Source organism: Nonomuraea sp. B19D2, from assembly GCF_040137845.1.
Lineage (GTDB): Bacteria > Actinomycetota > Actinomycetes > Streptosporangiales > Streptosporangiaceae > Nonomuraea.
In genome coordinates, this window is the sequence record NZ_JBEFAK010000048.1 from 1 (window position 1) to 57671 (window position 57671).

Genomic DNA, 57671 nt, shown 5'->3' on the forward strand with positions numbered 1-57671 from the left:
TGCGCGGCTCGGACAGACGGGCCAGCAGCGGCGCCTTGGTGCCCGCCCCGTACTTGGCCAGCGTCTTCATCCGCCGCACCGGCACCTTGTCCACCCGCACCCGCCCCAGCCGGAACGCCGCGATGTCGTCCACTCGCTTGAGCGCCTTGACCATCTCGGTGCCCGATTGCCGCTTGGGCGCCTGCCGCAGCCGCTCCAGCACTGTCACCCCCGGCAGCAGCACCCGATGCCGGCGCAGCCACGCCACCGACTGATCGAACAACGCCGTCGGCCCCTCCGCATGCGTCCACGCCCGGCCATGCAAGAACGTCAAGAACCGCTTCGACAGCACCCGGCCCTCCCACGACTCCCGATCGTCGAAGTCGTGAAAGCCGTAGACATCGCGGATCATCCACGCGTGGTCATAGGCCGTCTGCGCCCGCACCGCGTACTTCTTCACCTGCGACGGGTCGCCGATTCCCAACTGCTCAGCCAGGTAGTCCACCACCGGCCACGGCACCGCCAGCGGATCGCTCAGGAACAGGCCCTTGTACCGGACCGTCCCAATCTGAACCGCTACCCCCAACCGGTGCGAGTCCTGGCGCGACTTGGCGATCACGTCCCGATCGAACGCGTCCAGGAAGAAGAACTTCTCCAGATCAGACAGCGACGGCAACTCCTCGAACGCCGTATACGCCCGGACCTGGTCATCAGACAAAAACCCACAGGCACAGGCGACAACCGTAGACACGCCACCTATCACCCAGTAACCACCAGAAAGACGCCAGACGTCCAGCTCCTTACCAGAAATGATCACCGCAAGGTCCGCGAGAGAAGCAAGATCGTTCTCATCGATAACGACTGTTCCCCGGTTCCTCAACCCCGGGCTTGTAGGCATCCAGCAGCGTGGTCCGGTGCGTAGCGGCGACCAGCAGCTCCTCCAGGCCAGCCGCGCGGGCGTAGCGGCGCACGGCGTCGTAGTCGAGATTCAGATCCCGGCTGATGTCCCTGAGCGAACGGCCCTGAGCCACCAGCTCCTGAACCTCGGCATATCGCCTGGTCGTCCGAGCCACCAGGGCTCGCTCGCGGCCGTGAACGTCCAGATAGCCGTCCGGCGGCTCGGGCGGGACCGCGCGCTCGCCGCCATTGCCGGGCAGCTCGGCATACGCCTGCTTGACGCAGCCGTGGTGCGCACCGACCGTCTTCTCCACGGCCTCGGTCAAGTTGTTCCACACGTGCCAGCGATCAACAACTTGCAGGGCTTGAGGCGCTCCGGTGCGGGCGGCCTCGGCGTAGGCACGGGCGCGATCCCGGGTGACGATCTCCACCTCAGGATGAGCGGCCAGCCATGCGGCCACCGGACCCGCCTCCCGTCCCTACAGCACCTCCACCGGACGCCGGGCCTCCAAGTCGACCACGATCGTGGCGTAGATGTCGCCCTTGCGCAGGGCGAAGTCATCCACCGCAACGGCCCGCACCCTCCCGACGGGCGGCTCTGGATGCGATCGGACCAACCACAGCAGGGTGTCCTTGGCGACCGGCATCCCGAGCCGGCACGCCAGCCGGGCGCCTGCGCGGGCGGCCATGCTCACCGCCACCGACGTCAGCATCTCCCGTAGCAGCGGCGTGAAGCGGGCGTGCGGGCTAGAAGGTCACCGCTTACATGGTCGCGCACTACTTCAAAGCGAAGGGGTAATGGCCCCGGCATCCGCGCGTCACCGTGAAATCTCACCCAAGCCGTACACGCGACTTTGATCCAGGGCGGCAATCCGCTCGCAGTCACGGATGCTGCCCGCCGGAAGTGGCGGGCAGCGCAACACCTGCAACCGGATGCTTCACTGCGAAGCTGTCCCGCTGCCGCCATTCGAGCTGCTGTTTGTCCCTCGACGGATTCGTTGCCCGCTACCTGCGCCTGCGGGAACTGCAGCGGGAGATCCAGGAAGGGCTCAACGTAATGGAGTCCTCCAACGGCGCAGGCAGCGTCATCTTCTACGGCAAGGGCGGCGACATCGCCACCAACCGGCGCGAGGAACTGGAGATGACTGTATTGTGCCTGCGGATCCTCCAGGCGGCGCTCGTGTACATCAACACGCTGATGCTGCAAGATGTTCTCGCCGATCCCGTCATGGCGAAGCTGCTCAAGCCTGCCGACCGGCGTGGGCTGACTCCCCTGTTCTGGCAGCACGTCCAGCCCTACGGCGAGGTACGGCTCGACGTAGCCAAACGCCTGCCTCTCGGCGAGAATACTGGTCCAGTCCAGACAGGTGCCCAGGCGTAGATCACGCCTTGGGCTGGTCGCCCGATGGGCGCGGACCCGGCAGGCGGTCGAGCAGCACCGGCGCCTCCGTCCCGCGGAGGGTTGACGCACGATAAGCCCGCATTCGAGCGCCCCGCATGACGTTTCGCTACATGGTGCCCTGGGGTTGGCGAGGTATGTGTTTGCCATGCATGCGAGCCTGTCCGGACGCGCAACGGCCGCCGTCGCGGCTTCCTTTCCACCCCTGAAGCTTCTCCATCCCCTGCGTATCGGGCGTCAGGAGTGCAGGACGCCGGCGCGGGCGGCGGCGAGGGCAGCATCCGCCGCACGTTCAGCGTCGCGTTCGGTGACCGGTTCGTGGGTGATGAACAGCCGGTAGTAGATGGGCGCGACGGCCGTTCTGATCACGTCTGCCACGTCAGTGTCCGCAGGGAGCTCGCCCCGCGCGACCGCCCGCCGTACCACTTCGGCTGCCTGTTCGTGGCGGGCGGCGAAGAAGGCGTGCAGCGCCTGCGCAGGCCCGGTGCTCTGTACGGCGGCCGACACGAATGAGGCGGAGATCGGCCCCGCGACCGGATCGGCGAACCCGCTTCGCACCAGCCCGGCGATCTCCCGCAGGTCCTCGCGGAGTGAGCCGGTGTCGGGCAGCGGCCACGGCTCCTCCCTGGCCAGTTCGAGCGCGTCGGCGATCAGGCCCTCCGCGCTGCCCCATCGCCGGTACACGGTGGTTTTGTGCACGCCCGAGCGGATCGCCACGTTCTCCACCGTCAACCCGTTGTAGCCGTGTTCGGCCAGCTCGGCGAGGGTCGCCTGTCGTACGGCGTCGCGCACGCGGGCGCTGCGACCGCCGGGACGTCTATCCAAAGTCTACTCCAGTTGCGTTAATAGGGATTCTCATGCTAGCTTAAAGCTACAGTAGTTGCGATTGGAGTTCCTCTGACTACACAGCTTTCCCTCCGGGGAGTCTCGAAGTCCTACGGCGAGCACCGCGTCCTTGACCAGCTCACCTTCAGCATCCGGCCCGGCGAGCGCGCCGGGATCGTCGGCGAGAATGGTTCCGGCAAGTCCACGCTGCTCAGGATCATCGCCGGGGTGGACCAGCCAGACGACGGCGAGGTGACGGTGGCGGCCGCCGGCGGCGTCGGCTACCTGGGCCAGACCCTCAACCTGCCCGGCGACCACACCGTCCAGCAGGCCGTCGACGCCGCGCTGGCCGAGCTGCGCGCACTCGAGCGCGACATGCAGCGCGCCGCCGAGGAGCAGGACCTGACCCTGTACGGCGAGCTGCTCACCGCCTTCGAGGCCCGTGACGGATACGAGGCCGACGCCCGCGTCGACAAGGCCATGCACGGGCTCGGCCTGGCCCAGATCGAGCGCTCACGCGAGTTGTCGACCCTGTCAGGCGGCGAGCAGGCCCGGCTCGGCCTGGCCTGCGTGCTGGCCGCCTCACCAGAGATCCTGCTGCTCGACGAGCCCACCAACCACCTGGATGAGGCGGCGCTCGCCTGGCTGGAGGACCGGCTGCGCGCCCACAAGGGCACGGTGGTGGCAATCTCACATGACCGGACCTTCCTGGACCGGGTGGCCACGACGATCCTTGAGGTCGAGGGCGGCACGATCACCAGGTTCGGCGGCGGCTACACCGGATTCCTGACCGACAAGGCGGCCGCCCGGCAGCGCTGGGAGCAGGCCTACGCCGCCTGGCGGGAGGAGGTTGAGCAGGTCAAGGAGTTCGCCGCGACCACGGCGCGCCGCGTCGCGCGGGGCCGCGAGATGAAGGACAACAACAAGATGGCCTACGACCGCAACGCCGGCCGCGTGCAAAGCTCGGTCGCCTCGCGGGTACGGCAAGCCACAGAACGCCTGCGCCGCCTAGAAGCCGACCCGGTACCGCGACCGCCCAAGCCTATGTGTTTCCGCGGCAGGTTCGCGGGCGCCGGCACGCACGTCGACCACGTCGACCACGGCGGGCTGCGGATCGAACCGGGCGACCGGTTGCTGATCACCGGGCCGAACGGCGCGGGCAAGTCGACACTGCTGGCGGCCATCGCGGCCCAGGCCGGCCGGCAGGCGGGGTACCTCGCGCAGGAAGTCACCTTCGACCCCGAAAGGACGGTCATGGAGACCTACGGCGGCGACCCAGAAGCCCTGCTCGCGACGGGCCTGTTCCACCGCGAGGCGCTGCACCTCAAAGTCGGCGCACTGTCCGAGGGCCAGCGGCGGCGACTGGCGCTGGCCGAAGTGCTGGCGGGCGAACACGACCTGCTGCTGTTGGACGAACCCACCAACCACCTCTCGCTCACCCTTGTCGAGGATCTCGAGCAGGCGCTCGGCGACTACCAGGGCACGCTCGTGGTGGTCACGCACGACCGGGCGCTACGGCGTCGCTTCACCGGTAAGGAGATCGCTCTTTCATGTTGATCGACGGTTCACCGTACGGCATCACCTGCGGCCCCGACGGCGCGCTCTGGTTCACCCTCGTCCATCAGGGCCGCATCGGCCGGGTCGTGCCGGGTGCGGAACCCACGCTGTTCCCTCTCGATCCGGCCGACGGTCAGCCCACGGTCATCACCCCGGGACCGAACGGCGCGCTGTGGTTCACCGAGTTCGCCGGCGGCCGGATCAGGCGGATCACCGTGGACGGCGTTGTCACCACGTTCGAGGTGGCCTCGCCGTACGGCATCGCCGCCGGCCCCGACGGGGCCATGTGGTTCACCCAACTGCAGGACGACCGGATCGGACGCATCACCCCAGACGGGCAGGTGTCGTCGTACCCGCTGCCCGGCACCGGCGCGATGCCCTCCGCGATCACCGCAGGGCCGGACGGCGCGCTGTGGTTCACGCTCAACCAGGGCAATGCGATCGGCCGTATCACGATCGGCGGCGAGGTGTCGACGTACCCGCTGCCCACACCGGGCGCGGCACCGGTCGGCATCTGCGCGGGACCGGACGATGCGCTGTGGTTCGTGGAGATCGGCGCGGGCCAGGCCGGCCGGATCGACGCCTCGGGCGCGATCACCGAGTTTCCGCTGCCCGACCGCGCCGCCCGGCCGCACGCCATCGTGGCAGGGCCGGACGGCGCGCTCTGGCTTACCGAGTGGGGTGCCGGCAGGCTGGCCCGTGTCACGATCGACGGGAAGATCGAGGAGTTCCCGCTGGAGGGCGCGGAACCCCACGGCCTCGCCGTCGGTCCGGACGGGGCGATCTGGGTGGCGATGGAGTCCGGCGCCCTGACGCGTCACAGCGTGTAGACGAGCGTGAGCACCTGGAACTCGAACTCCATCGCCTGGCCGGAGATCCCGGCCAGGTCCCCGGTCCCGGAATTGGGGATGATGCTCCCGTAGCTGGACTGATCGGGGCCGTCGGCCAGGCCGCCGTGCTGGATGACGAAGGTGCCGTGCCGACCGTCCAGCGCGCCCTCGATCCGTTCGGAGGCCACGTAGCCCCCGCCCGCCGTTCCCTGCGCGGTGAGCACCTCGGCGACGCCTGTCCCGTCGATCGCGCCCTGGTAGCGCTTGTGGATCGTGACCCGGGTCAGCTTCGGGCCCTCAGCGGGCTCCTCATACACCGACTCGTCGAACTTCACGATCTCGAATCCAGCCTTGAGGGTGCGTTCTGTCATGTGGCCGAGGTTAGCCGCTCCTGACCTTGCGGTTCGCAGCGGCCCAGGACACCTTCGGTGCGGTGATTCAGGCAGAGTCTTGCACTCCTGGGCGAGCTCGGCTGGGCGGCAGGGCCTCCAGCAGGTCATCAGGTCTAGGTCTAGGTCGTTGACCGTGTCTCGCAGGAAGGGCTGCTTGGCCAGGGCCACGGCGAGGGAGCCAGCGAAGGGTTTGATGCAGGGCATCTGCTCGGCCAGCATCGCAGCAATCTGCTTGGCGAGCTTGGTCTTGCCGCCATAGCAGGTGATCGGGGTAGCACCGTGCTCTTCCTACGCTGAGTCCGGCTTGTGAGGGTCCAGATGGCGGTAGATCGTGGCGCGGCTGACGCCGAGCCGTTCGGCGATCTGGGCGACGGTGTAGCGGCGCTTGCCGTCGGCGCCCGTGATGTCATACAGGGTTCGGGCCATCTCGACGCCGTGAGTGTCCAGGGCCGGTGGGCGGCCACCGACGCGGCCGCGGGCGCGAGCCGAAGCCAGGCCTTTCCAGGGTGCCTTCGACGATGAGCTCGCGAAGGAATTCATCGAAGGCGCCGAACATGTGGAACTGCAGGCGCCCGGATGGGGTGGAGGTGTCGATGCCCTGCTTGAGCACCAGGAGGTCGACCTCGCGCTCGCGGAGCTGCGCCGCCAAGTCCAGTAGGTGGCGCAGGGATCGTGCGGCGCGCGACAGCCGGGTGATGACGAAGACATCTCCCGGGCGCAGGTAGTCCAGGGCCTCGTCGAGCTCGGGGCGTCGCTGGCAGAAACGGGCCGCGAGTAGCTCCACCGCAGCGACTTTCTGGATAGACGTTTCTGGACGGTGTCGCGCCTGCCGTGCATCTCAGCCGCCTGAAGACGGCTACGGCGCGGCCCTGGCTGTTCTAGGCGCCACAGGTGGATCATGCGGTCCTGGACGCCAACGGTGGCCACGGTGCGCCCGTCGGGGATGAAGGCGAATGGTGTGATCGGAGCCCGGAGGGCAGCAGGAGCGGCTTGTTCACCATGAGGCCGTGCGCTTGGTCATCTCCTGGAGCATGAACAGGCTCGACTCGCGCGCCTTGTCCTCCCACGCGAAGACGCAGGCGGTCATGATGCCGTCGAAGCGGAGGCGGCCGAGGGTGCCGAAGAACTCGTCCCAGTCGACCTCGCCTTGGCCGATGTTCAGGTGCTGGTGGACGCGGGCGGTCGAGCCGGGCGGGTTGACGATGTAGCGCAGGCCCGAGGAGGCGCGGTGGTCGAAGGAGTCGGCGACGTGCAGGTGGGTGAGCAGGTCGCCGGCGTACTCCATGATCTCGGTCAGGTTGCCGCCCTGGTGGAAGGTGTGCGGGGCACAGTAGAGGAACGACACGAGCGGGGAGTTGATGCCGCGCACCATGTCGACGGCGGTCTTGCCGTCCTCGACGAAGTCGTCGGGGTGGGGCTCCAGGCGCAGCTGCACTCCTTCGCGTTCGAAGACGGGCAGCAGTTCCTCCATCGACTTCCAGAACATCGCCTCGCTGCGGGACGCCTGTTCGGGTCGGCCGTTGAACTCGGAGTTCATGACGGTGCAGCCGAGTTCGACGGTGATCTCGATGGCCCGTTTCCAGTAGCGCACGGCCGCCTGGCGTTCCTCCTCGTCGGGGCCGGACCAGCGGTACAGCGGCAACACCGAGGCGAGCTTCACATCCGCCGCCGCCAGAGCCGATTTGAAGGCGGCGACGGTGTCCCGGTCGGCCCTGGGGTGGAGGAAGAAGGGCAGGAAGTCCTCGCGCGGCGACAGCTCGATGTACTCGTAGCCCAGCTCCGCGACGAGGGCGGGCAGTTTCAGGAGCGGCGTCCGGCGCAGCATGTACGGGTCGAGAGCGATCTTCATGGTTCGGTGTCCTCTCAGGTGTAAGGGCCGGGCCGCTCGACCGGGCCGGCGGGGACGGGTTCACCTGTCTCCGGTGAGGCGACGGCGGTGGCCGTAGCTGTCCCGCTCATGGACGCAAGCCGCAGCCGTTGAAGTACGTGCGGGTGCGGGTGGCGATGGGCAGCGGCATGTCGGGCGGGCAAGGGTAGAGGTCCTGCTCGACGATCGCGAACAGGTCGACGTCCAGCCGGCCGAGCTCGGCCAGCAGCGGCTCCATGGCGGGGATGCCGGTGGGCGGCTCGATCATGGCGCCGCGCCGGACGGCCTCGGCGAAGCACAGATTCTCCGCGCGGACCTGCCGGACGATCTCGGGGTCCACCTGCTTGAGGTGCACGTAGCCGATCCGCTCGGGGAACGCCCAGATGATCTCGATGTTGTCGCCGCCGCAGTAGGAGATGTGGCCGGTGTCGAGGCAGAGCGAGACGACCTCGGGGTCGGTGTCCTCCAGGAAACGCAGCACGCGTTCCTGGGTGCCGACGTGGCTGTCGGCGTGGGGGTGGAAGACCAGCTCCACACCGGACTCGTCGCGGAGCACGCGGGCCAGCTCCGACATTCCCGACGTGAGGTCCTTCCACTGCTCGGGGGTCAGGTCCGCCGGCTGGGTGAGGTTGCCGTCGAGGTCGGTGTATCCCTCGGGCAGCGAGACCAGGTACTTCGCGCCGAGCGCGGTCAGCAGCCTGGCCTCCGCGCGGCACTCCTCGATGGCCTCCTTGAGTGCCTCTCTGCCGCGGTGCAGCCCGGAGAACACCGCGCCGCCGGACAGCTGCAGCCCGCGCCGGCCGAGCTCGTCCCGCAGCTGCTCGGGATCAGTGGGCAGATAGCCGTACGGGCCGAGCTCGATCCATTCGTAACCGGCGGCGGCCACCTCGTCGAGAAAGCGGTCCCAGGGAACCTGGTTCGGGTCGTCGGGGAACCATACGCCCCAGGAGTCGGGGGCCGTGCCGAGCCGGATCCGGGACAATGTCATTGCCTGTCTCCCATCAGTGGTCAGAGTTTCGCGGTGGCGGCGGTGCACTCCTCGATGGAGCTCTGCTCGCGCATGGCGACTAGAGCGCGCCAGTCGATACGAGTAGAGTGCGGCACTGGTCCTACCTCTCCATGGAAGTGGCCACGGGGCTGGTGGATCAGGAGACGACCGAGAGGTTCTCTACGGTGACATGCCGAAGACGGCCCTTGACGACTTCCCCAGGTTGGCTCCGTTGCGACCATGAAACCTTCGCAAAGAGCTGCATGTCAATAGGATGTCTTAACAAACTTTGTCCTGACATAGCAGCGTGTAAACGTCTGGCCGATCGACCTTCATCCACGGACCGGCCTGCACAATTGGCTTGAAAGTCAACTGCATCCGCGGCGCCGCGGCAGCCCGAACAAGGCCAACATCGACGCACCCGACTCCGGCAAGCGCACACACCACCGGCACCTGGGACCACTTCTCCCCCGACGCCCATTGCGACCGTCGCGCACAGCGAGCGCCGGAGCTCTCGCGATGCTCCATGCATCCACCCCGCCATCCGTGCCGGCACACTCGTCTATCGCGCTCTAGTCACCGCTACTATGAGCTGAGTCATACGGAACATCAACAGCCTGCGACGGGCTAAGCACATCAGACGAAGGGTTGATGTTGGAGGAAGGCGCCGAAACGGCATCGCCCACGACCAGGGTCTCGACGCGCGCCAAGCGCCCCACCATGGCGGATGTCGCGGCACGGGCAGGCGTGTCCCGGGCACTGGTCTCGATCGTGTTCCGCAACGAGCCAGGGGCGAGCAGGGAGACGCGCGAGCGGATCCTCCGCGCCGCCGACGAGCTCGGCTACCGTCCGGACAACGCGGCGCGGCTGCTCGCGCGCAGCCGCAGCATGGTCCTCGGCGTGATGATCAACATTCGCAACGCCTTCCATGCCGACCTCGTCGAGGCGATCTACGCCGAGGCCGAACGGCTCGGCTACGAGGTCCTGCTCAGCGCGCTCGGCCCCACTCGGGACGAGCGCAAGGTCGTCGAAGCCCTGCTGGGCCACCGCTGCGAGGCGTTGATCCTCCTCGGCCCGAACGCCGAGACCGCATACCTCGCCGAGCTGGGCGCGCACACCCCCACCGTGGTCGTGGGGCGCCGCGCGCCGGCAAGCGGTGTCGACACCGTCCACACCGCCGAGAACAAGGGCATGCGACAGGGCGTGGACCACCTGGTGGGCCTCGGCCACCGCGCCATCGTCCACATCGACGGCGGCGACGAGCCCGGCTCCGCCGAACGGCGCCAGGCCTACTGCGCCGCCATGCGCGACCACGCACTGCAGGACGAGATCCGCGTCCTTCCCGGAGACCACACCGAGGAATCCGGCAAGACCGCCGGCGAGACCCTGCTGCACGACGATCGGCTGCCGACCGCCGTGCTGGCCGGAAACGACCGGTGCGCCATGGGGCTCATGAACGCGCTCAGCCGCGCGGGGGTCAGCATCCCTAAGGACATCTCAGTAATCGGATACGACGACAGCCACATTGCGCACCTGTCCCATATCAACCTCACCACCGTGCGCCAGGACGCGGAACAGATGGCCACGCTCGCGGTGCGCTCGGCGGTGGAGCGCCTGGATGACCACCGGCTCCCCTCTCGCGAGCTCATCCTCGACGCGCGCCTCGTCGTCCGAGGCACCACCGCGCCACCGCGCCACCGCGACCGCTCATGATTGTCGGTCCCGGCCGGACCGACTCGCCCAGGGGTTCTTCGATGAGGAGCCATCTCATGCGATTCGTACTGGTCGAGACGCCCGTGCCGATTTTGACGAGGAACGAACGCGGATCTTTCGCTTGATTTCCTGTGCACCTCCGATCAGAGGCGACCAGGATTGATCCGGACTTCGGGATGGGTGAAGCTTTCCAGAGGCGGACCCGCTCAGCACAGGTGACCGCGGCTGGGCCATGCGATGTCGTCAACGGCGAGAAACGGCTCGCCGGCCACGGTCGCGGGGGTTGCCCCGGTGAACGCCATGACGTCCCGATGCAGGTGGGACTGGTCGGCGTAGCCGGCGTCGGCCGCGACTCGGGCCGCGCCTTCACCTGCGACCAGGCGGTGGGCGGCATGGTCGAAGCGGACCAGCTTCACGGCGCGCTTGGGCGGCAGGCCGAGCTGCGACCGGAACCGGGACCACAGGCGCTTACGGCTCCATCCGACCTCGGCCGCGAGTCCGTCGACCCGGGCCAGGCCGCGGCTGCCGACGATCCGGTGCCAGGCCCAGGCCACCTCCGGGTCCACCGGCGGCCCCGCCTCATGCCGGCGGGCGAGCAGCGCGTCCAACCACGTGAAGCGATCCTGCCACGACGAGACATCGCCCAGTTGCTCGCGGATCCGTGATGCCTCCCGGCCCCACAGGTCGTCGAGGGCCACCACGGCGCCGTCGAGGTCGGCGGGGGAAGCGCCCAGAACCGCGCGTGCGATCAACGGGGACAGGCGCACCTGCACGCACTCGACGTTCTCACCCCGCGCCCAGACCGCGCCCCCGGACCCGACCCCGGGCCCGGCGACGACGCTTCCCCGCTGCTGCCGCCCGGCGGCATCGTCCACGACGGGCGAACCGGTGCCGAAGTCCACAAGCAGCGTCACGGCCGGGTGCGGCACCATCCGGAGCGCGTCCAGGTCACGGACACGGAACCCGGCCATGGTGACACCGGCCACCCGGCTGGGCCGCTGCGGGCATGCGACGTCCCACACAGCCGCACCGTGCATGAACGTCCGCACCGTCCCATGCTAGCGAGCCGACGGAGGGAACATTCGTCCAATCCACCGGCGGCGACACCAGGACGGCCCCGCACTCCTGCTCATCCACGGGTCCGCCTCTCGACCCGCTCGTGGGACCCGCTGGTTCCGCTGCTGACCGGATCTCACCGCGTCATCCGGATCGACCTGCTCGGGCACGGCCGGTCGGCCAAACCGGCCGACCGCGGCTACGCGACCCCGGACCAGGCACGCCGGGTCGGCGCGGCACTGGACCGGCTCGGCGTCGAACATGCCATAGTCGTCGGCCATTCCAGCGGCGGCGCGGTCGCCACCGCCCTCGCCGAACAACGACTCGACCTGGTGACCGCGCTTGCGCTCATCAACACCGGAACCAGCCCGGACGCCGATGTCCGCTTCAGTCTCGACCACCGCCTATGCACGCAGGACCGCACTAGACTTTCAGGCCGGACTGCAGGTGGGCGAGCGCATTGTCCACTTCGGCGGGGGCGTCCATGGTGTCGTCGCGTGCCCACTGGATCCACACCATGGCGACGACGCCGAAGGCCGCGCCGATGATGTTCCGGAGTTCGGGGTCGTCGGGCGCGCGGCCGGTTCTGTCGGCCAGGATCCGGGAGATCTCGCCGATGATCCGGGGTGATTTGCGGAGATTGGCGGCGATCAGGTCTGGCACGGTCGCCGCGAACACCTCGCGGTCCCGGCCCGCGTTGATCTGTTCGTCCGACAGCGACGTGAACGCGGTGGCGAAAGCGGCACGCAGCGCGCCGAGCGGGTCGAGCTCCGGGGGCTGGATGGCCAGCGCTTCGACGATCGGCGGGAAGCTGTCGAGCGTGACCAGGTCCTCCTTGGTGGGGAAGTAGCGGAAGAACGTACTCGGCGCGATCTCGGCGGCCTCGGCGATCTGCTCGGTCGTGGTCGCATGGTAGCCCTGCTCGCGGAAGAGGCGGAACGCCTCCCGCAAGATCGTCTCTCTGGTCTTGGCCTTCTTGCGTTCCCGCAGACCACTGTTCGCCATGTGGCCCATTCTGCCAGCTTGCCTAACATGAGAGTGCACTATTAAATGACATAGACTCTCAATTAGGAGGAAGCTATGACTCCCATCACGCTGCCCACTCGCCGAGCTCCCGGCTGCCCGTTCGACCCGCCGCCCGAGCTGGCCAAGCTCCCGCCTCTGGTACGGCTGGCCTTTCCCGACGGGCACGTGGGCTGGCTGGTGACCGGTCACGCCGCGGCCCAGACCGTGCTGGCCGACCCCCGGTTCAGCGCCCGCGCAGAGCTCAAGCACAGCGTCGTTCAGGTGGTCCGGCCAGGTGGAACCGGGCAGGCGCCACCCGGCTGGTTCCCGCACATGGACCCCCCTCAGCACACCCGCTACCGGCGGCTGCTGACCGGTACGTTCACTGTGCGCCGGATGAAGCAGTTGGCGGAGCGGATCCAGACGATCACCGCCGAGCGTCTCGACGAGATGGCCGCGGCAGGCCCGCCCGCCGACCTGGTACAGGCGTTCGCGCTGCCGATTCCCTCATTGGTGATCTGCGAGCTGCTGGGCGTCCCCTACGATGATCACCCCTTGTTCCAGGAGCTGACCAGCAAGGTCATCGCCCTTGACAGCGACATCGAGACGGCGCGCGCCGCCGGGCAGGAACTCCAGGAGTACCTTGGTGGCCGGGTACGGCTGGCGCGCGAGGAGAAGAACGAGAGCCTGCTCGCCGCCCTGGCACAGAACGCAGACCTGACCGACGAAGAGCTCACCTACATCTCCCAAGTGCTGCTGGTCGCCGGGCACGAAACCACGGCCAACATGCTCGCTCTGGGCACCTTCGCCCTGCTGCAGCACCCCTCGCAACTGGCCGCGCTCCGGGCTGATCCGACCATGATCGAGACGGCGGTCGAGGAGCTGTTGCGGTACCTGAGCATTCTCCACATCGGCGCCCCGAACAGGGTCGCGCTTGAAGAGGTGGAGCTGGAGGGTGAGCGCATCGCCCCAGGCGAGATGATGGTGCTGTCCCTGCCCGCGATCAACCGTGATCCTGCCCGGTTCGAGGTCGCCGACGAGCTACGGCTGGATCGCCAGGATGCCCGGCGGCACCTGGCGTTCGGCCACGGCGTGCATCAATGCCTGGGGCAGCAACTCGCGCGGATCGAAATGCGCGTCGGCTATCCGGCCCTGTTCGATCGGTTCCCGACGCTCCGGCTGGCCGTGCCCGCCGGGCAGATCCAGCTGCGCAACTCTCCCGTCTACGGCGTGACCAGCCTCCCTGTCGCCTGGGACCCGGCCGATGTCCAGTGACCGCAGGTGGTCGGCGCAGCGTGTCGGCCGGAACCCGACGGCCCAGTTGCGGCACCCACAGGCGCGGCGGCGTGCACCCGTGGTGACCCGCTCACTCCACCGCTGCCTCGGCCGGCGCACGGTCGACGGCGTGGCGAATGCCGCTGCCGAAGGTCGCCAGCAGCGCAGATCCGACGACGACCGCGGCGAAGAACAGGATGGCCGTGGCAGGCCCCCAGGTGGCCACGATGGCCCCAGCCAGGACCGGGGCGACGGCGGCCATCGAGGTCGCCGCCACCATGATGACGCTGCTGACCCTGCCCTGCAGGCGATCGGGCGTGATGGCGGCCTGGAACCCGAAGAGCGCGGCGTTGCACGCGGGCCCCAGGAAGACGGCGAGCCCGAGCGGGACGGCCGCCGCGATGCTCGAGGTCAGCAGCGCGACGCTCGCCAGCAGGGCCGCCGCCGTCCAGCAGATCAGCCGGGCCAGCGCCGCCAGGCCGAGTCGGCGCTGGAGTGCGGGTGCGACGAACGCGCCGAGCAGGCCGCCCACCGCGACGATCGTCTCGGCCAGGCCGATGACCGCGGGCGGCGTGCCGTTGCGCTGCAGCGCCACGATGACGGCGAAGAGCACACCGCCGATGGCGAAGTTCAGCGGAGCGGCGATGAACATCAACGCGCGCAGGAAGGGGTGGGACAGGACGAATCTGACGCCTTCGGCCAAGGCCGCACCGTACGCCTGAGGTTCCTCCTCCCTCTGCGCCTGCAGGGGCTTGCGGATGAACAGCACCAGGACGACGGAGACCAGCGACGAGATCGCGTTGGCCAGGAACGGAACGGCATGCGCGACCCCGAACAGCAGGCCGCCCAGCGGGGGGCCGGCCAGCGAGGCGCCGTAGGAGCGCGCCTCGTTGCGCGCGACAGCGGTCGGCAGCTGCGCGATCGGCACGATGCTGCGGATCGAGGCGTCCTCCGCCGTCCCCGACAACGCGCCCCCCGCCGCGTCGACGGCCGCGACCACGAGAATCAACACCAGGCCCGCCCGGCCGGAGAGCACGGCGACGCTCAGCACGGCGAAAACGGCCAGCCGCAGCATGCCGCAGCACACCATGACGTGGCGGCGGTCCAGCCGGTCGACCAGGACGCCGGCGGGCAGGCGCAGCGCCAACCGGGCCACCTGGGTGATCGTGCCCACCATCCCGGCCTGGACCGGGGAACCGGTCTCGACCAGGACCAGCAACGCCAGCGCCAGCGAAGCGACCCCGTCTCCGAGGTCGGCCAGGGACTGGGAGGTCCAGAGCAGGTTGAACTCGCGGTTGCGCCACAGGCTCGCCATCACTCCACCCTGGCGGTGCTCTGCCGGGTGAGCACGCTTGCCAGCCGGGAGACGTGGGGTTCCTCCATGACGCCCAGATGACTGCCGGAGATGCTGGTCCACGTGCTCGGCACCCCGGCGACCAGCTCGCGCCAGGACCGGACATAGTCCGCCACCTCGAGGCCCTGGAGCACGCTGTGCGTCCCGGCGGCGATCTCCGCACCGAAGATCATGTCCACTGGCCAGCGCGCGGGCCGGAAATCATAGGAGAAGGTGGCCCTCAACAGGGCGTGCCAGCCGCGTACCTGACCCAGCCATGACTCGTCCGTCAGGTCGTCCTGCGGCAGCTCCTCATCGAGCAGCTCCGCGAGCAGGGTGAACGCCTCGGCGCGGACACCCTCCTCGCCGGCCGCCAGCCGGGCGAAGAGCTCCTCGCACCGCCCGAAGGCCCGGAGTTGCTCGTCGGCATCGGTGAGCGGCGAGCCCGGGTCGAGCAGCGCCAGGCGTACCGGGACACCGGACTCGGTGAGCACCCTGGCCATCTCCCAGGCGACGGCGCTGCCGCCGCACCACCCCAGCAGCGTCAGGCCCGCGCCGGTCAGGTCGGGGCCGAGCTGATCGAGGTAGTGCCTGGCCAGCTCCACGGTGGAGCCCGCGCCGGGGAAGGCGGCCCCGGGGAAGCGGAAGGCGCCGACCGGCCGTCCCTTCGGCATGATCTCCGCGAGCCGCTCGTACCAGTGGATGCCGCCACCGCCGGGGTGGATGCACAGCAGCGGCGCCTGCGTGCCCGTCGCGCGCAACCAGTGCAGCGGCCCGCCGCCGCCCGCACTCTGGCTGGTCGCGAGGGCGGCGGCGAGCTCGGCGATCGTCCGCCGCTGCAGCACGTCCGCGACGGAGACCGTGCTGTCCAGGGCCTGCGAAAGCCGGGCTGCCAGCCGTACCGCCAGCAGAGAGTTCCCGCCCAGGTCGTAGAAGTCGTCGTGGACGCCGACCCGGTCGGCGCGCAGGACTCGTTGCCAGACGGCGGCGATCCGGCCCTCCAGGTCATCGCGTGGCGGTACCGGCGCGGCCCGGTGGTCGTCGCGGAGCGGCAGGACGGCGAGCCGCTCCCGGTCGATCTTGCCGGTCGCGTTCCTGGGCAGCTCGGTGATGGGCACCACCCTGGCGGGCACCAGGTAGGCGGGCAGGCGGTCCCGGAGGAAACGTTTGAGGTCGCCGGGGGTGAGCGAGGTGCCGGGGGCGGCGATCACGAACGCGGTCAGGTGCCGCTGCCCGTCGTCGCCGCGGACCACCGCCACGGCCTGCCGTACGGCGGGGTGGGTCTGCAGGGCCGCCTCGATCTCGCCCGGCTCGATACGGTGGCCGTTCAGCTTCACCTGGTGGTCGATGCGGCCCAGGAATACCAGCTCGCCGTCGGGGCGGCGGATCACGCGGTCACCGGTGCGGTAGAGCCTGGCCCCGGGCACGCCACCGAACTCGTCGGGCGGGAAGCGGTCGGCGGTCAGCTCCGGCCGGCCCGCGTAGCCGCGCCCGACCCCGAACCCGCCGAGGCAGAGCTCGCCCGGCACGCCGACGGGCACCGGGTCGAGGTTGCCGTCCAGGACGTACGCGGCGGTGTTGGCGATGGTGCGGCCGATCGTCAGCCCCTGCTCCTGGCCAGGGAGGATCTCCAGGCCGGTCGCCATGATGGTGTACTCGCTGGGCCCGTACAGGTTGAGGAAGCGGACGCGGCCGGACCACCTCTCGGCGAGCTGCTCCGGGCACGCCTCGCCGGCCACCGCGACGACCCTCAGACCGGGCACGCTGTCCGGGTCGAGCACGTCCAGAGCCGACGGGACGATGACGAGGTGGGTGACCGCCATCCCGGCCAGCAGGCCGGACAGGACCTCGCCGACCGCGAGAACGCCTGGATCGGGGATGCACAGCGTGGCCCCGCGGGTCAACGCGAGGACCATCTCGAACAGAGCCATGTCGAACACCACCGGGGCGAGCTGCGCCACCCGGTCGCCCGGCTCGACACCCAGGAGGTCGAGTGGCGTCCCGGCCAGGTTCAGCAGCCCGCGATGGGTCAGCATCACGCTCTTGGGCTCTCCGGTCGAGCCGGACGTGCTGATCAGGTAGGCCAGCGACTCCGGAGCACACCGGACGGGTTCGGCGAGCGGCGGCAGCTCGGCGAACGAGGCCGGCGACAGCACAGGCCGGCCAAGGCCGTCCTCATCGTCTCCCACCAGCAGCAGCGCGCCCGCGTCACGCAGGAGGGCCTGCCTCCGCACGGCGGGCTGGGCCGGATCGAGAGCCAGGAACGCCGCGCCCGCCCGCAGGACGCCGAGCATGGTCACGACGAAGTCGCAGCCGCGCGGCAGGCTGATGCCCACCACGCTGTCCGGCCCTGCGCCACGTGCCCGAAGAGCGGCCGCGACCTGGCCGGACCTGTGCCGCAGCTGCGCGTACGTCAGGTCTCCTGTGGGGTCGCAGACCGCCGGCTCGTCCGGCCGCTCCGCCGCCCACCGGTCGACCAGCTCCACGAAGCTCTCGCCGACCGGCTCGGCCGGACCGGCGGCCAGGGCGAGCGCCCGCCGGCGGTCGGCCGGACCGAGCAGCGGCAGGCGTGGGTCGCCGTGGGGCGCGGCGGCCATCGCCGCCAGGACCTGGGTGAGCAGCCGGCCGACCAGCTCGCCGTACTCGGGCGCGACCTGTTCCGGCCGTGCGGTGATGGCCAGGCAGTTGCCCTCGGTCGAGACCGCCAGGGCGAACTGGGTGGGGCTGACGTCGTGCAGGGCCTCGGCGTCGATCAGGTCGAGGTCGAGCACGTGGAAGTTGATGTAGTTGAAGGCGGTCTCGATCAGCGGGGCGTCGCCGCCCCACTCCCCCTGCATGACAGGCAGCGGGTAACGGCGGTGCGCGTGGACGGCGATCTCCTCCGCGAACACCTCCCGCACGTACCCGACCCAGCTGCCCGGTACGGCAGGCGCGGCGAACGGCACCGTGTTGAGGAACATGCCGCGTACCTCGTCACCCCCGAGCCGCTCCGGGCGGCCGTTGGAGACGATGCCCGCGAAGAACCGCTCCTGCCCGCTGACGATCCCCAGGACCCGCAGGTAGGCGGTGAGCAACACCGTCTTGTACGGCACGCCCGCGATCCGCGCGAGCTCCCGCAGCCCGGGGTCCAGCTCTTCCAGTGGGACGCGGACCTCGTAGGTCAGCATGCCGGTCGGCCCGGCCCACAGCTCGGGCAGCGACAGGCGCTCCCAGTCGCCGCTCACCCGCTCAGCCCAGAAATCGCGGTCTTCTGCCGACCGGATCGAGGCCTGCTCCAGGGCGACAAAGTCGGCGAAGCGGACTGCGCCGGGCGGGGCGGGCTCGGGTGCCCCGCCGTCCCGGTATGCCTCGTACACGTGCAGGATCTCGGTCATCAGCGAGTTGTGGCTCCAGCCGTCGAGGACCGGGTGGAACTCCACCAGCAACAGGTGCCAGGTCTCTGCGGTGGACGGGACGATGTGCAGGCGCCACAGGGGCGCCGCGTCGAGGTCGAACAGGTCGGCGCGCTCGGCCGAGATGACCTCCCACAACCGGGCCTCCCGCTCCCCGGCCGGCACCGGCCGCAGATCGGTGAAGCGGATGTCCGGCGTGACCTGCTCGTGGACGAGCTGCATGGGCTCGGAGAAGGTGGTGACGTCGAACCCGGTACGCAGGATGTCGTGCCGGGCGGTCACGTACCGGGCCGCCTTGTGCAGGGCCTCCAGCGAGAAGGTGCCGCGCTCGCGCACCGGGTAGGCCGTCACGTTGTGGTAGCGGTGCACCTCGTCGTCGCGCAGCAGCTCGTAGAGCATGCCGGCCTGTGTCTGCGCCAGCGGGTAGGCGTCCGCCACTCCGGCCGGCACCCGTTCCCGGTCGGCCGGCGAGAGCAGGGCGAAGGGCGCAGTGGGCGCGTCCGCCTCGACTGTGCCGCCGGCCAGTTCGGCCAGCTCCGCGATGCTCTGGCGGCGGAACAGGTCGGCGACCGTGACGCCGAACCCCTGGGCGCGCAGCAGGCCCACCGCACGGACGGCGCGGATGGAGTCGCCGCCGAGCGCGAAGAAGTTGTCGTGCACCCCGACCCGGGGCACCTCCAGCACCTCGCTCAGCACCGCCGCCGCGACGGATTCGGCCTCCGAGCGCGGGGCCAGGTAGGCGACGGTCGAGCCGAGGCGCGGCTGGGGCAGCCGGCCGCGGTCAAGCTTGCCGTTGGCCGTCAGGGGGATCTGGGAGATGGCGACCACCGCGGCCGGCAACATGTAGCCGGGCAGCCTGGTGGCGGCGTGCCGCCGTACCTCCTCGAGCGCCCCCTCGTCGGACAGCACGACGTACCCGAAGATCCGCCCGTCTCCAGGCCCGCTCCAGCGCACGTCGACGACCGCCGCGCTCACTGACGGGTGGCTCGACAGGGCGGCCTCGACCTCACCCAGCTCTATCCGATGGCCGCGGATCTTGACCTGCTGGTCGGCACGGCCGAGGTATTCGAGCCGACCGTCGGGGCGGCGCCGGGCCAGGTCCCCGGTCCGGTACAGGCGCGCGCCCGGCTCGGTGCCGAACGGGTCGGGAACGAAGCGTTCGGCGGTCTGTGCCGGGCGGCCGAGGTAGCCGCGTGCGACCCCGGCGCCGCCGACGTAGATCTCGCCTGGCACCCCGACCGGGACCGGCTGCCCGGCCGAGTCGAGCACGTACATGCTCAGGTCGGCCAGGGGACGGCCGATCGGGCTGCGGCCGGCGCCGCCGCGCTCCCGGCAGTCCGCCTCGCCGAGCTCGCGGAAGGTGACATGCACCGTGGTCTCGGTGATCCCGTACATGTTGATCATGCGGGGTGTCCGGGACCCGCCCAGCCGGAACCATGGCCTCAGCATCGGCGGGTCGAGCGCCTCCCCGCCGAAGACGACGGCGCGCAGCGTCAGCCCGTCGAGGCTGCCTCGCTCCGCCAGCGCCCGGGTCAGGCCCGCGAAAGCCGACGGGGTCTGGCTGAGCATGGTGACCTGCTCTTCGATGAGCAGGCGCAGGAACTCCTCCGGCGAGCGGGAGGTCTCGAACGGCACCAGCACCAGGCGGCTGCCGTGCGCCAGCGCGCCCCACATCTCCCACACCGAGAAGTCGAAGGCGTAGGAGTGGAACATCGTCCACACGTCATCGGGACCGGTCGTCAGGTCGCGGTCGATCGCGGCGAACAGGCGCACCACGTTGCGATGCGTCACCATCACGCCCTTGGGCCGCCCGGTCGAGCCGGAGGTGTACATCACGTACGCAAGGTCGTCCGGATCCACGGCCCGGCCGAGGTCTGTGCCCGGCCGCTGGGCGAGCGCGGCTCGGGTGGCGTCCTCGTCGAGGACGACGAGCCTGGCCCCGAGCGCCTGCGCGAAGCGGGATTCGGTGATGACGAGCGCGGCGGCGGCATCGTTGATCATGAAGTTGACCCGGTCGTCCGGCTGGTCCGGGTCGAGCGGAAGGTAGGCGGCCCCCGTCTTCAGTACGGCCAGCAGAGCGATGACGAGCTCGGCGCTGCGGCCGAGCCGGACCCCGACCAGGCTGCCGCCGCCCACGCCCAGCTCGATCAGGTGCCGGGCCAGCCGGTTCGCCCGCTCGTTGAGGTCGCGGTAGCAGTGCCACACCTCGCCGGCGTGGAGCGCGACCCGCTCCCCGGCGCGGGCGGCCACGCGTTCCACGGCCTCGTGCACGGTGCCGGTGACCGGGATGCGGGCCGGCTCGGCGGCGATCGGCTCGTCGTCGCCCAGCCGGAAGGCGACCTGGCCGACCGGCCGGTCCGGCGCCGCTGCCAGCGCGGTCACGAAGGCGGTGAAATGCCGGGCCATGCGCTGGACCGTGTCCCGGTCGAACAGCGCGGTCGGGTAGACGATCTCGCCTGTCCACGGACCGTCCGTGGTCACGGTGACGGTGAAGGAGAGGTCGAACTTCGCTGCGGTCCAGTCGATGTCGAGTATCCGCGCCGTCAGCCCGGTCAGTGCCGGCTCATCATCCGCCGAGCCTTCCTCCACGGTCAGGCTGGCCTGGAACAGCGGGTTGCGTGACAGGTCGCGGTGGGAGCGGAGCTCGGTCACCAGTTGCTCGAAGGGGACGTCCTGGTTGGCGTACGCGGCCACCGCGCTCGCCTTGGCCTGCCGTACCAGGGCGGAGAAAGCCGGGTCGTCCGCCAGGTCGGCCCGCATGACCAGCATGTTGCCGAAATAGCCGATGGTGTCGGCCACCTCGGCCCGTGGCCGCCCGGCGGACGGCACGCCCACCGCGATGTCACGTTGCCCGCAGTACCGGCCGAGGAATGCCTGGACGGCGGCGAGCAAGGTGACGAAGGCCGTGGCGCCGGCGTCCAGGCCGGCCGCGCGCAGCGCCCCGGCGACCTCTGCGGGGATGACGAACGACTCGGCGGCCCCGCGCGAATCCCACTCGGCCGGGTGCGGCCGGTCGGTGAACAGCCTCAGGTCGTCCAGACCGGCGAGCTGAGCCCGCCAGTAGTCGAGCTGTCCCTGGCCGAGCATTCCCCGGATGCGCTCCCGCTCCCAGCTCGCATGGTCGGCGTACTGCGTGGCCACCGCGGGCAGGGCCGGCGGCCGGTTCTCCACCACGGCCGAGTAGAGCTCGGAGAGCTCACGCAGCAGCAGTCCCGTGGACCAGCCGTCGAAGGCGATATGGTGGACGCAGATCAGCAGGACATGCCGCTCCGGGCCGAGCTTCACGAGGTGGAAGCGGATCGGGTGCTCCCTCGCCAGGTCCATCGGCATCCGCGAGAGCTTGGCGAGCACGCGCTGCAGGTCCTGCTCGCTTGCCGCGACCCGCTCGACCCGCACGGGCGAGGGCGGGTCGGCGACCTGCCGGGGCTGGCGATCCACCAGGACGTAGCGGGTGCGCAGGATCTCCTGCCGCGCCACGACCTCGGTCAGTGCCATGCCCAGCGCCTCCTCCTGCAGCGGTCCAGTCAGTGACACGGCTATCGGGACCAGGTACTCCTCCTGGCGGGCGTGCAACTGGTCGACCATCCACAGTCGTTGCTGGGCGAAGGAGAGCGGCAGCGGTTCGGTGCGCGGCAGACGCGGGATCTCCGTGGTGGCCGGCGCCTGCCGGGACCGGCCGGCCAGCCGCCGCTCCAGGAGCCTGCGGCGCAGCTCCGCCGCGTCCGTTCCGGAGTGGGGTGCGTCGATGCTCATCGAGGGTCGGCCTCCAGATCCTGCGCGGCGATGGCCATGATTTCGGCGTCGGACAGTGCGTCGAGCGAGGCGGCCACGGCCTCGCGAACCACCGCTGCGAGCGACTCGATAGTGGTGGCGGTGAACAGGCGGTGCAGCGGCAGCTCGATCCCGAAGATTTCCTGGACCCGCATGCCGACCCGGGTGGCCGACAGGGAGTGGCCGCCCAATGCGAAGAAGTCGTCGCCGGGCCCGAGCCCGGACAGGCCGAGCACCTCGCTCCAGATCCCGGCGACCGCCTGCTCGGTGGGGTCCAGCTCGCGACCGGGCGCCTGCGCCGCGGCGGGTGCGGCCGAGAGCAGGAGCAGCAGCGCCTGGTCGAGCTTGCCGTTGGCGGTCAGCGGCAGCTCGTCGATGATCGTCACCGCCGCCGGCACCAGGTGCCGTGGCAGGCGGCCCTGCGCGGCCGACCGGACGGCGGCGGCATCCAGCCGCGCTCCGGCCGCCGGCACGACGAAGCCCAGCAGCCCCTGCTCCCCGCTGGGCAGCGGCCCCGGCACGACGGCGGCCGCCCGCACCCCCGGCAGCGCGGACAGCACGGCCTCGATCTCGGCCGGTTCCACCCGGAAGCCGCGGATCTTCACCTGCCGGTCCGTGCGGCCGAGGAACACCAGCACACCATCCGAACGCATCCGGACCAGGTCTCCGGTGCGGTAGAGCCGAGCGCCGCGCGGGCCGGACGGGTCGGGCACGAACCGGTCCGCCGTGAGATCCGGGCGGTTCAGATACCCGCGCGCCACCCGTCGGCCACCGGCGAACAGCTCCCCCGTGGCCCCGGCCAGCACCGGACGCAGGGCCGAATCCAGGACAAGCAGCCGGGAACCGGCCAGCGGCCGCCCCAGCGGCAGCGGGTGGCGGCCCGCGCGCCTGGCCTCCGCCTCGTCGACGACCAGGAAGGTACAGGCGACGGTGGCCTCGGTCGGCCCGTACGTGCAGCCGAACGCGGCGGCTGTGCCCAGCGCGTGCCAGGCGAGGGCGTCCTCACCGGTGACGACGTCCCCGCCGACGCTCATCAGGCGCAGCCGCGCCAGGCGCGGATCGTTCGGGATGGCCGCGTGGCGGAGCTCGCGGTAGTACACCGGGGTGACGTCCACGACCGTCACCGCGTAGTCGTGCAAATCCTGCAGCATCCGTGCCGGGGAGACCGCGCGGGCGTCCAGCACCACCACGGCCGCACCGCTGATCAGCGGTGCCATGATCTGGTCCATGGACGCGTCGAAGCTGAGCGAGGCCAGCAGGGCGAGCCGTTCACCCCGCGCCAGCCCGTAGGCCTCCGCCATGACCTGGCAGTGGTGGGTGAACGCGGCGTGGTCGATCATGACGCCCTTGGGGTGGCCCGTGGAGCCCGAGGTGAAGATGACGTAAGCGAGATCGGTCAGCGCCGCACCGGCCGGATCGTCCACACGCAGGCCGTCGCCCGGCTGACCGATGCCGTCCGGCTGGTCGTCGCCACAGAGGACCAACTGCCGGCCTTCGGCGAAGTCGGCGGCGAGCGACTCGTCCGTCACGACGGCCACCGCCCCGGTCTCCTCCAGCAGCACTTCGCGCCGATCCGGCGGATCCGCCTCGTTCAAAGGGACATAGACGGCCGCGCACCGCAGGACTGCGAGCAGCGCCACGACCGTCCGCACGCTCCGACCGACGCACACCGCCACCACCGAACCCGGCCCCACCCCGGCGGCGACCAGCCGCCGCGCCAAACGCCGGCTGCGGTCGTCGAGCTCCCGGTAGGTCACCGAGCCGCCAGGACCGGTGACCGCCATCGCGTCCGGGATGCGGGCCACCTGCTCGGCGAAGAGCTCAACCACCGTGCGCGGGCGTTCGGTGTACGGCGCGGCCACGCCCACACCGGCCCGTTCGTGCTCGGTGCGCAGGTCGATGTCGGCCAGAACGGCGCCGGGCCGGGCGGCCACCGCGGCGACCAGGCGGACGAGCCGCTCAGCGAGCCGCATGACCGTGTCCGGTTCGAACAGCGCCGTGGCGTACTCGAGTTCCCCGGTCCAGCTTCCGTCCGGGTTCGCGCGCATCGCCAGGGTCAGGTCGGTCATCGCCGACGGCGGCAGCAACTCGACGGGGGTGACCGTGAGGCCGGCCAGCGGCAACGCCTGACCGGCACCCTCAAGCACCTGGAACATCGTGTCGAACAGCGGCGTGCGCGACGGATCGCGGTCCCGGCCGAGTTCGGCGAGGACCCGGTCGAAGGGCGCCTCGCGGTGGTCGTAGGCCTCCACCAGCAGCGACCGCACCGCGGCCAGATGCGTGCGGAAGGTCTCTCCCACCTGCGGAACACGGACGGCGAGCGTGTTCACGAAGCAGCCCAGCACCGTCTCCGCACCGGTTGTGTCGCGGCAGTCGACCGGGGTGCCGATCACGAGGTCCCGCTGTCCGGTCACGCGGCTGAGCAGCGCCGAATAGAGCGCGAACCAGGTGGCGAACTCGGTCGCCCCGGCGTCCCGGCCGATCTCCAGCACGGCCCGGGCGTCTTCGGCGGGCACGCGGAAGGTCCACACCGCGCCTGAGGAGTCCCGCGTCTCCGGGCGTGGCCGGTCGAGCGGCAGGTCAAGGGTTTGGCTCCCGGCCAGCGCCCGGCACCAGTACTCCACCTGGTCACCCAGGTCGCGGCCGGCCTCGCGGACCGCATGGTCGGCGTACTGCCACGCGGGCGCGGGCAGCGGCGTGGCGCCGGTCATCAGCGCACGGTACAGCGCCGCCAGCTCAGTACCGATGATCTTCCACGACCAGCCGTCGACGGCGATGTGGTGGGTGAGCACCAGCAGGATGTGCTCGTCCGGCGCGACCCGCACCAGCGTGACCCGGAACTGGTGATCACGGCCAAGGTCGAAACCCTGCCTGGCCACCTCACTGACGACATCCTCGACAGATCGGCCGAGCGGCTCGACGACGTCCACCGGCACCTCGCCGGCCGGATCGACGACCTGGGCGGGACCGGAGCCGGGCACGACCACGTATCTGGTCCGGAGAATCTCATGCCGCTCGGCCAGCAGACAGCAGGCCTCCCGCAGCACGCCGGCATCCAGCGGGCCACGCAGGCGGAAGGTCGCCGGCACGACGTACTCCCATCCCGAGGCATCGACCTGGTGGAGCACCCACAGGCGCTGCTGGGCGGCGGACAGGACGATCGGGCCCGTGCGATCCGCTTGGCTGGGCACGTCGTCGGCCGTGTCAACCACCGGCGTGGCGCGAGCCGCGAGCGCCGCCGCCGTCGGTGCGTTGAAGACCTCCCGCAGCGGCAGTACGAGACCGGCGTGATCCCGGAGGCGGGCCACCAGCCGCGTAGCTGCCAGCGAGTTCCCGCCCAGCCGGAAGAAGTCGTCATGGACTCCGATCCCGTCGATGCCCAGCACGTCGGAGATCGCCGCGACGAGTGCCTTCTCGGCCGCGGTGCGCGGCGCCACCATCTCGGCGCCCAGATCCGGCCGGATCAGGACCGGTTCCGGCAGTCCGTCATGATCAAGCTTGCCGCTGGACGTCCGGGGCAGCTCGGCCAGCGTGACGATCGCCGCCGGCATCAGGTAGGACGGCAGCCGCTCCCGCAGGTGATCCCCGAGACCGGCATCACCCCGGCCCGAATCCGACAGCACGACATACGCCACCAGGCCCGGCTCGCCGGTCGCGCCGACCGGCCGGTGGACCACGGCGGCGACACGCACATCCGGATGGGCCAGCAGCGCGCTCTCCACCTCCTCCGGCTCCACCCGGTGCCCACGGACCTTGATCTGGCGGTCCACCCTGCCGCGGAACTCCAGCACTCCATCCGGGCGGCGCCGGACCAGATCCCCGGTGCGGTACATCCGGGCCCCGGGCTCAGCGCTGAACGGATCGGGGAGGAAGGCATCGGCGGTCGCGGCGGGACGGCCGGCGTACCCGAGCGCGACACGACGGCCGGCCAGGTAGAGCTCGCCGGGCACGCCGACCGGCACCGGCTGGAGCCGGCTGTCCAGGACGTAGGCCCGGGTGCCCGGCACCGCGCGCCCGATCGGCAGGATGCTCTCCCTGCCCGTGCAGCCGGTGGTGTCCAGCGCGGTGCACGTGACGGTCGCCTCGGTGGGGCCGTAGGCACAGACGAAGCTGCCGCCGAAGCCGCCTTCCCGCCAGCGCTGGAGGTCGTCGCCGCGTATGACGTCCCCTGCGAGATACACCATCTCGACGGAGTCCAGCCGCCGGTCCCGAGGCTTCGCCCGGCCGATCAACTCGCGATAGTACAGCGGGGTGAGGTTGAGGTGCGTGAGGCGATGTCTGCCGACCTCGTCGAGGAGGTCATCCGCGCTGAGCCTGCGCGGGTCCAGCGGGACCACCCGCGCGCCGCGGATCAGGGCGGTGAGGATCTGCTCCAACGAGACGTCGAACCCCAGCGAGGCCGCGAGCGAGACTCGGGCGCCGGCCGTGATCCGGAACTCGGTGGCGATGACCTCGAGGTGCTCGGCCAGTGCGCCGTGCGAGATCTGGACACCCTTCGGCCTCCCGGTGGAGCCGGAGGTGTAGGCGATGTAGGCGACGTCATCCGGGCCGATCCGGGGCGACCGCCAGGTGGCGGTCCGACCGCCGGGCGAAAGCACCGCGTCGGCGGGAAGGATCGGGAGTCCGCAGTCGTCCAGCTTGGCCCGGTCCGGCCCGGCTGCGACGACCAGCACGGCACCCCCGTCCGCGAGCAGGCCGAGCAGCCGCTCCCGAGGATGCGCCGGATCGAGCCACAGCACGGCAGCACCCGAACTCATGGTGCCGACCAGCGCGGAAACGAGATGCGGCCCACGCTCCACGCAGAGGCCCACCACGTCACCGCGGCGCACCCCGGCCCGGACGAGCGCGAAAGCGAGGTCGTCGGCCCGCCGGGCCAGCGTCCGGTAGTCGAGATTCCTGTCCGGCCCGGCGACGGCGATGGCGTACGGCTGCCGCCGCGCCTGCTCGGCGATCAGTTCGGGCGTCAGCGCCGGTATCCGCGGCGCCTCGCGGTAGCCCAGCTCCGCGACGTGCTCGGCCGCCGTCGACAGCGGCAGCTCCGCGAGGGGGCGGTCCGGCTCGCTCACCGCCTGCTCGGCCAGGCGCAGGAACAGCTGGGCGAACCGCTCGATCATGGCGCGGTCGAACAGGGCGGTGGCGTACTCGAAGTGCCCGGTGAACCCGCCGTCGGCCTCGTGCCGCAGGGCCAGTGTCAGGTCCACCTTCGCGGCGAGCGGCGGCACGTCCACTTCCTCGAAGCGAAGGCCGGTGGCGGTGATGGCGGCACCGCCCGACTCCTCGAACAGGAACATCGCCTGGAAGAGCGGGTTCGCCGACAGGTCGCGGTCCGGCCGCAGGCGCTCCACCAGCACGTCGAACGGAAGCGTCTGGTGCTCCATCGCGGTCAGCGTCGAGATGACCGTACGGCCGAGCAGGTCGCGGAAGGTCGTCTCCGCCTCCACCGTGGAACGCAGCACCACCGTGTTCACGAACAGCCCGACCGTCTCGTGGGTGCGCTCGTCGTCGCGGCCGGAGACCGCCGTGCCCACGCTGATGTCGCTCTGCCCGGTCAACCGGGCGAGCAGGCCGGTGAATACGGTCAGCACCGTCATGAACCGGGTCGCACCGGCCGAGCGGCCCAGCGCGGTCAGCGCCTTGGCGAGCGCCGGCGGAACCGACACCTCGACGCCGGCGCCGTCGGAGCTCCAGATCCGCGGCCGGGGGTGGTCCAGCGGCAGGTCGAGAGCCGCCATGCCGTCGAGCTCGCCTTCCCAGAAAGCCACCGAACCGTCGAGCTCGCCACGCAGGAACTGCTCACGTTGCCGTACCGCATGGGCGGCGTAGTCCATCTGGATCGGGGCGAGCGTCGGTGTCACGCCGGCGACCTCGGCGTCGTAGAGCGCGCCGAACTCCTCGCACACCACGTGGCCGGACCACGCGTCGAAAGCGATGTGGTGCGCGGTGAGGGCGAGGAGGTGGTCGGTGCCGGTCAGCCTGATCAGCAACCACCGCACCGGATGTTCCCGGCTGAGGTCGAAGGGGGTGCGCTGGTCGCGGGCGAGCACCTCCCGCGCGCGCCTGTCCCGCTCCTGCGGCGCGTGTTCGGCGAGGTCGACGATGGTGAGCGCCGGGGAGCTCTGGTCCGCGGGGTGGACGACCCGTCGCGGCTCTCCCGCCTCGACCCGGTAGGAGCAGCGCAGCACGTCGTGCCGCTGGTGCAGGCGGGTGAGGGTGGCGGTGAGCGCGTCCACCCGGAGTGGGCCGCTGATCCGGAAGATGTAAGGGAGCAGGTAGTCGGTCCCGCCGGGGCGAAGCTGGTCCAAGAACCACATCCGCCGCTCGGCATAGGAGAGAACGCCGGGCAGCGCGGCGCGGCTTGAGGTCATTCCTGGACCTGCCGGACGCTGCGCGGGCGCATGTCGGTCCAGACCTCGGCGATGTGGGCCAGGCATTCCTCCCGGGTGCCGGAGGTCCCCTCGCTGGACCAGCCGAGGGGCAGCGGCCGGTCTGCGGCCCACACCGAGTACTGCTCTTCGTGGTTGACGACGACTTGGTAGGTGTGAATGTCGGGCATGAGCTCGTCTCCGTACGGGGGCGATGTCTAGGGCGCGGGGCCGTCAGCGGGTGGGCTGAAGATGGTGGACGGCGGAGGCGACGACCTGCTGGAGCGAGCCGATGATGTCGCCGGCCGTCGACGGGCCGCCGGACCCGTTGGCCGCCAGGTCGAGCGCGACGGCCCTGACCCGGTGCAGCAGCTGGGCCACGACGGCGTCGCGGCCGATGGGCGCTCGCGCGGTCATGAAGAAGGTGTCGAAGATGAGCGAGGTGCGTGGGGTCGGGCGGACGGAGGTGTCGACGCTGCTCTGTTGCAGCAGGGAACGTCCGCCGTGGACCAGCCGGACGGCGACGGCCTCGTGCGCGCTGCGGTTGACGGCCACCGCCTCCACCAGCCGGGTGCCACCAGGCCCGGTCATCCAGGGCATCGCGTGCCCGCGCAGGAGCCGGCGGAGCGGGGCGAAGTCGGCTGCCCACAGGCCGCTGAAGCAGCGATGCTGAAGGTACATCCGCGGGCGGATCAGGCTCTGGTAGATCTCCGGCGGGCACGAGCCGCTGTACTGGAGCATGGCGGTGTATCCGTTGGTGTAAGACTCCAGGTCGGTCAGCGCCTGGTCATCCGCTTCGTCTTCCTTGGCGGCGGCCGCCACGAGCGCGCCCATGAGATGCCACAGCAGCATGGTCACCTGGTGGCCGGTGATCCAGCGGAACCAGTACAGCACGTCGGTGGTGTCCGGCAGAGCGAGCCCTGCGGCCCGGGAGGGTAACTCCAGCGCGGCCCGGGCCCGCTCGACGTCGTAGACGGCTCGCAGGCCGGGAGGCTGCGGGCCCGGAGCGGCCGTCTGGCCCAGCACCGGCATGATCAACGGTTCGAGCCCGTACGGGAAGTCGCCGTAGTCCCAGTCGCGCTGCGGGGTCCGGGTCTCGGGGTCGATCGTACGAAGGTCAGTCACGGGGGCTTCCCGGAACGTAGGTGAACTCGAACTCCAGCCCGTTCACATCCAGCACGTACAGGCTCTGTATGCCGTCCGCGTCGGTGACGATGTCGCTGGGTAGATCCGGACGAGCGAAAACATACTTTCCGGACTCGTGGAGCTCGTGCCAGCGCCGGCGCAATTCGCGCAGCTCATCCGCGCTATCCACCGCCAGGCAGACGTGCTGGAATTGGAAACCGACGGCAGGTGGTTGCTGCCGGTTGTGCGCGGACCGATCGAAGAGATGGAATCGCACATCTCCGACCCTTACCTCGATCAGTCCGGCGATTCCCGGGAGCCTGTCGAGAGTAAGACCGGAAAAGCGCTCGAGCTGCCAGGAGAGCTTCGCGTCGAAATAATCCAGATACCAGTTCAGACAGTTGTCGAGGTCATCCGTCTGCACCCCGACATGGTGAAAACACAACATCCGCGTTCGCCATTCATTGTCGACCTTGCCGAGTTTTGCGCATGCCGAATTCGCCATTCAAGACGAGAGTCACCGGCTTCTCACCCCCGAACGTGAAGCGCTGGGGCGAGAGACCGCGCCGCAGCGCCAAGGAGGCTTCCGCGAAACCTCACGACATGGTTGAGCTGCGCCTTTCTGCCCTTGCACGCCACGGATCCGGGCTGTCACCGGCAACCGGTCGGCGTGCGACAGAAGCTTGTAACGGTCCAATCAGTGGACCGATCTTCATCACGGCCGGCCCGCCCAGGAGCTTCCCCGGCTCCTCGAGCAGCATCTCCCCGTCCGGCCCGCTGCTATACGGCCTGTGGCAGCCCCCCTGTGTTGGCCATGCCTGTCCTCTCAAATTCCCCGAAGAGGTTCGGAGTCGGATGTCACCGCCTCCTGCGCCCCGACACTGCCACAGGAAGGTGCGTCGCGCAATAGCAAAGTCCGCTCGACCAGAACGTCGCTCGGTAATGGCGCATTGACGGCCAGTAATAGGATTGACGGCGCCAAATCCAGTAGCTAGCTTGTGTCCGAGTACGATCGCATGATCGACAAATCCCCGCACATATGAAGCGCCGGCGCTGTTTGCGCCTCCCGCCTTATGTGACTGACGGGATCAAAGGTCCACGGGGGACTTTCATGAAAGAAATCATGGATTGGCAGTTTCGTGATGCCCGCGCAGTGTGGCATCCCTACACCCAGCAGCAAGATTGGCTTTCGGATAATCCGCTCGTCATCGAGCGGGCCGAGGGGGTCTGGCTCACCGACGTCTCGGGCCGGCGTTTTCTCGACGCCTGCGGATCGCTGTGGGTCACCACCTACCGGCACGGCGAGCCGCGGCTCAAGTCAGCCGTTTCCCGGCAGCTGGAGGCGCTGGATCACTCCACGTTCTTCGGCGCGACGCACACTCCCGGGATCCGCCTGGCCGAACGCCTGGTGGAGCTGGCGCCGACAGGCGAGGGCGACACCCGCAGCCTGACCCGCGTCTTCTTCGGCAGCGACGGCGCGTCCGTGGTGGACGCCGCTCTCAAGCTGGCCTACCAGTTCTCGGTGCAGTCCGGCCGGCCCCGGGACCTCATCCTCCACCTGGAGAGTTCCTTCCACGGGGACTCGATCGCCGCCTCCAGCATCATGGGCGGGGAGCAGTCGCAGTCCACCTACGGGCCACTGCTGCTGAGCACGCGCAGGACCACCTCGCCGGCACCGGCCGACGGCCTCGATCCGGCGCAGGCCGCGGCCCGCGCCCTGGACGACCTCGAAAGAATCTTGGCCGATTGTGGCCAGCGCTGCTGCGCGCTGATCGTGGAAGCGATGATCCAGGCGGCCGGCGGCATGCTGCCCTACCACCCAGCTTTCCTCCAGGGGTGCCGCGAGCTCGCGGACCGCTACGGTTTCCTGCTCATCTGCGATGAGATCGCCGCGGGTGTGGCCAGAACCGGACGGATGTGGGCCACTGAGCACGCCGGGATCGTCCCGGACATCATGCTGTGCGGCAAGGGGCTCACCGGCGGCGTGCTGCCGATGTCCGCCTTACTCACCGGCGACCACGTCGCCGATGCGTTCACCAGCCCTGACACGACCAGGACGTTCTTCCACGGCCACACCTATGCGGCCAATCCCCTGGCCTGCGCGGCGGCACTGGAGAACCTGGCCATGGCGCAGGAGCTCGACCTGCCCGCCGTGGCACGTTCCAAAGGGGCCGTTCTCGGCGCTCTGCTCGAACCCCTGGCCAAGCACCGCGCCGTGCGCGCAGTGCGCCGGCTGGGCGTGATGACCGGCATCGAGCTGGCGGCCTCCCTACCGCGCGCGGGCTTCCGGGTCTGCGCCGCCGCCCAGGAGCGCGGCGTCTGGATGCGCTCACTCGGCAACGTCCTGGTCATCATGCCGCCGCTGGCCATCACCGAGGACCAGCTCGCGCAGCTCACAGCCGTCGTCGAGGCATCACTGGACGACGTCTTCGGCGGCTGAGCGATTCCGCGGCCATCGACCAACCCCTGTCCAAGAGCGGAGATTCCTGTGGCCAAGTCGCCCGACAGCGTGTTGTCCTGTCTCGACATGAACGGCGAGCCGCTGGCCGACGGCGTCCTGTGGTACGCCTTCCGGCAGCTGCTCGGCAACAACGGATACGTGCACCTCGTCGGTGTCCCCGAGTCCTTCGACCATGTCGCCTTCCTCAAGGAGCTGGGCGAGTTCCAGCCGACCTCCACCGGAACGCTCGTCGGTGACGTCAAGCCTGAACGCGGCATGGACGACGTCAACCACGGGCAGAACCGCGGCGCGCTGACACCACACACCGAGGGGTACGAGTTCCACGGCTTACCGCCACGGTACCTGGCCTTGTGGTGCGTCACGCCGCCGTCCGGCCCGGGCGGGGAGACCACCCTGTTCGACGGCGACCGCATCCTCGCCGAGTTCACCGAAGACGAGCGCCGGCACCTGCGCGACACCGTCTACCGCTGGGGCTCCACCGAGGGCCTGGCCAGACACGGCGTGACGCCGACGGCCGAGCACCCCGTCCTGGAGGAGCACAAGGACGAGCCGATCCTCCGGTTCTCGACCAACTACCTGACCGTCCCCGAGAGCGACGAAACGGCCCGGCGGCTCATCGACCGTGGCAACGTGCTGTTCGCCGAGCAGCACATCGCCGTGCGCTACCAGGCGCGGGACATGGTGGTGTGGAACAACTGGCGGATGCTGCACTCGCGCAACGCCTTCGAGGACCCGTCCCGGCACCTCAAGCGCGTCCTGATCGCGGCATGACCGCCCACGGCGGTGACCGGCGGGCCCCGGCGCGGAGCGGAATGCGGGGCGCCGGCGCGGTCCTGGACACGCTCGCCAACGGCGGCGTGCAGGTCTGCTTCGCCAATCCCGGAACGTCGGAGATGCATCTCGTCGCGGAGATGACCGCGAGGCCGTCGATGCGCAACGTGCTGTGCCTCTTCGAGGGCGTGGCGACCGGCGCCGCCGACGGGTACGGGCGGATGGCCGAGCGGCCCGCCTCGGCTCTCCTGCACCTGGGCCCCGGCCTCGGCAACGGCCTGGCCAACCTGCACAACGCCCGCCGGGCCTCGACCGCGACGGTCGCCCTGGTCGGCGACCACGCGACCTATCTCAAGGACTCCGATCCCCCACTGAACACCGACATCGAGCTGCTTGCCGCTCCCGTGTCCGCATGGGTGCGCCGCACGACCCGCGCCGCCGAAGCCGGCCGGGACACCGCCGAGGCGCTCCTGGCGGCGCGGGCGGGGGCGGCCGCCGGCACCGGAGGCGTAGCCACGCTCATCCTGCCCTCCGACGTGTGCTGGTCCGAAGGTGGCAGACCGGCCGAAGTGCCGGCGACGGCTCCCGCGCAGGCCGACGCGGACGCGGTGGAGCGTGCCGCCAAGATCCTGCGGGACAGCACAGGCTGCCTGCTGTTCATCGGCGGCGCCAACCTGCGGCCCGCCGGGCTGCGTGCCGCTGCCAGGATCGCGCGCGCCACCGGAGCCCGGCTGCTGGCGGAGAAGTCACCGGCCAGGCACCGCCGCGAGCCCGATCTCCCGGACATCGCGCGCCTGCCGTACCCCCTGGAGGAGGCGTTGGCCCGGCTTGACGGGTATCGGCACATCGTCTTCGCCGGCGCCCACCCCCCGGTCCCGTTCTTCGGTTACCCGGGCAGGCCTTCCCGCCTGTTCGCGGCCGGCTGCGAGCTGCACCTGCTCGGCATGGCGCCCGCCGCCCTGCAGGACCTGGCCGACCTGGTGGCGCCGGTCGGTACCGGAGCAAGCCGCCACGTGTCCGACCGCCCCGGCCCGCCGTCCGCCACCGGACCGGGCCGCCGCTCGCTCGACCGCCCCGGCCTGCCCACCGGGGAGCTGACCGTGGCCAAGGCCGCAGCTGTGATCGGCGCGCTGCTTCCGGAGGAGGCGGTGGTCGTGGACGAGGCCATCTCCTGTGGCCCGGACCTGGTCGCGGCAACGGCCGGAGCGCCCGCGCACGACTGGCTCTGTCTCAGCGGCGGGTCGATCGGCATGGGCATGCCCGCGGCCGTCGGCGCGGCGGTCGCCTGCCCGGACCGCCCGGTGCTGACCCTGCAGGCCGACGGGAGCGCCATGTACACACCGCAGGCCCTGTGGACGCAGGCACGCGAAGGGCTGAACGTCGTCACGGTCATCCTCAACAACGCCTCCTACGCGATCCTCGCCGACGAGCTGGCCCGGGTCGAGGGAGTCCCGGCCGCCGACCTGGGCCGCACCCGCGGCATCAGCGACATTTCCGGGCTCGACTTCGTCGCCCTGGCGGCCGGGATGGGGGTGTCGGCCACCCGCGCCCGATCGGCCGACGACCTCGCCGACCAGATGCGCCGGGCGCTGGCCGAGCCGGGTCCCTGGCTCATCGAGGCCGTCCTGCCTGCGCCCCATCGGGGCCGTGCCCCCGCCGGAGGGGTGTGAGAGGAGCATGACCCGATCGGCCTTCCACCAGATCACGGTCTCACCCGGCGTCTGGCCCTCCCCGCACCTGCTCGACCGGCTGCGCCCGCTGACGCAACGACCGCTGCTGGTGTTGAACGACTGGCCGGCTCCCGGCTCGGACGCCTTCCTGTCCATCACCCGGACCGACGCGCTGCTGGCCGGATGGAAGGACCGGCTCGACGCCGACCGCCTGGGCCAGATGCCCACGCTGCGGTATCTCGGCCTGCGCGCCACCTCGACCGATCGTGTGGACCTGCGCTACACCGCCCGGTACGGCATCACGGTCACGCCGATCCACGGCTACGGCGACGTCGGCAATGTCGAGTTCGTCATCGAGGAACTGCTGCGGCACGCGCACCACAGTGGCGCCACCCGCACGGAACTGGCCGGCAAGCGGCTCGGGCTCGTCGGGTACGGCAACGTCGGAGCGGCAGTCGCCCGGGTCGCCACGGCACTCGGCATGACCGTCGCTTTCCACACGCCCACCCCGCGGCACGGCCCTCCGGACGGCCCCCAGTGGGCCACCCTGCCCGACTTGTTGCGGAATGCCGACTACGTCAGCTTCCACTCCCCCGCCTACCGGCACGTCGCCCGGCTGGCCGACCTGCGCCTGATCGCCTCCGACACGCTGGTCATCATCACCACGCTGGGCCTGCCCGCGCCCCCCGAGGACTTCCGGTCGTGGCAGCAGTCGCGCACCGGCCCGGTCGTGCTGGACCTCTGCGCGGCCGACGGCCTGCCCGACGACCTCGCCGCGCTGCCCGGAATCCGCATCCATGACCTCTACGCCGCCCGGACCGCCGAGTCAGTCCGGCGCGCGGAGCACCAAATGCTGGCGAACCTCGAGGCCAACCTCAATCTGCTGTGAAGGGATCTGTGACTGTCATGCCCAACCCGTTCGACGATCCGAGCGGTCAGTTCGTCGTCCTGGCCAATGAGGAGGACCAGTACTCACTGTGGCCGGATTTCGTTGACATCCCGCAGGGCTGGACGGTGGTGTACGGCACCGCAGGACGTGAGGCGTGTCTCGGCTTCATCCGCGAGACGTGGACCGACCTGCGACCGCGCAGCTTACGCGCGCAACTCGGCGAAGCCCCGCCCGGCAACGCCCCGGACGCCGGCGCCATGACGGGCAGCGCGTCGTGACCGTCGTCGTGAACCCGGACACCCGGCTGGCCGCACCGGTCACAGCCGCCGCGATGATCGAGGCGCAGGCCGCCCTGTCTCCGGCGGCGGCCGCGGTCGTCGCGGTGAGTGTGACGCTCACCTACGCCGAACTGAACGCTCGCGCCAACCGCCTGGCCCGCCGCCTGGTCGAGCGGGGCGCGGGTCCCGACAGCCTGGTCGCGCTCGCGCTGCCGCGCGACGCCGGCCTCGTCGTCGCGGTCCTGGCGGTGCTCAAGGCGGGCGCCGGCTACTTGCCGCTGGACGACCGCCACCCCGCAGAACGGATCACGTACATCCTCGACGATGCCCGCCCTGCCCTCCTGCTGACCACCAGCACCATGGGCACCAGCAACGCCACCATTGCCACGGCCACTGCCGACGCCATGGGCGCCATCGGGCCGTCGGCGATGGCCGCCATCCGCTCCGGCATCCCGGTGCTCGACCCGCGCGAACCCGCCGACGTTCCCGCCCCTGAGAGCTCGAACCTGACCGACTCCGACCGCATCGGCGCCGTCGACGGAAAGCACCTCGCCTACACCATCTACACCTCGGGCTCGACCGGACGCCCCAAAGGTGTCGCCATCACCCACGACAGCATGACGAACCTGCTGCGCTGGTCCTCGGCCCGCTTCGGCCCCGACGGCCTGGCCCGCACCCTGCTCACCACCTCGCTCAGCTTCGACGTCTCGGTCTTCGAGTTGTTCGCCCCACTGGTCTGCGGCGGCACCGTCGAGGTCCTCCAGGACGCGCTCGCGCTCGCCGACCGACCGGCCGACGCGCCGCGCGCCACCCTGGTCAGCGGCGTCCCCTCGGTGCTGGACCAGCTGACCGCGCGCGAGCACCGGTGCACGCAGTCCGAGACCGTGGTCTTCGCCGGGGAGGGCCTGTCCCCCCGCGTCGCCGCCTCGGTCAAGCAGGCCACCGGCGCGGCCCGGATCATGAACATCTACGGCCCGACCGAAGCCACGGTGTACGCCACCGCCTGGTCGGACGAGGAGGAGGTGGCCGGAGCCCCGCCGATCGGCAGGCCCCTGCCCAACTTCGAGGCCTACGTGCTGGACGACGAGCTGCGCCCGGTGCCGGACGGTGCCGGAGGCGAGCTCTACATCGCCGGCGCGGGACTCGCCCGGTGCTACGTCAACCGTCCCGACCTGACGGCCGAGCGCTTCGTCGCCTGTCCCTTCCGGCCCGGCGAGCGCATGTACCGCACCGGCGACCTGGTCCGGCGCACGGCACAGGGGCTGCTGGTCTTCGAGGGCCGGGTGGACGACCAGGTGAAGATCCGCGGCTTCCGTATCGAGCTGGGCGAGGTGCAGTCCGTTCTGGAGGAGCATCCGGCGGTCGCGCACGCCGCCGTCGCCGTACACCGTGACGCGGGCGACGCGCAGCTCGTCGGCTATGTCGTCCCCGCCGCGACGGCGGAGCCGGAGACCGCGGGCCTGCCCACGCTGATCCGCGACTGGCTGGCCACCAGGCTCCCGGCCGCCATGGTGCCCTCCGCCGTGCTGCTCCTGGACCGGCTGCCCCTCAACAGCAACGGCAAGCTGGACCGCGCGCAGCTCCCCGCCCCGCCGCGGGAACGTTCCCAGGCGCTCGGCAGTCGGCCCGCCAATCAGCGGGAAGCCGCCGTCTGCGCCGCCTTCGCCGACGTGCTGGGTCTGGACGGCGTCGGTCCGGCCGACGACTTCTTCGCCCTGGGCGGGCACTCGCTGCTCGCCGTCCGCCTGGTCGGACGGCTGAACGCTGGGCTGTCGATCCGGGCGGTGTTCGACGCGCCCACGCCCGCGGCCCTGGCCGCACTGATGGAACCGGGCGCGAGCACCCGCCCACCCGTCCTGCCTGCCGTACGGCCCGAGCGGGTCCCGCTCTCCCCCGCCCAGCAGCGGATGTGGTTCCTCGGCCAGCTCGGCGCCTCACCCACCTACACGCTGCCCTTCGCCGTCCGGCTGCGTGGCGCGCTCGACCACGCGGCCCTGCGCGCCGCCGTGGCCGACCTGTTCGCCAGGCACGAAGCCCTACGCACGGTCTTCACCGTGCACGAGGACCGGCCGTACCAGACCGTGCTGCCGGCCGAGGCCGCACGCCCGCCAATGCCGGTCGAGCACACCGAGGACCTGGCGGCCACCATCCGCCAGGACATCCGGCGGCCCTTCGACCTGGCCGCCGATCTGCCGATGCGGGTCCGGCTGTTCCGCCTCGGCCCCGCCGAGCACGTGCTCCTGCTGACCATGAACCACATCGGCAGCGACGGCTGGTCGATGCTCCCGCTCACACGGGACCTGCACGACGCCTATGCCGCGCGGCGGCAGGGCGCCTCCCCTGCCTGGCCGCCACTGCCGGTGCAGTACGCCGACTACACGCTGTGGCAGGCGGAGTTGCTCGGCTCGGGTACCCGCCGTACCCCGCTCGCGACCCGGCAGCTCGACTTCTGGCGCCGCACGCTGCGTGACCTGCCGGACAGCCCCTCCCTCGCCGCCGACCTGCCGCGGCCGGCGGTCGCGAGCGGGCGTGGCGAGATGACGGCCATCGCCGTCGACCCGTCGCTGCACCGGAGGCTGGCGGCCCTTGCCAGGCGTACCGGCACGACGGTGTTCATGATTCTGCAGGCGGCGATCGCGGCGTTGCTGACCAGGCTCGGCGCGCCTGCGGACATCCCGATCGGAACCCCGGTCATCGGCCGCTCCGACCCGGCGCTGGACGAGCTCATCGGCTTCTTCGTCAACACCGTCGTCCTGCGGACCGACGTCTCGGGTGACCCGGACCTGGTGGGGTTGCTGGACCGGGTACGGCAGGCCGACCTGGACGCCTTCGACCATCAGGACGTGCCCTTCGAAGATGTCGTCGAGGAGGTCAATCCGGCACGCTCGCTGTCACGCAACCCGCTGTTCCAGGTCATGCTCCAGCTGACCGTCGAGAGGTCCGGCGAGGGCTTCCGCCTGCCCGGCCTGGCCGCCGAGACCGAAGAGGTCTTCACCGGCGCCGCCCTCTTCGACCTGCTGTTCGAGCTCACCGAGCGGCACGGGGCCGACGGCGCGCCCGCCGGCATCCACGGCAGGCTGGAGTACGCCACCGACCTCTACCTGCCCGAGTCCGCCCGGCTGATCGCGGCCCGTTTCGTGGTCCTGCTGGAACGGTGGGCCGCCGAGCCCGGCCGCCGGCTGTCCGAGGTGGACATCTTCCTGCCCGGAGAGCGGGACGACGTGCTCCACAGGTGGAACGCGACGGACACCGAGCTGCCCACCGCCACGCTGCCGGACCTCATCGAGCTCCAAGTCGCGGCCACGCCGGACCGGGCCGCGATCCGCTGCTTCACCGGCGAACTGACCTTCGCCCAACTCAACGAGCGGGCCAACCGCCTGGCCCGGCTGCTGCTGTCGCGGGGCGTCGGCCCGGGCGACCGGGTCGCGGTGCTGCTGAGCCGGGGCAGCCTCTCGGTCGAGGCCTTCCTCGCCGTCCTGAAGTGCGGCGCCGCCTACCTCCCGATCGACCCGGCCTACCCGGAGGACCGGGTCCGCTTCATGCTCCAGGACGGCGCCCCGTCGATCGTGGTGGCCGCCTCCGTACCGCGCTACCGGTTGCCCGTCGAGGTCCTGGCGCTGGACGACGCCGAGGTGAGGCGGGCGCTGGCCGAGGCCGCGGGATCCGATCCCACGGCCCGGGACAGGCCGCGGCCCCTGACCACGGAGACGCCGAACTACGTCATCTACACCTCGGGCACCACCGGACGTCCCAAGGGTGTGGTGCTGCCCGGTCGCGTCATGCTCAACGAGCTGCTGTGGCACGCCTCGGTGGTGCCCTACCACCCCGGCGCGCGGGTCGCCCAGTTCAGCGCCGTCTGCTTCGACGTCTCCGAGCAGGAGATGCTCACCGCCCTGCTCAACGGCAAGACGCTGTGCATCCCCGACGAGGACACCCGCCAGGACCCCGTGCGCCTGGCCCGGTGGCTGGAGGCGGAAGCCATCACCGAGTTCTACCCGACCAACGCCGTGCTGGCCGCGGTCTACGAGGCGGCGACCAACCTGGGACTGGGCCTGCCCGCCCTGCGGTACGTCATCCAGGGCGGCGAGGCGCTCCAGCTCACCCCGCTGGTGCGCGGGTTCCATGCCGCGCGTCCCTGGCTCACCCTCCGCAACGAGTACGGGCCGTCGGAGACGCACGGCGTCACGGGCGACGCGCTGCCGGCCGCGGTCGAGGACTGGCCGGCCCTGCCCACGGTCGGGCGGCCCATCTGGAACACGCAGGTCTACATCCTCGACGAGGCTCTGCGGCCGGTGCCCGTCGGCGTGGTCGGCGAGCTGTATCTGGCCGGCAACAATCTCGCCCACGGTTACCTGGGCCGCCCGGAGCTGACCGCCGAACGCTTCGTCGCCGACCCGTTCGGCCCGTCGGGCGGCCGGATGTACCGCAGCGGCGACCGCGGCCGGTGGCGTCCGGATGGCACGGTGGAACTGGCCGGGCGAACCGACGACCAGGTCAAGATCCGGGGCGTGCGCGTGGAACTCGGCGAGCTGAACACCATCCTGGCCGCGCACCCGGGCGTGGCACAGGCGGCGACCGTCGTCCGCCAGGCCGATCCGGGCGACCTGCGCCTGGTCGCCTACGTCGTGCCGGTCGCCGCCGACGATCCGCCGGCGCCCGCGGCGCTGCGCCGCCATCTGGCCGCGGCGGTGCCGACCGCGGTCATCCCCTCCGCCTTCGTCATCCTGGGCTCGCTCCCGGTCACCGCCAACGGCAAGCTCGACCGGGCCCGGCTGCCGGAGCCGGCGGTGTCCGGCTCCGGCAGGCAGTCGCCGGCCACAGATCGCGAGGTCCAGGTCTGCGAGCTGTTCACCGAGGTGCTCGGCGCCACCGAGATCGGGGTGCGAGACAACTTCTTCGACCTGGGCGGCCACTCGCTGCTCGCCACCCGGCTGGTCAATCGCCTGTCCACGGTCCTCGGCATCGAGGTGAGCGTCCGGACGCTGTTCGAAGCGCCCACGCCGGCCGAACTGGCAGCGTGGATCGACTCCCGGGGATCCGTGCCCCCCATCCCGGCCGCCTGAGACCGGACACCATGAGAATCTGGAAGGGCCATATGGACACCTCTTCACACCCCACCGACACCCTTTACTACGATCTGCTGCCGACGGAGCAGGAGCGGATCGAGGACCTCTTGTCGTCCACGATCAGCCAGTACTCCCACCCGGAGGCGCCGGAGTTCCTGCTGGACGCCCCGCAGGTCGCCGCCGGGCTGCCGACCGGGCTGACCCGCTTCCTGCGCGCGTTCCAGCTGACCGAGCCCGCGGGGGCGCTGGTCGTGCGGGGCTTCCAGGTGGACGACTCCGCCATCGGACCGACGCCGCCGCACTGGTCGAAGCAGGCCGACCCGGTCTCCACCAGGCGCGAGGAGTTCTTCTTCCTGCTCGTGGCCTCGATCCTGGGCGAGCCGTTCGGCTGGTCGACGTTGCAGGACGGCAGGCTCGTCCACAACGTCATCCCCATCCGCGGCGAGGAACACCAGCAGAGCGGCCATGGAAGCGCCAACCTGCTCGAATGGCACACCGAGGACGGCTTCCACCCCTACCGGTGCGACTACCTGGGCCTGATGGGCCTGCGCAACAACGGCAAGGTGCCCACCACCTACGCCAGCGTCGTCACCCTGGACCTGCCGGAAGACATCCTGCGTACGCTTTCCGAGCCACGTTTCCTGATCCGCCCCGACGACGAGCACCTGCGCAACGCGCGCCAGGACATGGCCTCGCCCAACTCCACCGTCCTGCAGATAGGCCACGCCCCGCGGCCCACGGCGATCCTGTTCGGCGGTCCCGATCGCCCGTACCTGCGCATCGACCCGTACTTCATGTCGGCGGTGCCGGACGACGCCGAGGCGGCGGTCGCGCTGGAACTGGCGACCAAGCAGCTGAACGACTGCCTGGAAGATATCGTGGTGCACGCCGGGGAGATCCTCTTCATCGACAACTTCCGGGCGGTCCACGGCCGGCGTCCGTTCCACGCCGCCTACGACGGCGCCGATCGCTGGTTGAAGAAGAGCGTCGTCACCCGGGATCTTCGCCGGTCACGCGCCATCCGCGCCGGTGCCGACTCGCGAGTCCTCCTCTGATGCCCGCCTCAGCTGATATCCACCGCAGTCGCACGACGAGATTGAGATGACCTGATGACCGTAACCGGCCCGGCGGCCGACTCGCCGTACCCACCCAAGAGCTTTCTCCTGTGCAGCCCCGACCACTTCGACGTCACCTTCGAGATCAACCCTTGGATGACCACCGAACGCCGTCCGGACCGGGACAGGAGCTGGCTCGAGTGGAACGCGCTGGTTGCCGGGCTGCGCTCGGTCGGCGCCACGGTGCACCATTTCCCCTCGCTGCCCGGGCTGTCGGACATGGTCTTCCCCACCGATGTGGGCGTCGTGACCGCCGGCCGTTTCGTCCGGGCCCGCTTCCGGCATCCGGAACGCAGCAACGAGGCCGAGCACGGCGCGGCCTGGCTCCTGGAGCACGGGTTCACCGAGATCCCGTGGCCAGACGACCCCGCCCTCTACCTGGAGGGCGGGGATGTGGTCCGGTTCGGCGAGGTGCTGCTGTGCGGCACCGGCCCGCGCACCTCGCCCGCCGCGGCGCAGCATCTGTCCCACGTCCTCGGCGTCGAGGTGGTGGCGGTGCCGATCGTCGACCCGCGCTTCTACCACCTTGACATGTCCTTCTGCCCGCTCGATGACCGCCGGGCGCTCTACGCGCCGGCCGTCTGGGACGTGGAAGGCCAGCGGGCCGTGGAGAAACTGGTGCCGGAGCCGCTGATCATCAGTGTCGACGAGGCGCTCACCTTCAGCGCCAACTCCGTGGTGGTCGGACGCACCGTGGTCATGCCCGCCTGCCCGCCGCGGATCAGGACGGCGCTGGAGGACTGGGGGTTCACGGTCCTGCTCTCACCTGTGGCGGAGTTCCTCAAGGCCGGCGGCGGCATCCGCTGCATGGCGCTCGACCTCGACCTGCTGGGCCGGGCGTAACCCCCACGGCCGGGTCCGTCCAGTGCGCCCGGCGTGCGGGGCGCTGACCACTCACGTGCACGGCTACTGCGCCTCCGCCGCCGATCGCCCGAACCTCCCAGATGGTCCAGCGGGAGCTCACGGCAGCAGGATCGTGCCGATGCCGAGCAGGGCGCAGATGCCGAGGATGCGCAGCATCGGCCACTTCAGCACGAACGTCATGACCAGCGCCGCCACCGTGATCCCGAGGGCGACGGGGCTGAGCGTGCCCGTGTCCGGCAGTTGGCTGCTGAACGGGCCGTCGTCCCAGATGAAGGTGCGGCCGAACAGGGTGTGCTCGGCGAAGTAGAGCGCCAGGTTGGCGATGACTCCCACCACGGAGGCGGTGATGCCGGTCAGGGCGGCGCTGATGGCGGTGTTGTGGCGCAGCTTTTCGACGTAGGGGGCGCCGAGGAAGATGAACAGGAAGCACGGCACGAAGGTGACCCAGGTGGTCAGCAACGCTCCCAGCAGCGCACCGGCCCACGGGGTCAGGACACCGGGGTCGCGGTAGGCGCCGAGAAAGGCGACGAACTGCACCACCATGATGAGCGGGCCCGGCGTGGTCTCGGCCAGGGCCAGCCCGCGCACCATCTCGCCCGGGCTGAGCCAGCCGTAGATTTCCACGGCCCGCTGGGCGACGAACGCCAGCACGGCGTAGGCGCCGCCGAAGGTGACCAGCGCGGTGCCGGAGAAGAACAACCCCTGAGTGGTGAACACGCTGTCCGTGCCGAGGAAGAGGGCCACCGCGGCCACCGGCAGCCACCAGGCGACCAGCCCGACGGCGAGGATCTTGCCGGCCGACCGCCAGCTGGGCTGGGCGTGGTGCAGGGCGTCGTCGGAAATCAGCGGCGCCGGGCCGCCGTCGCCGCCGTGCCCGTTGCCCTTGGTGACAACGTGCGGGACCAGCTTGTGCACCGTCCACCCGATGACGGCGGCGACGGCGATCACGATGGGGAACGGCACCCCGAACAGCGCCAGCGCGCCGAAGGCGGCCACTGCCACGGCGATGAACAGCGGGTGGGTCAGCGAGCGCTTGGCGACCCGGATGACGGCCTGGGCGACGATGGCCAGCACCGCCGGGGCGATCCCGGCGAACAGGGCGGTCACCATGGTGGTGTCCTGCCACAGCACGTACACCGCAGACAGCGCGAGCAGCGCGAGCATGCCGGGCAGCACGAACAGCGTGCCGGCGACCAGTCCGCCGCGGGTGCCGTTGAGCAGCCAGCCGACGTAGATGGCGAGCTGCTGGGCTTCGGGTCCGGGCAGCAGCATGCAGTAGTTGAGCGCGTGGTTGAAGCGTTGCTGGCCGATCCAGCGTTTCTCCTCCACAAGGGTGCGCTGCATGACCGCGATCTGCCCGGCTGGCCCGCCGAAGGTCTGCAGCGAGATGCCGAACCAGGCCCGCACGGCCTGCCGGAACGGGATCACGTCGCGGGTTACTTCAATAGTCACGTCAACCTCATCAGGGCGGGTGCTGGTCGGCGGGCAGGCGGACGGATCGGAAGATCTGCCACAGGGTCAGGTCGTGAGCGGTCTTGGCGGCTCCCGCGATGACGAACGGGAGCGCCACCCCACCGCGCCAGTGCCACGCCGGCGGCGAGCGTGCCGGCCAGGACAGCCGCCGGCACAAGCCCCACCGCGGTCGGTGTCGGGCCGTCGAGCCGCAGGATCGCACCGAGCTGGACGGCCGCGATACCGTACCCGAGACCGCGCAGCGCCTGGGAGGTCAGCAGCAGGCCCGCCACGCGGCCGGCCGGGCTCATGCCGGTTCCCGCCCCAGCAGCAGCGCGCGCCGGTGGAACTCGTACAGGCCGTCGAAGATCGGCCCGGTGACCTCCAGCACCCGGTCGTCGTCGCAGATCATCGACAGCCCGCGCAGGATCACGTCCACGCCGCGCGCCTCGGGCGCGTCGAACCGCTCGTCGTCGATGTCGGCCTCGTGCACGATCTCGGCGATCTTCCACAACACCGGGTCGTCGAGCTCGTAGCGGCGCAGGATCGTCTCGAAGCTGCAGTCGTGCCCGTGATGCGACAGCTCGGCCCCGCGCATGTCGAACGGCGTCGCCTCCGCGGGCACCGCTGCGGGGTCGTCGACGAACATGAACTCCGGATCGGGATCGATGTGCCGGCGGATGAGCCAGGCGCACGCGGCCCGGTCGATGTGCACGCCGGCGCGCGTGGCCCACCTCATCGCGTGACCTCGCTCGGCTCTTCTTCGGCCAGAGCCTTCACCGCGCGCTGAGCGGCCTCGCGCTCGGCGGGCGGGAAGTAGTCGCGGCGGCCGATCCGGCGCAGCTCGGCCTGCAGCCGCTTCAGGGCGCGGCTGCGTTCACCGGGCCGCGCTCGGGCCGCTGCCTCGGCCTGTTCGAGCACCGCCCGGTACTCGGCCGCCCGTGCCTGGCGCATCTCGGCGGCGATGGCCTTCTCCTGCGCAGCGCTGCCGGCGGCGGCCAGCCACACGGTGGAGCTGCCGCCCATCTCGCCGATCTCCTCGGCGAGCCAGTCGATCTGCTCCCGGGTCCGGGCATCGGCGGGCAGGGCCACCAGCCCGTCGCCCAGCCGCGCCACGCCAAGCCGGTCCAGCTTGCGCCAGATCGTGATCCGCAGGGTCGAGGGCTGGCGTGGGATGCGATACGCCAGCAGCACCCATTGCCCGGCCGTGCCCGTCACCGTCGCGTCCACCCCATCATCCGACTGACCGAAACCATAGTTACTGTAACCGTGGTTGCATTGAATCGGCAACCGGAGGGATGGCGAGCTGAGCACGCCCACGAGCCAGGTTGCTCGATGACCCCCGTTATCATGCGCAGGCCGTCGCGGTGCGCAATCGCGGGCAGCACGAGCAGGACCATCCCCGGTGCTTTCGCCGGCCGCGTCACAAAGCGCACCTGTGTACCGACAGGCGACTCCCCGGATGCTCAAGCGACAGGGACCACCGGCGCCGGAAAACCGTTTGAGCCTTCCTCCCGCGTTCTTGTAGGTTGCCTGCGGCCCCGTCGCAATGAGGACAGAGGACAAAACCGCGTGACCCCGCCTGCTCTTTAGACCTGACACCTTCTTCCGCTCACCTTCAAGCCGACCCTCCCGTCGGCTCTGCCGGGCTGCCCGTGTGCGCCCGGTCATACAGCGTTTGAGGCCGCGCGCGATCGGCCTCGTGTCAGGTCTAGAGAGATCATGTCTTCACAACCTCATACTGTGCTGCCCTGGGTCGTCCGCCGGACCAGGCTGCCGCTGCTGTCGTTGCGGTGCGTGGACTGCCGGTCGGAGTCGGCCACCACCGGCGAGGGCAGGTTCCGCGTCAACGCCAACGGCAAGCTGCTGGACGTGTGGCTGCTGGTCCGCTGCGTGTCCTGCGGTCGGACGAGCAAGCTCACCGTGCACGAGCGAGCGCCGGTCAGATCCTTCGATCCGGCCGAGCTCGACGGCTACCACACCAACGATCCGGAGCTGGTGGCGTCCAGGCTGTTGGATCCGCTGCTCGCCCAGCGCAACCGCTTCACCCTGGACTGGAAGGGGGCCTGGCGGCTGGACACCCCGTCGGCATGGCCCGACGAGGTGTGGCCGGTCCAGGTGGAGGTCGTCTTCGAGGATCCGGTGCCGGTGCGCCCGGAGCGGCTCATCGCGCAGGGGCTCGGCCTCAGCAGGAACGAGGTGCTGCGCCGGATCAAGTGCGACATTCCGCTGCGCCGTCCGACGAGCGCCGGGTTCACCTTTACCGTGATGGCCGGGGACTAGCGGGGATGTAGCCGCGGCGCGCGATCCCCTCAAGCATCCGTGCGAAATACGCCTCGTCCAGCGGCGGCTCCGGTGGCACGGAGTCGCCCACGGCGGCCACGGTGCGCGCGCCGCGGCGGCGCCCACAGTCGACGTCTCCGTCGGCGTCGTCCATGAAACCCCGGCAGAATTTCGGCGTCTGCCGGTGCGGGCCGATGCTCAGCTCAGGCGGGCTCGCAGGAGGCAGAATTCGTTGTCTTCAGGGTCGACCAGGACGTGCCAGGGCTCCTCGCCGGTCTGGCCGATGTCGGCCGGGCGCGCCCCGAGCTTCAGGAGGCGTTCGAGTTCGGCGTCCTGATCGCGGTCGGTGGCGTTGACGTCGAAGTGCAGCCGCAGCTTGCCCGCCTTGGGCTCGGTGGTGGGGCTGAAGACCAGAGTCGGCTGCAATCCGCCGAACCCTTCCTGCGGTCCGATCTCCACCGCGCCCCCGTCCTCAGTGTCGAGCACGACGAAGCCCAGCACCTCGCACCAGAACGCCGCCAGCCGTTGCGGATCCCGGCAAGGGATTATCAGTTCGGAAATGCGACAAGCCATGATCGGCACCCTACCCGGCATCAACCGCACGCAGCCAATCCTTGAACGCCCCAGGGCCGCGACGCAGTGGGCATCCGGGAGCGCCGGGCCGGCCCGGGCTGCCTTGCCGCCCGGACCTTGATCAGTTGGCCGTGGGAGCGAAGTGACCTCGATGTCCTGCTCGCCACTGCAATGGCGGTTTCCCCCCGTGGCCGTGTTGTGCGCCGCAGGCACCCGTGTGCGGCGCCGTCCCGGTGACGGACACGCTCATGCCTTCGTCGGCACCGGGCCCGGCCGCCGTACCCACGTGGTCGGCGTCTTCCCCCGACCGGCCCGCACCATCCGCCTCGCTCCCTGCTCCCTGCGGGAGATCACTCCAAGAGCTACCCCCCGAACTCAATGCTCATCGTGGGTGGCGAGCTTTTCGATGGTGTGGAGTTCCTGGTCGATTTTCGCGAGGGCGGCGCGGTCGACCTGCGATTCGTGCGGGCCGGGCGCCGGGGTCCGCCCGCGCCGGTGCTCAAGATGCGCCAGCAGGGTCTCGCCGCCCAGGCGGCGGGCGGCGAAGGCGATGACGATCGTGTCGGATTGCATGACGCACCAGCCCGGCCGGAGCCTGGCGTCCATCGCGTCCTCGCGGCCGGCGGTGTCTCGCACCAGCAGGCGCAGAAACTCGCCGCGCCGCTCGATGACACGCACCTGGGCGACGCCGGGCTCGTAGCGGGGGGTGGCGTGTTCCAGGTCCGCGATGACCTGCCACACGGCCTCGAAGGGCGCGGCGATGCGGCGCTGCCCGACAACGGCGCCGGGCAAGGCGGCCGCGAGTATGGCCAGGCGGTCGATCGGATCGATGTCGGGGCGTGCCACGGGCTCGTTCACGATTCCCACACCTCCCGGAACGCGGCCCTGGCTCGATGCAGCCGGGATTTCACGGTTCCTGTCGGGATCCCCAACGTGGTGGCGATCTCTTGTTCGCTGAGGCCTTCCCGGGTACGCAAGACCTGGTACACGCCCCCAACGGCAACGCCTCGCCCATGCCCCTGGCCGGCATCGCCGTGGCCGGCGGGCTCGTGCTCGGCGGCGGCTTCCTGCTGACCCGCTCCCTGCGCGTGATGATCGCCGACGACTCGGGGCTCTTCCGTGCGGGCCTGGCCGTCCTGCTGGAACGCGCGAGCTTCGTGGTCACGCGGTCTGGCGGGCGAGCCGCTCGATGGGACTGGTGCCGCTGGAACACGGTCTCCGGGCCGGCTCGTACGGCATATCAGGGCCCTGCATCGAGCCCTCGGATCAGCGAGCCAGCAATGCGTCGATCTCGCCCATCTGAGCCGGGGCCAGTGGGCCATGATCGAGGGCCGCCGCGTTCTCCTCCACCTGAGCGATCGACTTGAACCCAGGAATGGGGATCATCTGGTCACCCCGTGCGAGTATCCATGCCAGGGCGCCCTGGGCGAGAGACCGGCCGCCGCTGGTGAGGATCTCCCGGATGGCGACGAGCCGGTCGAGGGAGTCCTGGTCGGGACGTCCGTCGCGGAAATAGCTCACCCAAGAGTGCCCGCTGGCGCGTACGTCATCGGCGGGCAACCGCGACTCGGCGGTGAACTTGCCGGTCAACAGGCCCATCGCCAGTGGCGAACGAGCCAGGCCGGCCAGTCCGGTCTCCTCGCAGACCTCGATCATGCCGGGTGCGTCGCTGAGCACGTTGATGGCGAACTGCACCGCCGCCGCCCCACGCTGGCCGGCCAGTCGGCGGGCCCGCTCCTGATCGTCGGTGCTCCATCCGTAGCTGCGGATCATGCCCTTGTCGACCAGGCTCTCCAGCGCGGCGAAGACGTCCTCGGCGGCAGCGGTGTCGACGTCTCCCACATGCATCTGGTAAAGGTCGATGTAGTCGGTGCCCAGACGGGCCAGGGACGCCTCGCATGCGCGCTGGACGTACGCGGCGGAGGTGTCGGTGCCGGTGATCTCCTTTCGCGCCTCGTCGTAGGTGTAGCCGAACTTCGTGGCGATGACGACGGCGTCGCGCCGGTTCCCCAGGGCACGGCCGAGGACTCGCTCACTGCGGCCGGTGCCATAGACGTCGGCGGTGTCGAAGAGGGTGATGCCCAGGTCGACGGCGCGGTTGATCGCGCGAGCGGACTCGTCATCGTCCACGGCCCCCCAGCCGTCCTGCATGCCGCGGAGCAGGAACGGCCCGCCGATCGCCCAGCAACCCAGCCCGATCGCGCTGACCTCCAGCCCCGTCTGCCCGAGCTTCCTGGTCAAGATGGTCATCTCACCACTCCTCAACGGATCTTCATGCGGTTCGTCCGCCTGCGCACTGTAGGCCCGCACTTGGTATCGTCTGAAGAGCCAATTCTTCGTAAACCGGCAAGTCCATTTCCTGGTCGATCATGCCCAAGCAATCCCCCTCCCTCGCCGCGGTCGGCATCACGCTCGACCCCGCCCCGGGTGATGCGATCTCGCGCCACCTCTATGAGCGGATCCGCGATGCCATCCTGTCCGGCCAGCTCAGGCCAGGGCTCAGGCTGCCCTCCTCGCGTGCGCTCGCGGCGGAGCTGGGTGTGTCGCGTACCACCACGGTCACCGCGTACGAGCGGCTGCGTGACGAGGGCTACCTGGACGGGCGGGTCGGCGCGGGCACCACTGTGGCACTCCTGCAGATCCCCCATCCCGCGGCGGCTCCCGTCCACGAACCTCCGCACGTACGGCAGCAGCCGCGGCTGTCGGCCCAAGGCGCCGCCCTGGCCGGCGTGCGGTGGCGGATGAGGCACACCATGGACGGCCCCGGTTCGGGCCCGCCGGCGTTCCCGGTCGGCCGACCGGCGATCGACGCGTTCCCGGCCGAGCTCTGGGGCAAGGTGGTGGCACGGCGAGCCCGCCGGTCAGCCGGTTCCCTCCTGCGCTACCAGCATCCCGCCGGATACCGGCCGTTGCGCGAGGCCATCGCCGCGTACGTCGGCATGGCCCGGGCGGTGCGCTGCACCCCTGAACAGGTGCTGGTGGTGGGCGGCGCGCAGGCCGGACTCAGCCTGGCCGCCCGGCTTCTCCTCGACCCGGGTGACGACGCGTGGATGGAGGACCCGGGCTACTACGGTGCTCGCGGAGCGATCATCGCCGCCGGAGCCACCCCCGTCCCGGTACCCGTCGAGGCCGACGGCCTGGACATCGACGCCGGGAAAGCCCGGGCGCCCCACGCCCGCATCGCCTATGTGACCCCGTCGCACCAGTTCCCGCTGGGCGTCACCATGAGCCTGCCCCGCCGCCTTGCGCTGCTGGACTGGGCCCGCACCGCCGGCACCTATGTCGTGGAGGACGACTACGACAGCGAGTACCGCTACGTCGGGGATCCACTTCCCTCACTCCAGGGCCTGGACGGCGCCGGACGAGTGGTGTACGTCGGCAGCTTCAGCAAGGTGCTGTTCCCCGCGCTGCGCATCGGATACCTGATCGTGCCCGACGAACTGGTGGACGCCTTCACGGCCGGGCAACGTTTCGCGGCCGCGCACGTCCCCGCGTTGGAGCAGGCCGCCCTCACCGACTTCATCGCCGACGGGCACTTCGCCCGGCATGTTCGGCGAATGCGCGCCCTGTACGCCGAACGCGGGGCGGCCCTCGTCCAGGCGGCGCGGCAAGAGCTCGACGGCGTCCTGTCGGTGACGCCCGCCCACGCGGGCCTGCACGTCATTGGCTGGCTGCCCCAAGACATAGGTGATAGAGCGGCAGCCCTCCGGGCCGCGGCGTATGGCGTGGACGTGCAGCCCTTGTCCGCGCACGCCCAGGAACCGGCCAAACGCCCCGGACTGCTCCTCGGCCACGCAGCGACACCTGAGCCCTACATCGTCACCGCTGTCCACCGCCTCGCAGCTTCACTGACCGCCTCTGCGCGGAGCGCCCGCGGCCGGCGGGCCGGGCTGGGCGGCGATGGCGATGGCAGCTACGTCGAAGACCTCTGATCAGCGGGACTGAGCCTCGAGGGATGGCCTCTGACCAGTGGTCTCAGCCAGCACCACCGCACACACCTCCTGCGGCGCCAGGCGGTCGTCATGTTCGGTCACCGCGGGGTCGGACGGGTAGCGGGCGAGGGTGGAGCGCAGCTCCACGACGGCGTGGTGCCGGAACTCCGCGGCGTCGGAGATGCCGTACAGCGTCGCATCGGCGCGTGCCGGCCCGAGGAATGCCCGGCGCGCGAGATTACGGTCCTTGGGGGCGAGCTCGGCGAAGTCCTCCATGAGCGCCGCCGCGAGGCCGTTCCACGCGAGAACCTCGAACGCGGCCGACAGCACGAAACCGGCCGTCTGCGGCAGCCGCTCGAGGAGCGCGAGGATGCTCGGGCGGACGTCGCGCCGATGCAGTCCGGGTACCGTCTGTGCCTGCATCCGGCCTGGTGGCCGGCCCGACACTGTCGTCATGACGAACAACATTGACATCGCACCCATCGGCCTGCTCACCGGCAAGGCGGTGTTCATCAGTGGGCCCATCGAGAGGGTCCCGCCGGATGCGCCAGCGGGGTGGCTCGAAGCGGGGCAGCAGAAGAAGGCTAAGGGCGGCTGGTCTGATGGCCCCACGGACCTGATGGATGATGCCAGAGTGGCGCGCTTTGCGAAGTTCGTGGAGGAACTGCTCGACTTCCTGCTGACGCGGCTGGATGAGGCGGGGTTTGAGCGACTCATCGCCCATGAGCCCCGGCGAATGTGTGCTCCTTATATGTTCTTGGGCGGCGGCCGTGTGGAGCAGCGAGGAATGTGGTTCACGGGGTGCTGCGCTTGCTCGCAGATCCCCTCAGGAGGGTTCGACGGGGACATCAAGGTCGAAGCATGGCCATGCCTGCATGTCCGGTCTCTGACGCTGCAGTTCGCCGACGACCCGGACTACTGCCAGGGGTGGAGGCCTGAGTATGCGCTATTCGCATCGGGGAGGCTCATCCACCAGGACGACGACTAAGTGCTGAAGACACAACTCTCAGGCCAGGAGTCCCAGGGTTTCGGGTGCTTCCAGGCTGTCAGCTGCCGCTCGGGGTCGGTTTCCTGCTGCGCGCATTGGTTGATCAGGCCGGCGAGGGCTTGCCGGTCCTGCTCGGGGACGTTGGCGAGGGTGCGTTCGAGGGTGGGAACCGGTCGACGCCTGCCGCTCTAGTGCGTGCGCAGGGCGATGCCGCGGCCGGCGAAGAATGTCTCGAACATCTCGAGGCCGTGCGTGGTGCGCGCATAGTCGGCGAACGGGGCGTAGTACAGGCCCATGATCTGGCCGTCCGACTGCAGGCAGGCCATGCCGCAGCAGTGGCGGCACCAGCGGCCGTACCCCTGTTGGGTGCGCGCGCCCCCGACAGGTGCCAGCGTGGCCAGGGTGACACCGTAATGCAGTGCCTGCTGGCTGGTGCCCGCCCCAGGTGTGCAGGCCAGGCATCGCAGCATCGCGGTGTGCCGCCGACCAGCGACCGAAATGTCGTCCAGGACACGGTCCCCCGGGACAGGATCACACCCATTGTGCCGGACGTGATCTCACCAGTCGCGCGATGGGTACGTGACGGGGTGACGGCCGTGAGCTCCAGTAGGGCGACGTCCCGGATGCGCTAAGGATTCAGATCTCGCCCACGATCCGCAGGGCCCATGTCACGGGCAGACGTTGGCCGCGCAGCGGCTCGGGACCGGTTCACGGTCCGATCCGGAGCACCTCGTTCAGGCTCGCGCAGGTGGTCGGCGCCCTGCCCCCGCTGCCGGGCGTCGTCGCGGGCAGCGTGTTCGGCCGCACGCTGATCGTGCGGCAACTCGGTTCGGCGTTGCACTTCGCTGAGGGCGATCTCCAGTTCGCGGCGTAGGCGCGGTCCTCGCGTTGCGCCGCGACGCGCTGCTCCATCGGCGACGAGGTGTCCAGCAGACGCACGGCACGATCGCGGAAGGCGGCGCGCTCGGCGCGCCGTGAACTCCGGGGTGAGCATCCGGCGCAACCGCGTGTGCTTCGGCGGGTCGAACCCGATCAGTTGCCCGGCTCGCATCTTGGCCAGTTCCTCCTCGTCCACCTCACTGGACCCCGGGAACGGCGTGAGGGCACGGCACCATTTAGCGTCTTGTCTGGTGCCACCCGCCTGCGGCGATACCTGTCCATCGCGGGTTGGGACCGGCGAATGAAGGGCACCGTCTTGGGGACGAGACGTGGGGCGGTGGGGCCGAACCGCTTGTGACAGACATGCGCGATTACGACCTACTTCGCTGCGGCTTGCCGACTCCCACTACCGGCTGATCTGACGCGGAACCGCCACCGCGAGAAGTTTGTCTGGGTTGCGAATGGCGTAGAAGTTGGTGATCTTCCCATCGGCGATCTCGATCAGGAAGACCCCTTCCAGGCGCTCGCCGCTGAGTACGATCGCGGGCGTATTGTTGCAGTTGACCATCTCGATCCGCAGGCCCTCCAGCCGCCCCAGGCGGAACAAGCTCATGAGGACCGCGGCCACCTTCTCCGCGCCCACCACCGGCCGGCGCGCCGCGGCGGCCTTGCCGCCGCGGTCGGCGGTCCAGGTGACGTCCGGCGCGAGCAGCGAGAGCAGCCCTTCCAGGTCACCGGTGACCGCCGCGGTCATGAACTGCTCGGTGATCTGCGCGCCCTTCGCGGCGTCCACGGGCTCGAAGCGTCTACGCCGCGCCTGTACGTGCTCGCGGGCGCGGTGCGCCACCTGGCGCACCGTCGCCGCGGGCTTGCCCACCGCTGTGGCGATGTCGTGGTAGCCGAAGCCGAACACCTCGCGCAGCACGAACACCGCACGCTCATCGGGGGTGAGCGTCTCGAGCAGCACGAGCATCGCCATCGACACTGACTCGGCGAGCAGCACATCGGTCGAGGCGTCGTGCTCGTCGAGCAGCAGCGGCTCGGGCAGCCACGAGCCGATGTAGTCCTCGCGGCGGCGCGCGCTCGCCCGCAAGGCGTTGAGCGCCTGACGGGTCACCAGCTGTGCCAGGTACGACTTGGTGTCCCGCACCGTCGCGAGGTCCACGTCGGCCCACCGCAGATAGCTGTCCTGCAGCACGTCGTCGGATTCGGTCACCGAGCCGAGTATCTCGTAGACGATCGTGAACAGCAGCGGCCGCAACAGGGTGAATCGCTCGGCATGCTCGTCGGTGCTCACGGGGAGGTGACCACCCGCGCAGCGGAGGCCGGCTGCTCGGGACGCGGGCCGCCCTTGGGCCAGCCCATGGAACCCGGCTTGCGGGCCTCCCGGCGGATCCTCTTCGACACTACGAACTTGCAGGTCACCTCCTTGATCGCCGCGCCCATGCGGCCGCCGATGTAGACGTTCACCACGGTGTCGTCCTTGCGGGCGAGCTGCCGGATGCCCGCGCGCCGGCCGAGGCTGACGCACGCCCCCGTGAAGGCCAGGTCGATCGCCGCCGGTTCGGTGCCCGCGATGCGGCTCAGCACGGTGTCGGCGGCCTGCGCCCCGAGCGGCCCGGCGGCGTAGCCGCTCATCCGCAGCGGCTGGTCCGATGGTGCGGCGGCGTCGCCGGCCGCGATGATGCGGTCGTCGTCGAGGCTGGTCAGCGTCTCGTCGGTGAGCAGCCGGCCGAGCGCGTCGGTGCGCAGCCCGCTCGCGGCCGCCAGCTGCGGCACGCCGAAACCGGCCGTCCAGATGGTCAGTGCGCTCGCCCGCACCGCACCGTCGGCAGAACCGTCGGCAGAACCGTCGGCAGAACCGTCGGCAAGGACGACCGCATCCGGCCGGACCTCGGTCACCACGCCGGCCTCGAGCACGGCGACACCGTGCCGGGTCAGCCACTTGGCGACGTATCGGCGACCCGGCACGCTCAGGTAGGGCGCCAGGGTCCGGCCACACACCAGCGTGACCGTGCGTCCTTGCTCGGCCAGTTCGGCGGCCGTCTCGATGCCGGTCAATCCGCCGCCGACCACGGCGACCGGGGCATCGAGGGGCAACTCCGCCAGCTTGGCGCGCAGCCGCTGCGCGGACTCGAATTCGGCGATGTCGAATGCGAATTCGGCCGCGCCGGGCACCGACGACGGTGTCGCTGCGGTGCTGCCGACCGCGTAGATGACGTAGTCGTAGTCCAGGGCGCGGCCCGACGCCAACTGCACGGTGCGGGCGGCGGTGTCGATGCGCGTGGCGCTGTCGACGACCAGCTGGATGCCCTCGCCGAGCAGCGTGCCGTAGTCAATCGTGGCGTCGCCGGTACGGGCCACGAACTGGTGCAGCCGGATGCGTTCGACGAACTCCGGGCGGGGATTGACCAAAGTGATGTCGACGTCGTCGCGCATCCGCAGACGGTTGGCCGCGAGCGTTCCGGCGTAACCGCCGCCGATGACCACGACCTTGTGGGGTGTGTTGTGTTCGGTCATGCCCTCAGGACACCGCGGATCGCTGAGACGTGACATGACGCGACGTGACACGCGTCACTCCACCCAAGAGCGCGGGAACACGCGTTCTCGGCTGCCGGGAGGACGCCCGTGCCCGTCGCGGCCCGTTACCGGTGCAGCTGCAGTGCTTGAGAACCTGCACGATTCGAGCTGATCCGCGGATCAGTCGTCCGCTGAATCCGAAGCTCCCGCACGCTGACGCGTCCAACCCGCGGAGGCGGTTACTGGCCGGTCGGGGTGGTTTCGGCGCACTCGCGGGTCGTGGTATTGCGTGGACAAGACGATGTGGGTGTCCATCTCGCCGTGCTTTCCGATCTGTTCCAGCACGCCTTCGAGATGCGCCAGTGACGAGGCTCTGACCCTGAGCATCGAGCAGTGCCGGCCGCTCAGTTTGTTGACTTCGACCACCTCCGGGTAGTCCTCGGCGGCTGAACTCTTGAGCAGGCAATAGCCGAGAGCGCAGCGCAGCTGGATGTACGCCTGGACGGGAAACCCGGCCGCGGCGGGATCGATCTGGGCCTGGTAGCCGACGATCACGCCACGTCGTTCCAGGCGACGAATCCGGTCGGCGACGGCGGGCGCGGACAGATGTACCCGTCGGGCCAACTCGTTGTAGGACAGCCGGGCGTCGGCTTGCAGTTCGTCGAGGAGCTTCCAGTCGAGGTCATCGAGGTCACTTGCCGATCGTGAAGAGCTCACGGTGTTCACTTTACGGTTGCATCCATTAAGTGGCTATGTGCGCCTCAACGGCCATGTCCAGCCGGGCCATGGCTGCCTAGTGTGAATCCCGTGACCAGGAACGGACATCAGGCCGGCAGTGGCGTCGTCGATGCGCTGCCGGCCCGCTCTTGGCGGGCTTTGGCACAGCGGGTCACCGGCGCCGTACTGACCAGCGATTCCGCCGGCTACGACGCGGCCCTCAGACCGGCCGGGCAGCGCTTCGGTCAGGTTCGCCCGCAGGCGGTGGTGCGTTGCCGAACCGCCTCCGATGTCGCAGCCGCGCTTGGTTTCGCGAGGCACAACGGCCTGACCGTGGCGGTGCGCAGCGGCGGACACGATTTCGCTGGGCGGTCCACGACCACCGGACTGCTCGTCGATCTCGGCGAGCTCACCGGGGTGTCCCTGAAGGACGGGTACGCACATGTCGGCGCAGGTACGCGGCTCGCCGACGTGTATCGGTGCCTCGACCAGCACGCCCACACGCTGCCTGCCGGGAGCGGACCTTCTGTCGGCATCGCCGGGTTGACCCTCGGCGGCGGCATGGGCTTCCTCGGACGCGCCTGGGGGTTGACCTGTGACCGGCTCGTCGGAGCGCGTGTCGTCCGCGTGGACGGCAGCCTCGTGCACTGCGACGAGCGCGAGCATGCCGACCTGTTCTGGGCCCTCAGGGGTGGCGGCGCCGCGGGTGTCGGCGTCGTCACGGAGTTGTCCTTCGCGCTGGTTCCGTCTCCACGATGCACCGCCCTGGAGCTCAGGTGGGACTACCCGCTTGCGGCCCAGGTCGTTGACGCCTGGCAGAGGTGGAGTCCGGACGCGCCGGACGAGCTCGCCGCAAGCCTGCTGCTCACCGTCCCGGCCGAGCCGCACGCTCGAGCGCGGGTGGTCCTGTTCGGCGCGGCCGTCGGGCTGTCGCCTGCACACACCGATGATCTCCTTGACGATCTCATCGCCAGGGTCGGGGCCCGCCCGCAACGCCGGTGGCGCCGGCAGCTGTCCTGGCTGGGCGCCCAGGCCGCTCTCGCCACGCGCGTGCCCGGCGACGATGCCGGGCCCCTGTTCAGCAAGTCCGGCTTCTTCCGGCAGGACATACCGCCGGGCGCGCTCGACGCTCTGGTCAATCAGCTGGTTGCCGACCGGCGGGCCGGCGAATCGCGCGAACTCGACTTCACACCGTGGGCTGGCGCCTACAACCGCGTCTCGTCGCATGCCACGGCGTTCCCACATCGGGGCGAGCGATTCCTGCTCAAACACGCCGCCACGATCCGCACGGCTCTGCCCGGCGACGTCTCCCCGCACAGCGAGTGGCTGCACGGTTCTTGGCAGACGGTCCGCCCCTGGTCGAGCGGCGGCGTGTACCCGAACTTCCCCGACCCCGCCCTCACCGATCCCGAACGCTCCTACTGGGGCGGCAACCTCCCGAGGTTGG

Annotated in this window: 47 protein-coding genes and 2 pseudogenes (1 of these 49 running past the window's edge); 18 read left to right on the top strand and 31 right to left on the bottom strand. The window is 70.4% G+C overall.

Going from position 1 to position 57671, the window contains the following annotated elements; genetic code table 11:
- From ABN273_RS48415 to ABN273_RS48425, 3 genes are all read right to left on the bottom strand, one after another.
- The coding region (locus tag ABN273_RS48415; protein ID WP_349456397.1) for a DUF4158 domain-containing protein at positions 1-859 on the bottom strand (859 nt) is incomplete at its 3' end.
- Complete coding sequence (locus tag ABN273_RS48420; protein WP_349456398.1) at positions 828-1337, bottom strand: transposase; 510 nt, start codon at positions 1335-1337, stop codon at positions 828-830. The genes ABN273_RS48415 and ABN273_RS48420, both read right to left, overlap by 32 nt.
- Before the next feature lie 18 nt (positions 1338-1355).
- Positions 1356-1589, bottom strand: a complete 234-nt coding sequence (locus tag ABN273_RS48425) for a hypothetical protein (RefSeq protein WP_349456399.1) — start codon at positions 1587-1589, stop codon at positions 1356-1358.
- Positions 1590-1855: 266 nt separating this feature from the next.
- Between ABN273_RS48425 and ABN273_RS48430 the strand changes: the two genes are divergently transcribed.
- Complete coding sequence (locus ABN273_RS48430) at positions 1856-2257, top strand: Tn3 family transposase (protein WP_349456400.1); 402 nt, start codon at positions 1856-1858, stop codon at positions 2255-2257.
- A 255-nt stretch (positions 2258-2512) separates the two neighbouring features.
- Here ABN273_RS48430 and ABN273_RS48435 read toward each other — a convergent pair whose 3' ends face one another.
- Positions 2513-3100: a TetR/AcrR family transcriptional regulator gene (locus ABN273_RS48435; protein ID WP_349456401.1), complete on the bottom strand. Its 588-nt coding sequence runs from the start codon at positions 3098-3100 to the stop codon at positions 2513-2515.
- 72 nt (positions 3101-3172) lie between these two features.
- On the opposite strand from ABN273_RS48435, the gene abc-f reads away from it, so the two are divergent.
- Both abc-f and ABN273_RS48445 read left to right on the top strand, forming a co-directional pair.
- Complete coding sequence (gene abc-f, locus ABN273_RS48440) at positions 3173-4657, top strand: ribosomal protection-like ABC-F family protein (protein WP_349456468.1); 1485 nt, start codon at positions 3173-3175, stop codon at positions 4655-4657.
- Complete coding sequence (locus ABN273_RS48445; RefSeq protein WP_349456402.1) at positions 4651-5487, top strand: Vgb family protein; 837 nt, start codon at positions 4651-4653, stop codon at positions 5485-5487. Before abc-f ends, ABN273_RS48445 begins: the two co-directional genes overlap by 7 nt.
- Here ABN273_RS48445 and ABN273_RS48450 read toward each other — a convergent pair.
- The 6 genes and pseudogenes from ABN273_RS48450 to ABN273_RS48470 form a co-directional block, all read right to left on the bottom strand.
- Positions 5475-5858, bottom strand: a complete 384-nt coding sequence (locus ABN273_RS48450; RefSeq protein WP_349456403.1) for a DUF3224 domain-containing protein — start codon at positions 5856-5858, stop codon at positions 5475-5477. The two genes, ABN273_RS48445 and ABN273_RS48450, sit on opposite strands and share 13 nt — an antisense overlap.
- A gap of 75 nt (positions 5859-5933) precedes the next feature.
- Positions 5934-6146: pseudogene (locus ABN273_RS59940) on the bottom strand (DNA adenine methylase); the annotation flags it as partial.
- Positions 6147-6167: 21 nt separating this feature from the next.
- The gene (locus ABN273_RS48455; RefSeq protein WP_349456404.1) at positions 6168-6305 is read right to left on the bottom strand and encodes a helix-turn-helix domain-containing protein; all 138 of its coding nucleotides are present in this window, start codon (positions 6303-6305) and stop codon (positions 6168-6170) included.
- Entirely contained in the window at positions 6286-6663 is a 378-nt protein-coding gene (locus ABN273_RS48460) for a recombinase family protein (protein WP_349456405.1), read from the bottom strand. Before ABN273_RS48460 ends, ABN273_RS48455 begins: the two co-directional genes overlap by 20 nt.
- A gap of 210 nt (positions 6664-6873) precedes the next feature.
- Positions 6874-7728 (bottom strand): sugar phosphate isomerase/epimerase family protein, encoded by an 855-nt coding sequence (locus ABN273_RS48465; protein ID WP_349456406.1) that lies wholly within the window; start codon positions 7726-7728, stop codon positions 6874-6876.
- Positions 7729-7834: 106 nt separating this feature from the next.
- Positions 7835-8734 (bottom strand): TIM barrel protein, encoded by a 900-nt coding sequence (locus ABN273_RS48470; protein ID WP_349456407.1) that lies wholly within the window; start codon positions 8732-8734, stop codon positions 7835-7837.
- 651 nt (positions 8735-9385) lie between these two features.
- Between ABN273_RS48470 and ABN273_RS48475 the strand changes: the two genes are divergently transcribed.
- The gene (locus ABN273_RS48475) at positions 9386-10447 is read left to right on the top strand and encodes a LacI family DNA-binding transcriptional regulator (RefSeq protein WP_349456408.1); all 1062 of its coding nucleotides are present in this window, start codon (positions 9386-9388) and stop codon (positions 10445-10447) included.
- 206 nt (positions 10448-10653) lie between these two features.
- On the opposite strand, the gene ABN273_RS48480 is transcribed toward ABN273_RS48475, so the two are convergent.
- Positions 10654-11496, bottom strand: a complete 843-nt coding sequence (locus ABN273_RS48480; RefSeq protein WP_349456409.1) for a helix-turn-helix domain-containing protein — start codon at positions 11494-11496, stop codon at positions 10654-10656.
- A gap of 6 nt (positions 11497-11502) precedes the next feature.
- Here ABN273_RS48480 and ABN273_RS48485 point away from each other — a divergent pair.
- Positions 11503-11979: pseudogene (locus ABN273_RS48485) on the top strand (alpha/beta fold hydrolase); the annotation flags it as partial.
- Here the strand turns inward: ABN273_RS48485 and ABN273_RS48490 are convergent.
- Positions 11927-12508 carry a TetR family transcriptional regulator gene (locus ABN273_RS48490; protein ID WP_349456410.1) on the bottom strand — a complete coding sequence of 194 codons (582 nt, stop codon included), beginning with the start codon at positions 12506-12508 and terminating at the stop codon, positions 11927-11929. The pseudogene ABN273_RS48485 and the gene ABN273_RS48490 sit on opposite strands and share 53 nt — an antisense overlap.
- Before the next feature lie 75 nt (positions 12509-12583).
- Between ABN273_RS48490 and ABN273_RS48495 the strand changes: the two genes are divergently transcribed.
- Positions 12584-13783 carry a cytochrome P450 gene (locus tag ABN273_RS48495; RefSeq protein WP_349456411.1) on the top strand — a complete coding sequence of 400 codons (1200 nt, stop codon included), beginning with the start codon at positions 12584-12586 and terminating at the stop codon, positions 13781-13783.
- A 91-nt stretch (positions 13784-13874) separates the two neighbouring features.
- On the opposite strand, the gene ABN273_RS48500 is transcribed toward ABN273_RS48495, so the two are convergent.
- Genes ABN273_RS48500 through ABN273_RS48525 form a run of 6 tightly spaced genes read right to left on the bottom strand, consistent with a single transcriptional unit; the run spans position 13875 to position 30214 of the window.
- Positions 13875-15098: an MFS transporter gene (locus tag ABN273_RS48500; RefSeq protein WP_349456412.1), complete on the bottom strand. Its 1224-nt coding sequence runs from the start codon at positions 15096-15098 to the stop codon at positions 13875-13877.
- A complete protein-coding gene (locus tag ABN273_RS48505) occupies positions 15098-22261 on the bottom strand; it encodes a non-ribosomal peptide synthetase (RefSeq protein WP_349456413.1) in 7164 nt (2387 codons plus the stop codon). Before ABN273_RS48505 ends, ABN273_RS48500 begins: the two co-directional genes overlap by 1 nt.
- The gene (locus ABN273_RS48510) at positions 22258-28644 is read right to left on the bottom strand and encodes a non-ribosomal peptide synthetase (protein WP_349456414.1); all 6387 of its coding nucleotides are present in this window, start codon (positions 28642-28644) and stop codon (positions 22258-22260) included. Before ABN273_RS48510 ends, ABN273_RS48505 begins: the two co-directional genes overlap by 4 nt.
- On the bottom strand, positions 28641-28832 hold the full coding sequence (locus ABN273_RS48515) for an MbtH family protein (RefSeq protein ID WP_349456415.1): 192 nt from the start codon (positions 28830-28832) through the stop codon (positions 28641-28643). Before ABN273_RS48515 ends, ABN273_RS48510 begins: the two co-directional genes overlap by 4 nt.
- Positions 28833-28875: 43 nt before the next feature.
- On the bottom strand, positions 28876-29766 hold the full coding sequence (locus ABN273_RS48520) for a 3-methyl-L-tyrosine peroxygenase-related protein (protein WP_349456416.1): 891 nt from the start codon (positions 29764-29766) through the stop codon (positions 28876-28878).
- Positions 29759-30214, bottom strand: coding sequence for a VOC family protein (locus tag ABN273_RS48525; protein WP_349456469.1), 456 nt, complete (start codon positions 30212-30214; stop codon positions 29759-29761). The genes ABN273_RS48520 and ABN273_RS48525 overlap by 8 nt, the downstream gene beginning before the upstream one ends.
- A 675-nt stretch (positions 30215-30889) precedes the next feature.
- Here ABN273_RS48525 and bioA point away from each other — a divergent pair.
- From bioA to ABN273_RS48565, 8 genes are read left to right on the top strand one after another with little or no spacing between them, the layout of a single operon-like run.
- On the top strand, positions 30890-32206 hold the full coding sequence (gene bioA / locus ABN273_RS48530) for an adenosylmethionine--8-amino-7-oxononanoate transaminase (protein ID WP_349456417.1): 1317 nt from the start codon (positions 30890-30892) through the stop codon (positions 32204-32206).
- Between the two features lie 48 nt (positions 32207-32254).
- On the top strand, positions 32255-32998 hold the full coding sequence (locus tag ABN273_RS48535) for a TauD/TfdA dioxygenase family protein (protein ID WP_349456418.1): 744 nt from the start codon (positions 32255-32257) through the stop codon (positions 32996-32998).
- Positions 32995-34668, top strand: coding sequence for an acetolactate synthase large subunit (locus tag ABN273_RS48540; RefSeq protein WP_349456419.1), 1674 nt, complete (start codon positions 32995-32997; stop codon positions 34666-34668). Before ABN273_RS48535 ends, ABN273_RS48540 begins: the two co-directional genes overlap by 4 nt.
- Positions 34669-34675: 7 nt before the next feature.
- Complete coding sequence (locus ABN273_RS48545) at positions 34676-35557, top strand: NAD(P)-dependent oxidoreductase (RefSeq protein WP_349456420.1); 882 nt, start codon at positions 34676-34678, stop codon at positions 35555-35557.
- 17 nt (positions 35558-35574) lie between these two features.
- Positions 35575-35835 carry an MbtH family protein gene (locus ABN273_RS48550; RefSeq protein ID WP_349456421.1) on the top strand — a complete coding sequence of 87 codons (261 nt, stop codon included), beginning with the start codon at positions 35575-35577 and terminating at the stop codon, positions 35833-35835.
- A complete protein-coding gene (locus tag ABN273_RS48555; protein WP_349456422.1) occupies positions 35832-40898 on the top strand; it encodes a non-ribosomal peptide synthetase in 5067 nt (1688 codons plus the stop codon). Before ABN273_RS48550 ends, ABN273_RS48555 begins: the two co-directional genes overlap by 4 nt.
- A 32-nt stretch (positions 40899-40930) precedes the next feature.
- Positions 40931-41956 carry a guanitoxin biosynthesis L-enduracididine beta-hydroxylase GntD gene (gene gntD, locus ABN273_RS48560; protein WP_349456423.1) on the top strand — a complete coding sequence of 342 codons (1026 nt, stop codon included), beginning with the start codon at positions 40931-40933 and terminating at the stop codon, positions 41954-41956.
- A gap of 54 nt (positions 41957-42010) precedes the next feature.
- On the top strand, positions 42011-42859 hold the full coding sequence (locus ABN273_RS48565) for a dimethylarginine dimethylaminohydrolase family protein (RefSeq protein ID WP_349456424.1): 849 nt from the start codon (positions 42011-42013) through the stop codon (positions 42857-42859).
- A gap of 117 nt (positions 42860-42976) precedes the next feature.
- Here ABN273_RS48565 and chrA read toward each other — a convergent pair whose 3' ends face one another.
- The 3 genes from chrA to ABN273_RS48580 all read right to left on the bottom strand — a co-directional run bounded on the left by chrA (position 42977) and on the right by ABN273_RS48580 (position 45562).
- Complete coding sequence (gene chrA / locus ABN273_RS48570; protein WP_349456425.1) at positions 42977-44332, bottom strand: chromate efflux transporter; 1356 nt, start codon at positions 44330-44332, stop codon at positions 42977-42979.
- A 307-nt stretch (positions 44333-44639) separates the two neighbouring features.
- On the bottom strand, positions 44640-45071 hold the full coding sequence (locus ABN273_RS48575) for a chromate resistance protein ChrB domain-containing protein (protein ID WP_349456426.1): 432 nt from the start codon (positions 45069-45071) through the stop codon (positions 44640-44642).
- On the bottom strand, positions 45068-45562 hold the full coding sequence (locus tag ABN273_RS48580; protein ID WP_349456427.1) for a Chromate resistance protein ChrB: 495 nt from the start codon (positions 45560-45562) through the stop codon (positions 45068-45070). The genes ABN273_RS48575 and ABN273_RS48580 overlap by 4 nt, the downstream gene beginning before the upstream one ends.
- 513 nt (positions 45563-46075) lie before the next feature.
- Here ABN273_RS48580 and ABN273_RS48585 point away from each other — a divergent pair.
- Positions 46076-46615 carry a DUF1062 domain-containing protein gene (locus ABN273_RS48585; RefSeq protein WP_349456428.1) on the top strand — a complete coding sequence of 180 codons (540 nt, stop codon included), beginning with the start codon at positions 46076-46078 and terminating at the stop codon, positions 46613-46615.
- A gap of 198 nt (positions 46616-46813) precedes the next feature.
- Here ABN273_RS48585 and ABN273_RS48590 read toward each other — a convergent pair whose 3' ends face one another.
- From ABN273_RS48590 to ABN273_RS48605, 4 genes are all read right to left on the bottom strand, one after another.
- The gene (locus ABN273_RS48590; protein WP_349456429.1) at positions 46814-47188 is read right to left on the bottom strand and encodes a VOC family protein; all 375 of its coding nucleotides are present in this window, start codon (positions 47186-47188) and stop codon (positions 46814-46816) included.
- Positions 47189-47563: 375 nt separating this feature from the next.
- On the bottom strand, positions 47564-48046 hold the full coding sequence (locus ABN273_RS48595) for an SRPBCC family protein (protein ID WP_349456430.1): 483 nt from the start codon (positions 48044-48046) through the stop codon (positions 47564-47566).
- Positions 48043-48510 (bottom strand): sigma factor-like helix-turn-helix DNA-binding protein, encoded by a 468-nt coding sequence (locus tag ABN273_RS48600; RefSeq protein ID WP_349456431.1) that lies wholly within the window; start codon positions 48508-48510, stop codon positions 48043-48045. The genes ABN273_RS48595 and ABN273_RS48600 overlap by 4 nt, the downstream gene beginning before the upstream one ends.
- Complete coding sequence (locus ABN273_RS48605; RefSeq protein WP_349456432.1) at positions 48455-49438, bottom strand: aldo/keto reductase; 984 nt, start codon at positions 49436-49438, stop codon at positions 48455-48457. Before ABN273_RS48605 ends, ABN273_RS48600 begins: the two co-directional genes overlap by 56 nt.
- Positions 49439-49557: 119 nt before the next feature.
- Here ABN273_RS48605 and pdxR point away from each other — a divergent pair, with 119 nt between their 5' ends.
- On the top strand, positions 49558-51120 hold the full coding sequence (gene pdxR / locus ABN273_RS48610) for a MocR-like pyridoxine biosynthesis transcription factor PdxR (RefSeq protein ID WP_349456433.1): 1563 nt from the start codon (positions 49558-49560) through the stop codon (positions 51118-51120).
- On the opposite strand, the gene ABN273_RS48615 is transcribed toward pdxR, so the two are convergent.
- Positions 51121-51576: an MmyB family transcriptional regulator gene (locus ABN273_RS48615; RefSeq protein WP_349456434.1), complete on the bottom strand. Its 456-nt coding sequence runs from the start codon at positions 51574-51576 to the stop codon at positions 51121-51123.
- On the opposite strand from ABN273_RS48615, the gene ABN273_RS48620 reads away from it, so the two are divergent.
- Entirely contained in the window at positions 51575-52108 is a 534-nt protein-coding gene (locus ABN273_RS48620) for a hypothetical protein (RefSeq protein ID WP_349456435.1), read from the top strand. The genes ABN273_RS48615 and ABN273_RS48620 overlap by 2 nt on opposite strands.
- A gap of 188 nt (positions 52109-52296) precedes the next feature.
- Here ABN273_RS48620 and ABN273_RS48625 read toward each other — a convergent pair whose 3' ends face one another.
- From ABN273_RS48625 to ABN273_RS48645, 5 genes are all read right to left on the bottom strand, one after another.
- Positions 52297-52578, bottom strand: a complete 282-nt coding sequence (locus ABN273_RS48625; RefSeq protein ID WP_349456436.1) for a hypothetical protein — start codon at positions 52576-52578, stop codon at positions 52297-52299.
- Between the two features lie 238 nt (positions 52579-52816).
- Positions 52817-53047, bottom strand: coding sequence for a hypothetical protein (locus tag ABN273_RS48630; protein WP_349456437.1), 231 nt, complete (start codon positions 53045-53047; stop codon positions 52817-52819).
- 346 nt (positions 53048-53393) lie between these two features.
- Positions 53394-54284, bottom strand: a complete 891-nt coding sequence (gene sigJ / locus ABN273_RS48635; protein WP_349456438.1) for an RNA polymerase sigma factor SigJ — start codon at positions 54282-54284, stop codon at positions 53394-53396.
- Positions 54281-55507 carry an NAD(P)/FAD-dependent oxidoreductase gene (locus ABN273_RS48640; protein WP_349456439.1) on the bottom strand — a complete coding sequence of 409 codons (1227 nt, stop codon included), beginning with the start codon at positions 55505-55507 and terminating at the stop codon, positions 54281-54283. Before ABN273_RS48640 ends, sigJ begins: the two co-directional genes overlap by 4 nt.
- 180 nt (positions 55508-55687) lie before the next feature.
- Positions 55688-56233, bottom strand: coding sequence for an Lrp/AsnC family transcriptional regulator (locus tag ABN273_RS48645; RefSeq protein ID WP_349456440.1), 546 nt, complete (start codon positions 56231-56233; stop codon positions 55688-55690).
- An 81-nt stretch (positions 56234-56314) separates the two neighbouring features.
- Between ABN273_RS48645 and ABN273_RS48650 the strand changes: the two genes are divergently transcribed.
- Positions 56315-57671: the 5' portion of an FAD-binding oxidoreductase gene (locus ABN273_RS48650; protein WP_349456441.1), read on the top strand. It continues 68 nt past the right edge of the window; the window shows 1357 of its 1425 coding nt (coding positions 1-1357); its start codon is at positions 56315-56317; its stop codon lies off the right edge, out of view.

What these genes read in the sequence shown, in the direction of transcription:
- ABN273_RS48425 (WP_349456399.1), bottom strand. Translation starts at nt 1,589, where the DNA reads ATGCTGACGTCGGTGGCGGTGAGCATGGCCGCCCGCGCAGGCGCCCGG.
- ABN273_RS48445 (WP_349456402.1), top strand. Translation starts at nt 4,651, where the DNA reads ATGTTGATCGACGGTTCACCGTACGGCATCACCTGCGGCCCCGACGGC.
- ABN273_RS48450 (WP_349456403.1), bottom strand. Translation starts at nt 5,858, where the DNA reads ATGACAGAACGCACCCTCAAGGCTGGATTCGAGATCGTGAAGTTCGAC.
- ABN273_RS48455 (WP_349456404.1), bottom strand. Translation starts at nt 6,305, where the DNA reads ATGGCCCGAACCCTGTATGACATCACGGGCGCCGACGGCAAGCGCCGC.
- ABN273_RS48465 (WP_349456406.1), bottom strand. Translation starts at nt 7,728, where the DNA reads ATGAAGATCGCTCTCGACCCGTACATGCTGCGCCGGACGCCGCTCCTG.
- ABN273_RS48470 (WP_349456407.1), bottom strand. Translation starts at nt 8,734, where the DNA reads ATGACATTGTCCCGGATCCGGCTCGGCACGGCCCCCGACTCCTGGGGC.
- ABN273_RS48475 (WP_349456408.1), top strand. Translation starts at nt 9,386, where the DNA reads ATGTTGGAGGAAGGCGCCGAAACGGCATCGCCCACGACCAGGGTCTCG.
- ABN273_RS48490 (WP_349456410.1), bottom strand. Translation starts at nt 12,508, where the DNA reads ATGGCGAACAGTGGTCTGCGGGAACGCAAGAAGGCCAAGACCAGAGAG.
- ABN273_RS48495 (WP_349456411.1), top strand. Translation starts at nt 12,584, where the DNA reads ATGACTCCCATCACGCTGCCCACTCGCCGAGCTCCCGGCTGCCCGTTC.
- ABN273_RS48500 (WP_349456412.1), bottom strand. Translation starts at nt 15,098, where the DNA reads ATGGCGAGCCTGTGGCGCAACCGCGAGTTCAACCTGCTCTGGACCTCC.
- ABN273_RS48505 (WP_349456413.1), bottom strand. Translation starts at nt 22,261, where the DNA reads ATGAGCATCGACGCACCCCACTCCGGAACGGACGCGGCGGAGCTGCGC.
- ABN273_RS48510 (WP_349456414.1), bottom strand. Translation starts at nt 28,644, where the DNA reads ATGACCTCAAGCCGCGCCGCGCTGCCCGGCGTTCTCTCCTATGCCGAG.
- ABN273_RS48515 (WP_349456415.1), bottom strand. Translation starts at nt 28,832, where the DNA reads ATGCCCGACATTCACACCTACCAAGTCGTCGTCAACCACGAAGAGCAG.
- ABN273_RS48525 (WP_349456469.1), bottom strand. Translation starts at nt 30,214, where the DNA reads ATGTTGTGTTTTCACCATGTCGGGGTGCAGACGGATGACCTCGACAAC.
- bioA (WP_349456417.1), top strand. Translation starts at nt 30,890, where the DNA reads ATGGATTGGCAGTTTCGTGATGCCCGCGCAGTGTGGCATCCCTACACC.
- ABN273_RS48540 (WP_349456419.1), top strand. Translation starts at nt 32,995, where the DNA reads ATGACCGCCCACGGCGGTGACCGGCGGGCCCCGGCGCGGAGCGGAATG.
- ABN273_RS48545 (WP_349456420.1), top strand. Translation starts at nt 34,676, where the DNA reads ATGACCCGATCGGCCTTCCACCAGATCACGGTCTCACCCGGCGTCTGG.
- ABN273_RS48550 (WP_349456421.1), top strand. Translation starts at nt 35,575, where the DNA reads ATGCCCAACCCGTTCGACGATCCGAGCGGTCAGTTCGTCGTCCTGGCC.
- gntD (WP_349456423.1), top strand. Translation starts at nt 40,931, where the DNA reads ATGGACACCTCTTCACACCCCACCGACACCCTTTACTACGATCTGCTG.
- ABN273_RS48565 (WP_349456424.1), top strand. Translation starts at nt 42,011, where the DNA reads ATGACCGTAACCGGCCCGGCGGCCGACTCGCCGTACCCACCCAAGAGC.
- ABN273_RS48575 (WP_349456426.1), bottom strand. Translation starts at nt 45,071, where the DNA reads ATGAGGTGGGCCACGCGCGCCGGCGTGCACATCGACCGGGCCGCGTGC.
- ABN273_RS48590 (WP_349456429.1), bottom strand. Translation starts at nt 47,188, where the DNA reads ATGGCTTGTCGCATTTCCGAACTGATAATCCCTTGCCGGGATCCGCAA.
- ABN273_RS48600 (WP_349456431.1), bottom strand. Translation starts at nt 48,510, where the DNA reads ATGGCCCACTGGCCCCGGCTCAGATGGGCGAGATCGACGCATTGCTGG.
- ABN273_RS48605 (WP_349456432.1), bottom strand. Translation starts at nt 49,438, where the DNA reads ATGACCATCTTGACCAGGAAGCTCGGGCAGACGGGGCTGGAGGTCAGC.
- pdxR (WP_349456433.1), top strand. Translation starts at nt 49,558, where the DNA reads ATGCCCAAGCAATCCCCCTCCCTCGCCGCGGTCGGCATCACGCTCGAC.
- ABN273_RS48620 (WP_349456435.1), top strand. Translation starts at nt 51,575, where the DNA reads ATGACGAACAACATTGACATCGCACCCATCGGCCTGCTCACCGGCAAG.
- ABN273_RS48615 (WP_349456434.1), bottom strand. Translation starts at nt 51,576, where the DNA reads ATGACGACAGTGTCGGGCCGGCCACCAGGCCGGATGCAGGCACAGACG.
- ABN273_RS48625 (WP_349456436.1), bottom strand. Translation starts at nt 52,578, where the DNA reads ATGCTGCGATGCCTGGCCTGCACACCTGGGGCGGGCACCAGCCAGCAG.
- ABN273_RS48640 (WP_349456439.1), bottom strand. Translation starts at nt 55,507, where the DNA reads ATGACCGAACACAACACACCCCACAAGGTCGTGGTCATCGGCGGCGGT.